The sequence below is a fragment of the Pseudomonas sp. AFG_SD02_1510_Pfu_092 genome (assembly GCF_003331055.1).
Taxonomy (GTDB): Bacteria; Pseudomonadota; Gammaproteobacteria; order Pseudomonadales; family Pseudomonadaceae; genus Aquipseudomonas.
Genome location: NZ_PUQD01000029.1, coordinates 1 through 57,671, shown reverse-complemented (window position 1 = coordinate 57,671; position 57,671 = coordinate 1). Strand labels below are relative to the sequence as shown.

Here is a 57,671-nt window from a genome sequence, read left to right as displayed (position 1 = left end):
ACCTGGAGAACTATCTGGCTGAAATGGGCACTTCCACTTCGACCAACATTCGCAACCTGTTCGAAGGCCGCATCAAACTGGTGGAAAACCTGGCCCAGAACATTGCCCAGGACCCGGCCAATACCAACACCTTGCTGGGCCAGAATGCCCTGACCTCCAGTTTTCTCACGGTCTACGCGGGCAAGGTCGACGGCGGCTTCAGCGTGCGCCCGGACACCAAGATGCCCGACGGCTACGACCCACGCACCCGCCCCTGGTACAAGGACGGCATGAACGCCGCCGGCGCGATCCTGACCGAGCCGTACATCGACATGGCCACCAACAAGATGGTCATCGGCATCATCGACAAGATTTCCGGCGGTGTCGGCGTGGTCGGTGGCGACCTTGCCCTGGACGGCCTGGTGCAGATCATCAACTCGCTGAACTTCGGCGGCATGGGCTACGCCTTCCTGGTCAACGACCAGGGCAAGATCCTGGTGCACCCGGACAAGGACCTGGTGATGAAGTCGCTGTCGGACCTGTTCCCGCAGCACACGCCGAAACTGACCGGTGATCTGACCGAAGTGCAGAGCGACGGCCAGACCCGCCTGCTGACTTTCACCCCGATCACCGGCCTGCCGTCGGCCAACTGGTACATCGGCCTGTCGGTGGACAAGGACAAGGCCTTCTCGATGCTCAGCACGTTCCGCACCTCGGCGGTGATCGCTACGCTGGTGGCGGTGGTGATCATCATCGCCCTGCTCGGCCTGCTGATCCGCGCGCTGATGCAGCCACTGCACACCATGACCCGCGCCATGGAAGACATCGCCCAGGGCGAAGGCGACCTGACCAAGCGCCTGCGCATCCACAACCACGACGAATTCGGCATCCTGGGCAGCGCCTTCAACCGTTTCGTCGAGCGTATCCACAGCTCGATCCGCGAAGTGTCTTCGGCAACCGAACAGGTCAACGAAGTGGCCCTGCGAGTGATCAGCGCCTCGAACTCGTCGATGACCAACTCCGACGAGCAGTCCAACCGCACCAATAGCGTCGCCGCCGCCATCAATGAGCTGGGCGCCGCCGCGCAGGAAATCGCCGGCAACGCCGCTCAGGCTTCGCAGCACGCCAGCTCGGCGCGCCTGCTGGCCGAAGAAGGGCAGCAGGTAGTAGAGCGCAACATCGCCGCGATGAACCGCCTGTCCGACCTGATCGTCACCTCCAGCGCGCACATCGAGACGTTGAACAGCAAGACCGTCAACATCGGCCAGATCCTCGAGGTGATCACCAGCATTTCCCAGCAGACCAACCTGCTGGCGCTGAACGCGGCCATCGAAGCGGCGCGTGCCGGTGAAGCCGGGCGCGGGTTTGCCGTGGTCGCCGATGAAGTACGCAACCTGGCGCACCGCACCCAGGAGTCGGCGCAGCAGGTGCAGACCATGATCGAAGAACTGCAGGTCGGTGCCCGCGAGTCGGTCGAGACCATGGACCAGAGCCAACGCCACAGCCAGGACAGCATGCAGATTGCCAACCAGGCCGGTGAGCGGCTGGACAGCGTGACCGTGCGCATCGGCGAGATCGACGGCATGAACCAGTCGGTGGCCACCGCCACCGAAGAGCAGACCGCCGTGGTCGAGGCGATCAACATGGACATCAACGAGATCAACATGCTCAACCAGGAAGGCGTGGAAAACCTGCAGGCCACCCTGCGTGCATGCTCCGACCTGGAACAGCAGGCCGGCCGCCTGAAGCAGCTGGTGGGCAGCTTCCGTATCTGATCCAAGCCCGCGAAGGCGCTCACACCGCTCCCCGCCCCGCCCAACCCCGATCGAACAAACTATCCTTCTGAAAGGTCAACTTTAAGGCGCGTCATCGCCGGCCCGTTACTGCCGGATGACAGACCCGAAGACGATCCCGGAGGGATGCTGATCGTGCACATCGCCGACATCACCATGTTCTATGCCCCCGCCAGCGGCGGCGTACGTACCTATCTTGATGCCAAACACCACCGTCTCGACGCCATCCAGGGCGTCCGCCACAGCCTGCTGATACCCGGCGCCAGCGCGCAGCACGCCGATGGCATCTATCAGGTGCCCGCACCGCCACTGCCGTTCGGCAATGGCTACCGCTTCCCGGTGCGCCTGGCCCCGTGGTGCAACGTGCTGCGCCGGCTGAAACCCGACCTGATCGAAGTCGGCGACCCCTACCTGACCGCCTGGGCAGCGCTGGAAGCGCGGCGCAAGCTGGATGTGCCGGTCATCGGCTTCTACCATTCCGACCTGCCGCTGCTGGTCAGCAACCGCATGGGCAACTGGTTCACGCCCAATGTCGAAGCCTATGTCAGCAAGCTGTACGGCAATTTCGACCGGGTCCTGGCGCCCAGCCAGGTCATGGCCGACAAACTGCGCCGGCTGGGCGTGCAGGATGTGCACGTGCAACGCCTGGGGGTGGACCTGGCCACCTTCCACCCCAGCCGCCGCGACCCGCACTTGCGTGCCGAGCTGGGCATTGCCGACACCAGCCGCCTGCTGATCTATGCCGGCCGTGGCTCGCGGGAAAAGAACCTGCCGGTACTGCTCGAATGCATGCAGCACCTGGGCCGCCCCTATCATCTGTTGCTGGTGGGTTCGAACATGCCGGCCAACGTGCCGGCCAACGTCACGGTGATCAATCACTTCTGCCCGGCGCCGGAAGTCGCCCGGCTGATGGCCAGTGCCGACCTGCTGCTGCATGCCGGCGATCAGGAAACCTTCGGCCTGGTCCTTCTCGAAGCGATGGCCAGCGCCACACCGGTAGTGGCCGTGCGCGCCGGTGCCTTCGGCGAAATCGTCAACGAACAGTGCGGGCGCCTGTGCCGGCCCAACGATAGCCGGGCCATGGCGACAGCAGTCCACGAAGCGTTCGAAGCCGGCGTGCGCAAACTCGGGGCACAGGCACGTCGGCATGCCGAACAGCACTATTCGTGGGACAACGTGGTTGCCGGCCTGCTGCAGCACTACCAGGCCGTGCTTGGCCACCAGCCGCAGGTGCGCGCCCATGGTTGAGCCGCTGCCGCCCTCGCGTAGCCTGATGCTGGTGCTGCACGACGTCGCGCCGGAGACCTGGCCCGACTACCAGCCCTTCGTGCAGGCCATCGATGCCATCGGCGGCGTGCCCATGACCTGGCTGGTGGTGCCGGACTTTCACCAGCGCAACCCGCTGCAACACTCACCGGCATTCTGCCGCCTGCTGGAACGGCGTCTGGCCCAGGGTGACGAATTGGCCTTGCATGGCTATTACCATGCCGACGACAGCCCACCACCGCGCACGCCCGGTGACTTCTTCATGCGCCGCATCTACACCCATGAAGGCGAGTTCTACGCCCTGGACCAGCAACAGGCCCTGCAACGCCTGGAAGACGGCCTGGCCCTGTTCGACCGCCAGGGCTGGCCGGTGGCCGGCTTCGTCGCGCCGGCCTGGCTGATGAGCGAAGGCACCCGCCAGGCCCTGCGCCGTCTGCCATTGCGCTATACCAGCACGCCGCAGCACTTGTATCGCTTGCCGGATTTCACCCCGTTCGACGCCCCAGGGCTGGTGTGGAGTGCCCGCAGCGCCTGGCGCCGCGGTCTGTCGCGGGTGCTCTGCGACTGGCAATGCCGGCGCTGGCGCAACGTTGAAACCCTGCGCCTTGGCCTGCACCCGGTCGACATGCGCCATCGCACATCCCGCGATTATTGGCTGAACACCCTGCGCACGCTGCTGGCGCAGGGCCGCGAACCGCTGACCAAGTCGACCTGGCTGGACCGCCAGGCCAGCCCATGAACCGCCTGGCCTGGCTGGGCCTGGCCCTGCTCGGCGCGCTGCTGGTACCCGCACTGCTCGGTGGCAGCGAACTGCTGCCGAGGCTGCAGCGCTTCGCCCCCGGGCTGTGGTTGACCCTGCTGGGGATGATCCTGCTGTGCTGGGTCATCAACGCCATTCGCCTGCGCCTGCTGCTCGGCCAGCAAGGTAGCCGACTGGGGCACTTGCGCAGCCTGGGCGTGGTCATGGCCACCGAATTCGCCATCTGCACCACCCCCGGCGGCAGCGGCGGCCCTCTGACCCTGATGGCGTTGCTGGCCCGCGATCGCATCGGCCCGGCACGCAGCGGCGCGGTGTTCGCCATGGATCAGCTGAACGATCTGCTGTTCTTTTTCTGCGCGATGCTGGCGATTGCCGGCTATGCGCTGTTCCATAGCCTGGGGCGCAGCCAGGAGAGCATGTTGCTGGGCAGTGCGTTGCTGCTGTGCACGGCACTGACCGCGGTGATCGGCCTGTTGCGCTACCGGCGCACGGTGATGCGGCTGAACGGCAGGTTGCTGCGCCGTTTGGGTATCGGCCGACAACGCCGACGCCGCTGGGCGCGCAAACTGCTGCACTTCATCGACGCCCTGGCGCAGACCTGGCGCCTGCCCAAGCGCACGCTGACGCTCGTGTTCACCCTGACCTGCGCGCACTGGGGCCTGCGTTACAGCGTGCTGTATCTGGTACTGCGCGGCCTGGGCGTGGACCTGGCGTGGATCCCCAGTTTTCTGGTGCAGATGCTCTCGCTCAGTGCCGGCCAGTTCAGCCTGCTGCCTGGCGGTGCCGGTGCCGCCGAACTGACCTCGGCCAGCCTGCTGACGCCGCTGGTGGGCAGTTCGACCGCGGCGGCGGCGATCCTGATATGGCGGGCGGTCACTTATTACTTTTATCTGCTGGCGGGTGGGCCGGTGTTCGTTTGCCTGCTGGGGCGGCCGTTGCTGGAGCGCTGGCGGCGTCAGGCGGGTTGAGCTGCTGCCAGAGTTCGGCGGCGCCGGGGAAGTCGGTGCCGTCGGTGTCGGCCAGGGCTTCGGGATCGTAGCGGGCCAGGCAGCCTTCGCCGAGGGTGGGTGGGGGTGAGGCGGTGGGGTTGTTGCGGGTCTTGGCCATTGCGTATCCCTCAAGATTGCCGGGGGCGCCTTGTGTCGCGAAAGGGCTGCGCAGCAGCCCCAAGATCTCACAGGCAACCCGACCCTGTCAGTCGAACACCACAGTCTTGTTGCCATGCACCAGCACCCGGTCTTCCAGGTGATAACGCAGGCCTCGGGCCAGCACCATCTTTTCCACATCACGGCCGAAGCGGACCATGTCGTCGATACTGTCAGCATGGCTGACACGCACCACATCCTGTTCGATGATCGGGCCGGCGTCGAGCTCTTCGGTCACGTAGTGGCAGGTCGCGCCAATCAGCTTCACGCCACGCAGGGCGGCCTGATGGTAAGGCTTGGCACCGACGAACGACGGCAGGAAGCTGTGGTGGATGTTGATCACCTTCTCGGCATAGTCCTGGCACAGTTGCGGCGGCAGAATCTGCATGTAGCGGGCCAGTACCACAACATCGGCGGCGTGCTCCTGGACCAGGCGCGACACTTCGGCAAAGGCCGGAGCCTTGTCTTTCGGGTCCACCGGGACATGGAAGAACGGGATACCGTGCCACTCGACCATGCTGCGCAGGTCGTTGTGGTTGGAGATCACGCACGGGATATCGCAGTCCAGCTCATCGGTGTGCCAGCGGTGCAGCAGGTCAGCCAGGCAGTGCGACTCGCGGCTGGCCATCAGCACCACGCGCTTTTTCTGCGCCGAGTCGGTAATGCGCCAGGTCATGGAGAACTCTTCGGCGATCGGCGCAAACGCCTCGCGGAAAGCTTCGATACCGAACGGCAGCGATTCGGCGCGGATTTCATGGCGCATGAAGAACCAACCGCTCTGCTCATCGGAGTGGTGGCTGGCCTCGTTGATCCAGCCATTGTACAAGGCCAGGAAATTACTGACTTTCGCCACGATGCCAACACGGTCGGGGCAGGCGATCACCAGACGATAGGTGCGCATGAATGAGACTCCAGAACTTCGCAAAGGCGCCCATTCTAGCGGCCCGCCAGGAAAAACGCAGTATTGATCGCAGGGTCGGGGGCTGTGCAGGCGAACAGATGCAGCGTCGGCATGCGCTGACAGACATGACAAAATTCAGGGGTAATTGTAAATTTTTGTTCACCTGAGAAATGTTGTCACAGCTTAATTAACAGTTAATTGGCCAATACTATGTTTACTTGCGAGTATCGCCTGTCTATTATTGCCCCACACATTTCTGAACACGCATTAAGGAACACTCCATGTCCCTGATCAACGAGTACCGCGCTACCGAAGAAGCCATCAAGGAACTTCAAGCCCGCCTGGCCAACCTGTCCCAGGATGACAAGCTGAAGAAAGAACTGGAGTTCGAAGGCAAACTGCGCACCCTGATGGGCGAGTACTCCAAGTCGCTGCGCGACGTGATTGCCCTGCTCGACCCAGAGTCGAAACTGAGCAAGGCACCGCGTGGCGCGCTGAAACCTGCCGCCACCAAGCGTGCGCGCAAGGTCAAGCAATACAAGAACCCGCACAACAATGAAGTGATCGAAACCAAAGGCGGCAACCACAAGACCCTGAAAGAGTGGAAAGCCAAGTGGGGTGGCGATGTGGTTGAAAGCTGGGCGACCCTGCTGGACTGATTTGTCCGCATACGCCTGTTTGCAAGCCCAACGAAAACGCCGGCCTATCGCCGGCGTTTTTGTTTTTCGGTTTTTCCGCAGCACTCAAGCGATGGCGAATTGCGCCTGCAATTGCCGGGCATGCGCCTGCCAGGCGTCCAGCACCCCGCGCCCCGCCTCGTCGGCGCCGTCCCAGGCCAGCTGCCGCGCCTGTTCGAAGTCACCCAGCGTGTTCGGTGCGCCCCAGCGGGGGTCGCTCAGGCGTTGCTGACAGAAGCCGAACCAGCGTTGCCGCTCTTCGCTATTCAAGGTCTCGGGAAAGTTGCGCGCGCGGTAGCGGAATAACAATTCCGGCAGACGCAGGTCATCGAACATCCAGTGGCCACGGCCCAATTGCGCCGGCTCCAGCGCACGAACTTGCTCGCACAAGCGGCGGTCACGCTCGCCAAGAAAACCGTCATACAACTGTTGTTCCGGGTCTTCACTCGGGGCAAAGTCTTCCTTGCCATAGATGTGTTCCAGCTTGTCTTGCCAATGCGCCTGTTGCCTGGCCAGTTCTTCGCCGCGCACTTGTAACAACGTCAAGTCCAGACCCAACCGTTGTTGATCGGCTGGGCGCAATACCGACAGTGGCGCCAGTACCGGGCAACGATTGATCTGCACCAGTTTCAGCGGCACCGGCAATTCACCCTCGGCCAGTTGATCATGGCGGGTATACAAGCGCTGGCGCAGAACTTCAGCAGTTTCCCTTACTAATGGCAGGGTTTCCTGATGCAGGTCGCAGACAATCAATGCATTGCGATTTACCGGGTGCCAGGCTAATGGCAATACGACACCCAGGTAATTGCGTGCCGCGGAAAAACGCCCGGATATATGCACCATTGGCTGTAACAGGCGGATCTGTTCCATCACTTTATGCTTGCTGCGCAACTGGAACAGCCAGTCATACAACCTGGGCTGCTTCTGCCGGATCAGGCGGGCCAGGGCAATGGTTGCCCGCACATCGGAAAGCGCTTCGTGGGCATGCCCATGGTCGATGCCATTGGCCTTGCTCAGCAGCTCCAGGCGCAGGCTGGTGCGCCCGTCCTGTTGCGGCCATTCGATACCGTCCGGGCGCAAGGCATAGGCCGTGCGCACGATGTCGATCAGGTCCCAGCGGCTGTTGCCGCCCTGCCACTCGCGCGCGTAAGGGTCGAAAAAGTTGCGGTACAGGCTGTAGCGGGTCACCTCGTCGTCGAAGCGCAGGGTGTTGTAGCCGGCCCCGCAGGTACCGGGTTGCGCCAGTTGCGCATGCACCCGGGTCATGAACTCGGCTTCGCACAGGCCCTGCTCGGCCAGCAGTTGCGGAGTGATGCCGGTCACCAGGCAGGCGGCCGGGTGCGGCAGGATATCGTCGGAGGGCCGGCAATAAAGGCTGATCGGCTCATCGATTTCGTTGAGGTCGAAGTCGGTGCGCACGCCGGCCACCTGCAGCGGGCGGTCGCAGCGCGGGTTGATGCCGGTGGTTTCGTAGTCGTGCCAGAAAATGCTGGAGGTCACGGGGTCGTCCTGTATCGAGGTCGACCCGATTCTAGCGCGATTCCGGCCTGAGCCAGGGCGCGCAAGCTCAGACGGAAGCGTTGGCTGGGTTGAAGCTGAAAAAGTCGCGCAACGAGCGGACGAATTCGTCGTACTCGCGAGGGGCCTGCAGCAGCATGAAGCCGGAATCGTAATGCCCCGGCGTCTGGTCTTCGCGGCACCACAGGCAACTGGCGGTGAGGTTGACGAACTGATGCCCGCCCCCAACCAGCGGCAGACGCAACTGCAGGTCGTAGTCGGGCCCGACCAGCACAGGCAACTGGCTGATCAGCATGAGCCCGTCTTCGGAGGCATTGCCCAGCTGGCCGATCAGCTGACCGGTACAGCGGTTGAACACCTGCAGGACACAAGGCAGTTGGTGGCGTTCGATGTGGCGCTTGTTGAACATGATCGCGATTGCAGTCCGTATCCGGAGCCAGGAATACGTGGAACTGGCGGTTGTTGTAACAGCTGAGTTACAGATTAGCCCAGTGCACGCGGCAAATCCTGTTAAATAAAATGCACCTTGGTGTTAACGCCAAGGTGCGGCGCTTGCCGGGGTGGCCACGGCCGCTTCGGTGCCACGCAGGTGGCCGAGTTTTTTCAGGGTCTGCAGGCGCGCCTGGGCGCGATAGGCGTACTCGTTGCCGGGGTACTGCTGGATCAGGTACTGGTAGGTCTGTGCGGCATCCACATACAACGCCTGGCGCTCGAGGCACTGGCCGCGCAGCAGCGACACCTCGGGGTGGATGAACGGTCGCGCGCGGCTGGTGCGGTCGACCTGCGACAGCTCGAGCATGACCCGTGCGCAATCGCCACGGTCGTAGGCGCGGTAGGCGTTGTTCAGGTGGTGGTCCATGGACCAGCGGGTGCAGCCGACGGTGCTGGCGGCCAGGGCTAAAACGATCAGGGCTCGCATGGGGATCTCCTTTGATGCCAGTGTATCGGCCTTTGCCGGCAAATCTTCACAGCCATTTGCAAGGATACCCTGCCCGTTCAAATGCCACCCTGGCCTGCTCGCAGGTAGTGCAACGGAACAATGACTACAGCGAGATTCAGGAGTAGCCTTTCGCTGCGCTTCACTATAGGAGTCTGTGCATGAGCATCCGCCGTACCAAAATCGTCGCCACCCTTGGCCCCGCCAGCAACTCGCCGGAAGTGATCGAACAGCTGATCCTCGCCGGCCTGGACGTGGCACGCCTGAACTTCTCCCACGGCACGCCGGACGAGCACAAGGCCCGCGCGCGCCTGATCCGTGACATCGCCGCCAAGAACGGCCGCCATGTTGCACTGCTCGGCGACCTGCAGGGTCCGAAGATCCGCATCGCCAAGTTCGCCAACAAGCGCATCGAATTGAAGATTGGTGACAAGTTCACCTTCTCCACCGCCCATCCGCTGACCGAAGGCAACCAGGACATCGTCGGTATCGACTACCCCGACCTGGTCAAGGACTGCGGCGTGGGTGACGAACTGCTGCTCGACGATGGCCGCGTGGTCATGCGCGTCGAAACCGCCACTGCAGACGCCCTGCACTGCGTGGTGATCATCGGTGGCCCGCTGTCGGACCACAAAGGCATCAACCGCAAAGGTGGCGGCCTGACCGCACCGGCCCTGACCGAGAAAGACAAGGCCGACATCAAGCTGGCCGCGGAAATGGACCTGGACTACCTGGCCGTGTCCTTCCCGCGTGACGCCAGCGACATGGAATACGCGCGCAAGCTGCGTGACGAAGCGGGCGGCAGCGCCTGGCTGGTGGCCAAGATCGAACGCGCCGAAGCGGTGGCCGACGACGAGACCCTGGACAAGCTGATCCTTGCCTCCGACGCGGTCATGGTCGCCCGTGGTGACCTGGGTGTGGAAATCGGTGACGCCGAGCTGATCGCGATCCAGAAGAAGATCATTCAGCACGCACGCCGCAACAACAAGGCGGTGATCGTGGCGACCCAGATGATGGAGTCGATGATCCAGAACCCGATGCCGACCCGTGCCGAAGTGTCCGACGTCGCCAACGCCGTGCTGGACAACACCGACGCGGTCATGCTGTCGGCAGAAAGCGCCGCCGGTGCCTACCCGATCGAAGCCGTCCAGGCCATGGCGCGCATCTGCCTGGGTGCGGAAAAGCACCCGACCAGCCAGAAGTCCAGCCACCGCCTGCACACCACCTTCGAGCGTTGCGACGAAAGCATCGCCCTGGCCGCCATGTACACCGCCAACCACTTCCCGGGCGTCAAAGCGATCATCGCCCTGACCGAGAGTGGCTACACCCCGTTGATCATGTCGCGTCTGCGTTCGCACGTGCCGGTCTTCGCCCTGTCGCCGCACCGCGCGACCCAGGCGCGTGCCAACATGTTCCGTGGCGTCTACCCGATCGCCTTCGACCCGGCTTCGCTGCCGGCCGACAAGGTCAGCCAGGCAGCAGTCGACGAACTGCTCAAGCGTGGCCTGGTGGAGCAAGGTGACTGGGTAATCCTGACCAAAGGTGACAGCTACCACACCATCGGTGGCACCAACGGCATGAAGATCCTGCACGTGGGCGATCCGCTGGTCGGTTGATCTGCTGCTGCCAAGGGGGCCGCTTTGCGGCCCATCGCGACGCAAGGCCGCTCCCACAAGGGTATGGCATACACCGCCCGATGTGGGAGCGGCCTTGTGTCGCGATTGGAGGGCAAAGCCCTCCCCTGCTCACTCAAACATGTTCAACGAACACATCGGCAAACACCTGCCCCCGCGGCACCCCGGCAATGAACAGCCGTCGGGCAAAGCGCTCGACACTGCCTGGCGCCCCGCACAGCAATGCCACCGTCTGCCGCGATGACGGCCGCAACCCGGCCAACGCTTCATCCAACTGCTCTGCCAATACCAACTCGACATTCACACCCGTCATCTCTCGCAACGGCTCGGCCAAATAATGCCCGACGCCCTCGCGCGCCACATGCAACACACGAATCTCCCCCCGGTGCCCCTGCCGCATTGCCTCGCGCACGATGCCCCACAACGGCGCCAGCCCGGTACCGGCTGCCAACAACCACAGCGGTCGTTCCTGCCAGTCCGGGTCGTAATGCAAGGCCCCGCCCCTGATCTCGCCCACGCGCAACACATCGCCCGGCTGCAAGGCGCGGGCCTTGTCACAAAAGGCGCCGGGGCGCTGACAGTCGATATGAAATTCGAGGAAATCATCCTCGCCCGGCAGGCTGGCCAAGGAGTAAGGCCGCGCCAGCGCGCCATGCCACAACACCACATGCTGCCCAGCCTGGTAACGCAGCGCCCGCTCGGGCCGCAGGCGCACACGCAGCACATCGCCGAACCAGTCCAGTGCGCAGACCTGCGCCGGCACGCCATCCTGCAACGGGTCGAACAGCGCCACGCGCAGGTCCTCGACCACCCGGCACTGGCAGGCCAGGCGCCAGCCCTGGGCATGCTTGTCCAGCGCCAGGGCCTCGGGCAGGGCGTCCAGCGGTTGCCCGGCCAGGCAGTGCACCAGGCAGGCATGGCAACTGCCGGCGCGACAACTGTAGGGCACATCGAGCCCGGCCTCGTTCAAGGCATCGAGCAGGTTGCTGCCGGTCGGCACCGCCCAGCGGCGCTCGCCCACGCAAAGTTCGGGCATGGTCAGCTATCTCTTCCAGCTGTTGATTTTCTGGGGGCGCTTTGCGCCCCATTCGCCGGCAAGCCAGCTCCCACAGGCAATGTGCAAACCTCAGGCATGGTGCAATCCTGTGGGAGCTGGCTTGCCGGCGATGGGCTGCACAGCAGCCCCAAATCGAGGAAACTGAATGAAAGCGCTTCTGGCCGTGACGGCCCTGGCGACACTGGCAGGATGCTCACTGCTGCAGCCGGCGCAACCCGCCCCGGCAGACAACTGGACCCGCTGGGTCTGCGACACCCAGGCTGAAGTGCTATGGCGCTTTGCCGATGCGCAACGCGACCAGGTCGATGTGCGGCTGGGTGGCGGCGACCAGGTCTATCGGCTGAAGGCCGAACCGGGCGCCTCGGGTGCGCTGTACAGCGATGGCATGCTGGCCTTCCACACCAAGGGCGAAGAAGGCCTGGTGTACTGGGTGGCAACCAACGATCTGATTGGGCGGGGCTGCAAGGCACCGTGACTGGCCGGGCCGCGACGGTGGCCCACACAACTTGAACAGCAACCGCCCCTGCGGCAGGCTTGCACGAAACAAACGACGCTTGTCGGGAGAGAGATACACAATGGCACTCATTAGCATGCGCCAGATGCTGGACCACGCCGCCGAGTTCGGTTACGGCGTACCAGCTTTCAACGTCAACAACCTCGAGCAGATGCGCGCCATCATGGAAGCGGCCGACAAGACCGACTCTCCGGTGATCGTCCAGGCTTCGGCCGGTGCCCGCAAATACGCCGGCGCCCCGTTCCTGCGCCACCTGATCCTGGCTGCCATCGAAGAATTCCCGCATATCCCGGTGTGCATGCACCAGGACCACGGCACCAGCCCTGACGTCTGCCAGCGTTCGATTCAGCTGGGCTTCAGCTCGGTGATGATGGACGGCTCGCTGGGTGAAGACGGCAAGACCCCGACCGACTACGAGTACAACGTCCGCGTTACCCAGCAGACCGTGGCCATGGCGCACGCCTGCGGTGTTTCGGTAGAGGGCGAGCTGGGCTGCCTGGGTTCGCTGGAAACCGGCATGGCCGGTGAAGAAGATGGCATCGGCGCCGAAGGCGTGCTGGACCACAGCCAGATGCTGACCGACCCGGAAGAGGCTGCCGACTTCGTCAAGAAGACCCAGGTCGACGCCCTGGCGATCGCCATCGGCACCAGCCACGGTGCCTACAAGTTCACCAAGCCACCAACCGGTGACGTGCTGGCCATCGACCGTATCAAGGAAATCCACAAGCGCATCCCCAACACCCACCTGGTGATGCACGGTTCGTCCTCGGTCCCGCAAGAGTGGCTGGCGATCATCAACCAGTACGGCGGTGACATCAAGGAAACCTACGGCGTACCGGTCGAGGAAATCGTCGAAGGCATCAAGCACGGCGTGCGCAAGGTCAACATCGACACCGACCTGCGTCTGGCTTCCACCGGTGCCATGCGCCGCCTGATGGCGCAGAACCCGAGCGAGTTCGACCCACGCAAGTTCTTCGGCGAAACCGTCAAGGCCATGCGTGACGTGTGCATCGCCCGTTACGAAGCCTTCGGCACTGCCGGCAATGCCTCGAAGATCAAGCCGATCTCCCTGGAAGGCATGTACCAGCGCTACCTGAAAGGCGAACTGGCGGCCAAGGTCAACTGATCTTCCGGCAGCATGAAAAACCCGCAGCGATGCGGGTTTTTTCATTTATGGAGGGGCGTTGGACCCCGGCAATAATCCCGGCAGAGCGACCGTTAGTCGGCTACCGTACAGTTGAGGCATTGATAGCGTTCTGATTGCATTGCGTGTTGCCCGCTCAGGTCTAGAGTACTACTGGATCCAAGCGTATCTTGAAGTCGTTCACATAACAGAGAAGCAGCATGGATGGCGCTCACCCTCACCCTCAGCCACTGGATGGCAACTCGGTTCTTCTGGTGGTAGACGATTACCCCGAAAATCTCACCAGCATGCGGGCCTTGCTCGCTCGTCAGGATTGGCACGTATTGACCGCAACCTCAGGGATGGAAGCCTTGAGCGCGTTGCTTGAACACGATGTCGACCTGGTGCTGCTGGATGTGCAGATGCCGGAAATGGACGGCTTCGAAGTTGCCCGGCTGATGCGCGGCAGCCAGCGCACCCGGCTGACCCCGATCATTTTCCTCACCGCCAACGAACAGTCCGAAGCGGCCGTGCTCAAAGGCTACGCCAGCGGTGCCGTGGACTACATGTTCAAGCCGTTCGACCCGCAAATCCTCAAGCCCAAGGTTCAGGCGCTGCTCGACCAGCAACGCAACCGACGCATGCTGCAACGCCTGACCCGCGAGCTGGAAACGGCCCGGGCGTTCAACGCGTCGATCCTCGACAACGCTGCCGAAGGCATTCTGGTGGTGGACGCGCAAGGCCTCATCAGCTTTGCCAACCCGGCCATCTCGCGCTTGTTGTCGGTGCCGGTGCAGCAGTTGCAGGGCACCGGCCTGCTCGACCTGATGCAGCTGGCCAATGCCAGCCTGTGGAATGAATCGGAGTTTTACCAGGCCTACCTGGAACGGCGCATCTTCCGCGTGCACGATGCCCAACTGCGGACCTCGGGCGGCGAACTGGTGCCGGTGGCGCTGTCATGTTCACCGCTGCCTGCCGACCAGCACGCCATGGTGGTCACCGTGCTGGACATGTCGGCGGTGCGCAACCTGCACCAGCAGCTGGAATACCAGGCGGTCACCGACCCGCTCACCGGCCTGCTCAACCGCCGCGGTTTCTATCAGGCCGCCGAAGGCGTGCTGCTGCGCAACGAGCGCTCGGACAAGGCGCAGGCACTGATGTACATGGACCTGGATGGTTTCAAGCGCATCAACGATTCGCTCGGCCATGATGCGGGTGACCGGGTGCTGCACTGGGTGGCCGAACAGCTCAAGGATTGCCTGGGCACTGAAGCGCTGCTGGCGCGCATGGGCGGTGACGAGTTCACCGCACTGTTCGACAGCCTGCCTTACCCGGAACAGGCCGGGCGCTATGCCGAGCGCTTGCTGGAACGCATTTCCATCAGCCACCAGGTCGAAGGGCTGGATGTGTGCCTTGGGGTGAGCATCGGCATTGCGACCTACCCGGATTGCGGCGCCAATGTGGAAGGCCTGCTGCGCGCCGCCGATGCCGCGATGTATGCGGCCAAGCAGGCCGGGCGCCAGCAGTATCGCTTCTACGATCAGGAACTGAACGGCCGGGCACGCTCGCGGCTGATGCTCGAGGACAGCGTGCGCACGGCGGTCGAGCAGCAGGATTTCACCCTGGTCTACCAGCCGCAGGTCGGCTTCCACGATGGCCGCCTGCGTGGCTTCGAGGCGTTGCTGCGCTGGCAGCACCCCAGCGTTGGCGACGTACCGCCAGGGCTGTTCATACCGCTGCTGGAGGAAGCGCGCCTGATCAACCGCCTGGCCAGCTGGATCTACCGCCAGGGGGCCGCGCAGCGCCAGGCCTGGTATCAACGTTTCCCGGCCGAGCTGGTTCTGGGGATCAGCCTGAGCCGCGCGCAGTTCGTCATGCCCAGCCTGGTCGACGAGCTGCAACGGGTCATCCAGCTGTACCAGCTGGACCCGGCGCAACTTGAGGTAGAAGTGGCGGAAACCTCGCTGATGTACAACATCGATGCCGCGGTGAAACAGATCCACCGCTTGCGCGATCTGGGCGTGCGGGTGGCGCTGGACGATTTTGGTGCGGGTGACTGTTCGTTGCGCATGTTGCGTGACCTGCCGATCGATACCCTCAAGCTCGACCGCCACCTGGTGGCGCGCCTGCCGGACTCGGCGGTGGATGCCGCGCTGGTACGCAGCGTTGTCGGGCTGTGCGCCGACTACCAGATCACGGTCATTGCCGAAGGCGTGGAGACCCAGGCCCAGGCCGCCTGGCTCAAGGCCAACGGCTGTGAGTACGTGCAGGGCTTTTTGGTGGCTCACCCGCTCACGGCGGCGGACGCCAGCGACTTCCCGGCAATTTTCTCCTGGCCCGGGCCATGATTGGCTAGAATCGGCATTCGTTTCACCGAATGCAGCGCCATGACCGTATTACGTTACTTGCAAGCCTACCCCCCGCACCTGCAACAGCAGGTGCGGCAGATGATCGACAGCGACCGCCTGGGCGAGTACCTGCAGCGCCGCTATCCGGACCGCCATGATGTGCAAAGCGACAAGGCGCTGTACGGCTATGCCCAGGATTTGCGCCAGCAATACCTGCGCAGCGCGCCGAACCTGGACAAGGTGCTGTTCGACAGCCGCCTCGACCTGACGCATCGGGCCCTGGGCCTGAACACGGCGGTATCGAGGGTGCAGGGCGGCAAGCTCAAGGCGAAGAAGGAAATCCGCATTGCCTCGCTGTTCAAGGAGGCCGCGCCGCAATTTTTGCGCATGATCGTGGTGCACGAACTGGCTCACCTGCGCGAGCGCGACCACAACAAGGCGTTCTACCAGCTCTGCCAGCACATGGAGCCGGACTACCACCAACTGGAATTCGACCTGCGCGTCTACCTGACCTATCGGGAGCTGCCGGGCAATCTCTAAGGAACACGCAGCATGGAAGTGAGCAAGACCAAGAGCAGCTTCTACCGCCGTCTCTACGTGGCCTGGCTGATCGACAGCCAGACCGCGACCAGCGTGCCCGCCCTGATGGAAGCCACCGGTATGCCCCGGCGTACCGCTCAGGACACCATCGCCGCCCTGGCCGACCTGGATATCGTCTGCGAATTCGAACAGCAGGAAGGTGCGCGCAACCATGCCGGGCACTACCGCATTCATGACTGGGGGGCGATCGACAAGCAGTGGATCATCCGGCATCTGCGGCAGATCCGCGACGTGTTGGGCTACCCCTGAAGCGAAAGGCTGGCGCATTCCCTGTGGGAGCGGTAACTCAACCCTTGCGCATCCCGATATGTGGAATATCGTCTTCAAGATATTCCTCACCCACCGCCACGAACCCATGGCCGGCATAGAACTTCTGCAAATGCGCCTGTGCCGACAGGTACACCGGCACCCCCGGCCAGCAGTGCTCCGCCGCTTCCAGCCCCTTCAGCAGCAACGTGTGCCCCAGCTTCAACCCGCGCGCCGCCGGCGCCGTGACGACCCGCCCGATCACCACATCGCCACCTTGGGATTGCGGGTCGAGCAGGCGCAGGTAGGCCACCAGCTGGTCTTCCTGCCAGGCCATCAGGTGCAGGGTATCGCCGGTCAGGTCCTGGCCATCGACTTCCTGATACGCACAGCGCTGCTCGACCACGAACACTTCCGTGCGCAACTGCAAGATGGCATAGAGCTGCTCCTTGCCAAGGTCGGAATGGTGCTTGCAAAGCCAGTCGATGGACATGGTACGAACTCCTTGAATGGGCTGCCGATCATCGCATGGTGCACGCACTCGGCCAAAATAGAGGCTAAATGACACTATTGGCCGCTGCCCCGGGCAGCGGCTTTGTGTAATCTCGTCGGCAATGTGTGCCCTCCATTGCGAAAGGACTTGAGCATGCGGCCACTGCTTTGTGTTCTGGGATTACTGGCAATGATGCTTGCGACCCCTGCCCAGGCTAACGACAAGCTGCGCCTGGTAGCGGACAAATGGCCGCCGTTCACCGATGCCGGGATGCCGGGCGGTGGCCTTGCGACCAGCATCGTCACCACGGCGCTGGCCCGCGCCGGCTACACCAGCGTGTTCGAAGAAGCGCCATGGGCGCGGGCGTTGCTGGGGGTGGGTGAGGGGCGTTACGACGTGCTCATCAATGCCTGGTACAACGATTCGCGTGCCCGCATCGGGCAGTTTTCCAGCGCCTATCTGAGCAACCGCATTCGCCTGCTGCAACGCAAGGGCGAGGCGTTCCGCTACAAGCAGCAGTCGGACTTGCACCCCTACAGCATTGCCGTGGTACGCGATTACGCCTACTCACCCGAGTTCGATGGCGACACTCGCTTGCACAAGGTGCCGGTGCGCAATTTTTCCTCGGCGGTGCGCATGCTGGCGGCAGGGCGGGTGAAGCTGGCGGTGGAGGATGAATACGTGGCTCGCTACAACCTGCAGCGCGAGCCTCAGGCCGTGCGCGACGGGGTGCTGCTGGTGGACCCGCCGCTGGCGGAGAACACCCTGCATATTCTGGTCAGCCTGAAGCATCCCGAGCATCAGCGGATCGTCGAACGGTTCGAGCGGGCGATTGCGGCGATGAAGGCTGACGGCAGCTATGCGCGGCTTTTGCGCCAGCATGGGTTTTGATGCTGCGGTCTGTGCCGGCCTCTTCGCGGGTGAACCCGCTCCCACAGGTATTACACAGATCCCGAAACTTGTAGGGCTCCTGTGGGAGCGGGTTTACCCGCGAAGAGGCCAGAGCAGGTAACAATGCATTCAGGCCGGTGCACCGTCCTTGATCAGGTGCGCCGCCAACGTCCGCAACGGCCCCAACTGCCGGCAGATCAATGCCAACTGCGTCTGCACCAGACGCTGATGCTCATCCAGCTCTTCGGGCATCTGCTCCAGGGCATTGGCCAGCGCCTCTTCGGCATCACTGTGAATCGCCACCGGTAACCGCGCGGCAAGGCCGTTGGCAATCTCGTCCAGGCTGTTGGCCAGGCTTTGCCCGGCACCGTCGATCAACTGCTCCTGTACTTCCGCCGGCAATGCCGTGTCGCGGTGCGCGCCCAGCCCCGAGAGGTAGCTGAGCAACGTGTGCGAGAGCACCAGGAAGCGGAAGCCGACGTCGGCCTCTTTGCGAAAATGCCCCGGCTCCATCAGCATGTTGGCCAAGGTGGTGGACAGCGCGGCGTCAGCATTGTGGGCGTTGCGCCGGGCCAGGCGGTAGGCCAGGTCGTCGCGCTTGCCGTGGGCATACTGTTGCATGATTTGCCGCAGGTACACGCTGGCGCAGGTGAGGGTATTGGCCAGTGCCTTGTTCAGGCGCCGCCCCTGCCAGTCGGGGAGGAACAGGAACACCGCAAGAATGGCGATCAGGCTGCCGACCAGGGTATCGAACAACCGTGGCAGGAACAGGCCATAGCCATCGCCGATCTGGTTGAAGCAGAACAGCACCATCAGCGTGATCGCGGCCGTGGCCAAGGTGTAGCGGGTGGTACGGTTGACGAAGAACACCACCCCGGCGACCACGGCGAACAGCGACTGGATGACCGGGTTGGGGAACAGGTCGAACAACGCCCAGCCCACCGTCAGGCCGACGGCGGTGCCGATGATACGCTGGACCAGCTTGCGCCGGGTTGCACCGTAGTTGGGCTGGCACACGAACAGCGTGGTCAGGATTATCCAGTAGCCTTGGGTCGGGTGGATCAGGTGCACCATGCCATAGCCGATCGATAACGCCAGCGGCAGGCGCAGGGCATGGCGGAACAGCAGCGAAGTCGGTGTCAGCTGGGTGCGCAGGCGGGTCCACACATCCTTCAGCGAGCGCGGCGAGCGGTCGAGCAGGCTGCTGTCGCTGGCATCGGCGAGGCTGTCCGGGTTGCTGGCAGCGCTGAGCAGGCGGTCCAGCGTCGCCAGGTTGACCGCCAGTGCCCGCAGCGAACGCAGCAGGCTGCGCCAGGCTGGGTTGTTCTGCGTGCGCAAGTGTTCCAGCGAGGCGTTGAGGTCCTCGAGGGCTTCGGGGTAACCGCTGGCCAGCACGAACGGCTGGCGCAGGCGGATCGAGCGGGCCAGTTCCTGGCAGGACGAACCCTGTTTGCGCAGCAGGCGCTGGCAGCGGAACATCACGTCGCTGTGGAAAAAAGCCTCGGTCAGCGCGTTGTAGGGGTAGTGCGAAGCACTGACCCGCTCATGGATGTCCTGGGCCAGGAAGTACAGCTTGAGGTAACGGCTGACCTTGGAGTTGGGCTGGCTGTTGCCCACCCGGTGCAGGATGATTTCCTTGGCCGCGTTGAGTGCCGCCACCACCTTGCCGTTCTGCTGGGCCAGTTCCAGGCGCCGGGCTTCGACGTCGAGGGTGCGCACGGGTTCGAACAGGCTGGCCTTGAGCTTGAGGTAGCTGCCCAGCTCGAAGAACAGCCTGGCCAGGCTCTGCTGCACGGGCTGGTTGGAAAACAGCGCTTGCCACAGCACCGACAGCAGCCCGTACCAGGCCGCCCCCGCCACCAGCAGCAGTGGCTCATGCCAGAAATCGGTGACCTGGCCGCCGCGCTGGTCCACACCGATCATGGTGTACACCGAGGTAATCAGCGTCGCCGAGGCGATGGCCCCATAGCGTTCGCCGAGGGCACCGAGCATGGTCAGGCCGAAGGCGGCCACGGCCAGGGCAACGACGAAGATCCACGGGTAGGGGAACAGCAGCTCGACCGCCAGCGCGGCGATGGCAAAACACACCAGGGTAACGGCCAGGGCGCTGAGACGGCCCTGCCAGCTGTCGTCGGTTTCGGCCAGGGCGCTGGCGATGATGCCGAGGAACAGCGGAATCAGCAGGGCCATCTCGTTCTGGTACCAGCACAGGGCCAGGCTGCCGGTGAGGGCGATGGTGACCCGGATGCTGTAGCTGAACTTGTCTTGGCCCCACAGGCGACGCAGTGACTGACGGAACGAGCTCGATGACATGATGGCCTGCTAGGCAGTGAGCGAGGAATGCATTGCAGCACGGGCCAGCAAGAAGCGTTCCGTGCTGCTGAATGGATTCTACTCTACACGAACTGCGCTGCGGCGTTGGCCGAGGCCCAGGCCCACTGGAAATTGAACCCGCCCAGGTGGCCGGTTACATCCAGCACTTCACCGATGAAGTACAAGCCGGGGCTCTTCAGCGACTCCATGGTCTTGGACGACACCTCACGGGTGTCCACGCCGCCCAGGGTCACCTCGGCGGTGCGGTAGCCTTCGGTGCCGGCCGGCACGACCTGCCAGTTCGCCAGCTTGTCGGCGATCTGTGCCAGTTCCGCCGGGGTGTACTGCTTCATCGGCCTGGACTCGAACCACTGCTCGGCCAGCAGGTTGGCCAGCTTGCGCGTGAACACCTCGCCCAGCACCGTCTTCAACTCGGCGTTGGCGCGTTCGGCCTGCATCTGTTGCAGCCAGGTGAGTGCATCGCGGTCGGGCAGCAGGTTGATCTCGACGGTATCCCCGGCTTCCCAGAACGAGGAAATCTGCAGGATCGCCGGGCCGCTCAGGCCACGGTGAGTGAACAGCAGGTTTTCCCGGAAGCTGGTGCCGTTGCAGCTGGCGGTACAGTCCAGCGAGGTGCCGGAAAGCTCGGTGCACAGTGCCTTGAGTTGGGGCTCGGTGATGGTGAACGGCACCAGCCCGGCGCGGGTCGGCAGCAAGGTGTGGCCGAACTGGCGGGCCACCTGGTAGCCGAAACCGGTCGCGCCCAGGGTCGGGATCGACAGGCCACCGGTGGCGATCACCAGCGACTGGCAGGCGAGCTGGCCGCCGCTGGTCTGCAGCAGGTAGCCGCTTTCGGTCTTCTCGATGTGCTCGATGCTGGTGTGCATGCGGATTTCGGCGCCAGCCTCGTCGCACTCTGCCAGCAGCATGTCGAGGATGTCGCTGGCCTTGTTGTCGCAGAACAGCTGGCCGAGCTTCTTCTCGTGGTAGGCCACGCCGTGCTTGCACACCAGTTCGATGAAGTCCCACTGGGTGTAGCGGGCCAGTGCGGACTTGCAGAAGTGCGCGTTGTGCGAAAGGAAATTGCCTGGCTCGGTGTACATGTTGGTGAAGTTGCAGCGCCCGCCGCCGGACATGAGGATCTTCTTGCCCGGTTTGTTGGCGTGGTCGAGCACCAGTACCCGGCGGCCACGGCGGGCGCTGAGCTGGGCGCACATCAGGCCGGCAGCGCCGGCGCCGAGGATGATCACATCTGTGGAGTGCACGGTGTTACCTCATGGATGGCAGGGGCCGCTGTGCGGCCCATCGCCGGCAAGCCAGCTCCCACAGGGATTGCACCCGGCCCGGAGCCTGTGATGATCCTGTGGGAGCTGGCTCACAGGTGCTGCACAAGGTCTGAGGCCTGTGGAGATCCTGTGGGAGCTGGCTTGCCGGCGATGGGCTGCAAAGCAGCCCCAAAATAGGTCAGACAATACGGACTTTCAGGGAGCGGCCCTTGATCTTGCCGCTGTTCAAGCGCTGCATGGCCTGCTTGGCCAGCGCCCGTTCCACGGCCACGAACGCCTGGAAGTCGAAGATCGCGATCTTGCCCACCTGTTTGCCCGGGATCCCGGCATCACCGGTCAGCGCCCCGAGGATGTCGCCCGGGCGCAGCTTGTCCTTGCGCCCGGCAGCGATGCACAGGGTGCTCATCACCGGCAGCAGCGGCTCGCCGCCCTTGTTTTTCAAACTGTCCAGCTGGTCCCAGCGCAGCGGGCTCTTCTGCAGTTGTTCGATGGCCTGGGCGCGGTGGCCTTCGGCTGGCGCCACCAGGCTGATCGCAATGCCTTTTTCGCCGGCACGGCCCGTGCGGCCGACACGGTGCACATGAATTTCCGCATCACGCGCCAGCTCGACGTTGATGACCATGTCCAGGCCATCGATGTCCAGGCCGCGCGCGGCCACGTCGGTGGCTACCAGCACCGAGCTGCTGCGGTTGGCGAACATGGTCAGCACCTGGTCGCGGTCGCGCTGTTCCAGGTCGCCGTGCAGGGCTTGGGCGACGATGCCCTTGGCGGTCAGGTGGGCGACCACATCCTCGCACTGCTGCTTGGTGAAGCAGAACGCCACGCAGGACTGCGGGCGGTAGTGGCCGAGGACGCGCGTGACGGCCTCCAGGCGCTGCTGCGGGTCGATCTCGATGAAGCGCTGCTCGATCTGGTTGTCGGTGTGCAGGCTCTCGACCTTGACCTGCTGCGGGTTGCGCATGAAGTCGGCGGCCAGTTGCTTGATGCCGGCCGGGTAGGTGGCCGAGAACAGCAGGGTCTGGCGGCGCGACGGGGTCTTGCCGATGATGCTGGCGATGGCGTCGAAGAACCCCATGTCGAGCATGCGGTCGGCTTCGTCCAGCACCAGGGTGTTCAGGCCATCGAGCACCAGGGTGCCCTTGTCCAGGTGCTGCTGGATGCGCCCCGGGGTGCCGACGATGATGTGCGCGCCATGCTCCAGCGAAGCGATCTGCGGGCCCAGCGAAACGCCGCCGCACAGGGTCAGGATCTTGATGTTGTCCTCGGCGCGGGCCAGCCGGCGCAGCTCCTTGGCCACCTGGTCGGCGAGCTCACGGGTGGGGCACAGTACCAGTGCCTGGCAGCCGAAGTAGCGCGGGTTGATCGGGTTGAGCAGGCCGATGCCGAAGGCGGCGGTCTTGCCGCTGCCGGTCTTGGCCTGGGCGATCAGGTCCTGGCCCTTGAGAATGACCGGCAGGCTCTGGGCCTGGATCGGCGTCATCGAGGCATAGCCGAGGGCGTCCAGGTTGGCCAGCATGGCAGTGGACAGCGGCAAGGTGGCAAAGGCGGTGGATTCGGTGGTCACGAGGCGGGCCTGCGGTGCGAAGCGAAAAATGCCGCACAGTCTACCAGCCTCGTGGCCATTCGCCCTACGACTCCATGTGTTGTTCCGGACGACGGGCACGCCTTCCGTCCGTCGGCGCCAGTTGCAGGAAGATCGCCGCGGCCAGCATGGCCATCACACCGATGGTGACGAAGGTCAGCTGGAACGCCCCCAGGGTGGTTTCCACGCCTTCGGCGCTGCCTGCTGCGGTAAAGCCGCCGAGCAATGCGCCGGCACAGGCCACACCGAGGCTGAGCGCCAGCTGCGCGACTACCGACAGCAGGCTGTTGCCGCTGCTGGCGCTGGCGTCGTCGAGGTCGATCAGGGTTACCGTGTTCATCGCCGTGAACTGCATGGAATTCACCGCGCCGAGCAGGCCGAGTTGCACCAGCAGCAGCCAATAGGGCGTCTGCTCGTCCACCAGCCCCAGGCTGGCCAGCAGCGCCCCCAGCAGCAGGGTGTTGCCGGTGAGGATGATGCGGTAGCCGAGACGTTCGATCAGTGGCCGGGCGATGGACTTGGCCAGCATCGCCGCTGCCGCCAGCGGGATCATGCTCATGCCGGCCTGGGCTGGCGAGTAGCCCAGCGCCACCTGCAGTAACAGCGGCACCAGGAACGGCAGGGCGCCACTGCCCAGGCGGGCAAACAGGTTGCCGAGAATGCCGATGGCGAAGGTGCGCACGCGGAACAGGCTGGGCGAGAACAGCGGCTCCGGGTCGCGCCCGGCGCGCAGCCAGTAGGCCGCCAGGCAGGCCATGCCGGCGAACAGCAGCAACATCACCCGCAAGTGCGGCAGGTGCAGTTCGCCCAGGCCTTCCATGGCAATGGTGATCAGCACCATCGCTGCACCGAACAGCAGAAACCCAGGGCCGTCGAACGTGGTGCGCTCGGCGCCGCGCAGGTCGGGGATGAACTTCCACACCGCGTAGCAGCCGATCAGGCCGACCGGCAGGTTGAGCAGGAAGATCCAGTGCCAGCTGAGAATTTCCACCAGCCAGCCGCCGACGGTCGGGCCCAGCAGCGGGCCGAGCAGGCCGGGAATGGTGATGAAACTCATGATCCGCACCAGTTCGGTACGCGGATAGGCACGCAGCACCACCAGCCGCCCGACCGGCAGCATCAGCGCCCCGCCCAGGCCCTGCACGACGCGGGCGAAGATCAGGAAGCCAAGGCTGTTGGCCGCGGCGCACAGCAGCGAGCCGAAGCTGAACAGCAAGATGGCGCTGAAGAAGATGCGCTTGGTGCCGAAACGGTCGGCGATCCAGCCCGAGGCGGGGATCAGCAGGGCCACGGTGAGCATGTAGGCGATGATCACGCCCTGCATGCGCAGCGGGTCTTCGGCCAGCGAGCGGGCCATGGCCGGCAGCGCGGTGTTGAGAATGGTGCCGTCCAGGGACTGCATGAAGAAGGCGATGGCCACCACCCAGGGGATCCAGCGGGCGGTGACGGGGTCCAGCGGGGTGCGTTCGGGCATGACTTCCTCGTTTGTCTGTACCGGCCTCTTCGCGGGCGCGCCCGCTCCCACAAGCGTTACGCGTTCCCTGTGGGAGCGGGCATGCCCGCGAAGAGCCCGGCAATGCCAATTACAATGTCAGGGTCAGGCCTTTGACCAGTGCCCCCGGCAAATGACTCGACCCGGTACTGCGCTGTCCATAGGTGCTGGTCGACAGGATCATCTCGCGCTCGCGGGTCAGGTCCTCCAGTTGGCTGCCGAGCAGGCTGTACAGGCTGTCATCGAAACGCATGGTGCGCACCGGCCCCTGAATTTGCCCATCCTCCACCCAGAAGGTGGCGAAGCGGGTCAGCCCGGTCATGCGCGCTGCGGGCAGGTCGGAGTAGTTCAGGTACCACAGGTTGCTGATGTACAGCCCGGTGTCGAGCCGCTCGAGGATCTGCCCGCTGGCCAGGCCGCCGGGCGCCAGGCTGAGCGCACATGGCGTTTCGTGGCTGTCGGCACCGTTGGCCAGCAACGCGAACTCGGCCGCACTGCGCGCGCTGATCAGCCGTTGCCGGGCCTCGCCTTGCTGGATCAACGGCACATCCAGGCGCGGTGAACCTTCATCGGAGAACGCCGGGCTCAACGAGCCGCTGACCTGCTCGGTAAAGCTGACCAACGGGCTCAGCCGTGCATCGCCGTTGTACAAGCGCTGCAAGGCGCTGTTGCCGGTGGCCAGGGCCTGCGCGGAAAACCCGCCCCAGCACAGCATGCCGGCGATCTCGTCCATGGCCGCCGGGGCCAGGTAGGCGCGGTAGCTGCCGGGCTTCAGCGTGACTGCCGGGCGGCCGAGAAAGCCCAGCTGTTGCCGCGCCTGGCGCAGGCGCGCGGTGAAGTCGTCGGCGCACCAGCGCTGCCCGGCGTAGTTGGCCTTCACCGCCTCGCCGTTTTCATGGAACAGGCTCCAGTCGAAGTTGAAGCTGTTGGCCTGGTGCCAACCGAAGGCCCCGAACGAGCTGGCGAAGCCCCGGCAGATGGGGCCGGCGGCGTAGATGCCGACCAGGTCGAGGTCGCCCGCTTCGTGGTCGAGCAGGGCCAGTACTTCGGCCAGTTCGGGCAGCGGCTGGTCCTGCTGGCTGTGGCTGTGCCAGGCGCTGTCGTCCAGGCGCAGGTAAGGGTCGACGGCCAGCAGTGGCAAGGTCTGGCGCAGTTGCTCCAGGGCGGCGATCAGGCGCTGGCGATCCGTCTGCGGGTCACCGCTCAAGGTCACCTGTTGTTCTGCCTGACGGCCATCGTGGATCAGCCGCAGTTGCGCGCTGGCCTGGCTCACCTCGCCAGCCTGGCGCACCTTGGCGTGGTTGAACCGCACGAAGCGGGACTGTTCGGCGCTGTAACCGAGGGTGAACTGTTCGCCCGCCTGCAGCGCTTTGTGCACATCGCCGACTAAGGTTTCGAAAGCGTTTTTCATCAGGCGTCTCCCCCGAATACGTCGATCTGGCGGAATACGCAGGCCGGCGAGGCGTGGCCGACCCGCACCACCTGGTTGGGTTCGCCCTTGCCGCAGTTGGGCGTACCCAGCACCTGGAAGGTACTTCGGTCGCCGACCGCTGCCAGGTTGCGCCAGAATTGCGCGGAGATGCCGCGGTAGTTGGGGTTCTTGACGATGCCCGTGAGCTGGCCGTTTTCGATCAGCTGGCCCCATTCGCAGCCGAACTGGAACTTGTTGCGCGCATCGTCGATGGACCAGGAGCGGTTGGTGCGCATCAGGATGCCGTGTTCGATACCCCCGACCAGTTGCTCGAGGGGTTGGTGGCCCGGTTCGATATTGAGGTTGGCCATGCGGTCGATCGGTGCGCGGTTCCAGCCGCAGGCGCGGCTGTTGGCGACGCCGTCGAGGCCGGAGCGGAACTGCGACAGGGCACCACCCAGCGGGCGCAGCAGCAGGCCGTCGCGGATCAGGAACTGCTTGCTGGCCGCGGTGCCGTCATCATCGAAGCTGTAGCTGGCCAGCTCTTCGCCAATGGTCGGGTCGAAGGTCACGTTGAGCAGCGCGGAGCCGTACTGCAGGTGGCCGAAGTCGCTGGCTTTGACGAAGCTGGTGCCGGCATAGTTGCGCTCGTCGCCGAGAATGCGGTCCATCTCCAGCGGGTGGCCTATGGATTCGTGGATCTGCAGCATCATCTGGTCCGGCATCAACAGCAGGTCGCGCGGGCCGCTGGGGGTGTTCGGTGCCAGCAGCAGCTGCAGCGCCTCATCGGCGATGCGGCTGGCGGCGCCGACCAGGCCGCAGCGCTCGATGATCTCGAAACCGCCCTGCTGGCCGAAATTGTCGCGGCCCAGGCTGCGGCTCTGGCTGTCCTGGCCGTCGCTGGCCGTCACCCCCACGCCGGGGAACAGGAAACGCTGGGCGTGGCGCAGCTCGGCGCCGGCCGAGTTCAGGTAGGTCTGCTCGACCAGGCTCAGGCCCAGGCTGGCCTGCCAGTCCACCAGGCGGCTGTCCCTGGGCACGCTGGCCGATTCGGCAGCGAGCAGGCCGAGACAGTCGGCGAGGCTGGGCAGCGGCTGGTCGAAGTTGGGTGAAATGTGGTCGTGGCGTGCGCTGGTCACGGCCTGCGCGCGCAGGTCCAGCAGGCTGTGCCGGGCGATCTGCCGGGCCAAGGCTTCGGCGTGCTCCAGGGCGCGCTGCAGGCCGGCCTGGGACAGGTCGGCGGTGGCTGCATAGGCTTCCACGCCATTGACCCGCACGGTGAGCATGGCGCCTTCGTCCTGGCTGAACAGCGGTGGTTCGGCAACGTTGCGGCGCACCGACAGCGCCTGCTGCGACTGCTTCACATGGCGCAGGGAAAACAACTCGGCCGTACTGCGCAGCGCAGCGAAGCGCTGGCGCAGCAGGGCGCTGGAATCAAACATTCGCAAGCCTCCGTGTACACGGTGGCTCCCCCTAGAACCACCCGTCTTGCATGGCGAGGCAGGTGTCGTCGCGGGCCTCGAGCAATGCCAGCTCATTATGGCAGCCCGGTACTTCCCAGGTCAGGAAATAACGCGCGGCCTGCAGCTTGCCGAGGTAGAAGTCGCGGTCGGCGGGGTTGTCTTTCAACAGCCCAAGTTCTGCATGGATGGCTTGTTCCAGCCAACGCCAACCGATCACGCAATGGCCGAAGGCCTTGAGGTACAGGGCCGAGTTGGCCAGGGCGCCGGCGACTTTGCCCTGGGCCATGTCACCGAGCAGGGCCAGGGTTACCGCTTGCAGGCGATTGACCAGCTGTTCCAGTGGCTGGCGCAGGGGGTCGAGGTTCGGGTGATGGCTGGCACGCTCGCCGGTGGCGGCGATCAGGCGGATCAGCTGCTTGAGGCCGGCACCGTTGTTCTGTGCCAGCTTGCGCCCCAGCAGGTCGAGCGACTGGATGCCCTCGGTGCCCTCGTGGATCGGGTTCAGGCGGTTGTCGCGGTAGTACTGTTCCACCGGGTATTCGCGGGTGTAGCCATGGCCACCGAGAATCTGGATCGCCAGTTCGTTGGCCTCGAGGCAGAACGCCGAGGGCCAGGACTTGACGATCGGGGTCAGCAGGTCGAGCAGCGCCTGCGCCTGGTTGCAGGCGTTTTCATCGGCGGCAGTCTGGGTATCGTCGAACAGGCGCGCGGCATACAGGCCGAGGTCGAAGGCGCCTTCGACATAGGCTTTCTGTGTCAGCAGCATGCGTTTCACATCGCTGTGTTCGATGATCGGCACTGCGGGGCTGTGCGGGTCCTTGTTGTCCGCCAGCCGGCCCTGCGGGCGCTGGCGGGCGTATTCCAGCGAATACAGGTAGCCGGCGTAGCCGAGCATCACCGCGCCCATGCCGACGCCGATGCGCGCCTCGTTCATCATCTGGAACATGCACGCCAGGCCCTGGTGTGGCTGGCCGACCAGGTAGCCGACGCACTGGCCGTTGTCGCCGAAGTTCAGCGCCGTGGAGGTGGTGCCGCGCCAGCCCATCTTGTGAAACAGCCCGGCCAGCAGCACATCGTTGCGCGGGCCCCGGCTGCCGTCCGGGTTGACGTGGTACTTGGGCACGATGAACAGCGAGATGCCTTTCACCCCGGGCGGGGCATCCGGCAGTTTGGCCAGGACCATGTGCACGATGTTCTCCGACAGCTCGTGATCGCCGCCGGAAATGAAGATCTTGTTGCCCTTGAGCCGGTAGCTGCCGTCACCGGCAGGTTCGGCACGGGTGCGGATATCGGCCAGTGACGAGCCGGCATGCGGTTCGGTCAGGGCCATGGTGCCGAAATAGCGGCCCTCGATCATCGGCTGCAGGAACAGGCGCTTCTGTTCTTCGCTGCCGAAGCTTTCGATCAGGTTGGCCGCGCCCATGGTCAGGAACGGGTAGGCCGTGGTGCCGGCGTTGGCGGCCTGAAAGTGTGCGAAGCAGGCTTGCGAAACCAGGCTGGGCAGCTGCATGCCGCCAGCTTCGAAGTCGCGGTTGGCATTGAGGAAGCCGGCTTCGAGGAAGGCATCGACGGCGGGTTTCACCTCGGGGATCAGCTCGGCGCGGCCGTCCACGTAGCGCGGCTCATTTTCGTCGGCCTTACGGTTGTGCGGGGCGAAGAACCGTTCGGCGATGGTGCGCGCGGTGGTCAGGGCGGCGTCGAAGGTTTCGCGGCTGTGCTCGGCGAAGCGCGGGCGCTGGGTCAGGGCTTCGGCGTCGAGCACTTCGTAGAGTTCGAAGGCGAGGTTGCGGGGGCTGAGCAGGGTCTCGGGCATGGTCGCGGTCCTGAGGCGGGGTGCTGCGAGTGTAGGGGGACGGGCTGGGTGGGGGGAGGTTAATAGGTTTGGGTGATGTGGGTTTAGAAGCCGGGATGCCTGTGCGGCCCCTTTCGCGGGTGAACCCGCAGGTAGTGTGTTGATGCCGGAAGCTGCACAGTACCGGTAGGAGGGGCACCGGCGAGAAGGGCCGAACAGGCGCAGAAAAACCATAGACGTTTCCCACAAGCCAGAGCGGCTTTGGACTATCGCGGACCAAGTCGCATTTGGCTTTGAATGTGCTCTTTGGTTTCACAAGGAGACGTTTCAGATGAGTGATGTCCACGGTAACGACTTGACAGATGCCCAGGGCGATCAGGTGCCCTTCTTCGTAGTTTCGCCTATGAAGTTTGCCGTAATGAGCTTTTTCACCATGGGCTTCTACTGGCTGTATTGCTTCTATCAAAGCTGGAAGCTATATGGAGCGAGAACAGGCGAGAAGGTCAGCCCGTTCTGGCGAAGCGTTTTCGCTATGTTCTTCATCTATCCATTATTGAGAAGGGTGGATGACCATATTCGCGACTCTGGTAGAAGCTATCCATGGTCGATCCTGGTACTCACGCTCGGCTATTACGGTATGGGCGTTGTGTGGGTGGTTGCCAGCATTGTTCTGGAGAACCACCCGTGGGAGGCTTATTTTGTGGGGCTGGTGTCTCATGCTGCTTGGCTGATCGTTCTGGTACCCATGCAGAAAGGCACCAACTTTAGCGCGGGTGACAAAGAAGGGGCGGCCAACAGCCGTTTCACGCTGGGCAATTGGCTATGGATGTTACTGGGCGTCTCGCTTACAACAGCACAGTTGTTTGCTTTGATCGCACTTTCCTCCATGGCTTGAGCGGACTCCGCTGCTGCGTGTAGAAGCGGCCCTAGGTTTCAGCTGCACAGCTAAAATGTCGGGGCCGCGTTGCGGCCGTTGGCTTGGGCTGATACTGCTTTCGGAGGGTGGCAAAACTGGTGTCTCTCGTGGCTTTGGCGAAGGCGCCGATAAAACTGGGACTCTCCTAGCCTTTAATGGCGGCTGTGTATGGGATGCATCTGGCGATGTTGCTGCAGCCCAAGTCGCCGGCTTCGATCTTGATGATGACCTCTATGCATGAACTTGAGACGCTGCGGGCCTTGTTGGAGGCGGCCCTGGTCCAGGTGCAGATGCCTGGAGAACCAAGGACTTTGCTTTAGGCATTAATCATGTGTTGTCTGGGCTGGCCTCTTCGCGGGCATGCCCGCTCCCACGGGATCGTCACAGGCTTCAAGACTTGCACGGTATTTGTGGGAGTGGGCGAGCCCGAGAAAGGATCGGCCCAGCCAGTCGAGAACTATCAGGGGATTGAGCAATGGCCACAGAAGACACCCAATTCACCAGTGCGATGGCCAAGGCGCTGGTGGATGATGCTGAGTTGGGGATGAAGGAGTGAGGGCCAGGCTTCAGATGGGGTGAAGGCCGCCATGTGTTCGACACAACCCTTGCAGCGCCTATGAGATCGAGCGCCGCCCGCGCGGCGCATCGCGACGCAAGGCCGCTCCCACATTTGTTTCGGGCCAGTTACTCCTGCCTCCTCCGCACTCACCCCCTGGGTGCATGTCTCGAGATAGCAGAAAAGCAGCGGCGCAACCTTCGATGTTGAGGGGAACTGACAGAGGGGCGCGCGCCGATGGCACAGGCGGGACTGGCCCAAAACAGATGTGGGAGCGGCCTTGCGTCGCGATGCGCCGCGCGGGCGGCGCTCGATCTCATAGGCGCTGCAAGGGTTGTGGCGAGCACCTGTCAGCCCAACCCCAGTCCCAAGACAGGCACCCATAAAAAAGGAGAGCCGAGGCTCTCCTTGTCAGTCAACAACCCTCAGCCTCAGCCAATGGTCATCAGGCTGGCGTTACCACCCGCCGCCGCAGTATTCACACTCACCGCCCGCTCGATCACCAGGCGCTCCAGCGCAATCTGGTGGTCGCCGCTGGACAGCCCGTGCACACCGACGATCGCCCCGGCACGCTTGGCCACCTGCTGGCAAACGCCGCGCAGCTGGTCCGAGTCGCCATGGTGGATCACGGCGTCGAACGCCACTTCATCCTTGTTCCAGTCCGCTACCAGCTTGACCTTGGCCTGCAACTCACGCGGCAGGCGCGCACGCAGGGCCTTGCCCGGTTCGCCGTCAGCCCAGACCGCCGAGCTGCCAACAGCCAGCACTGCAGCGAACTGCGCCAGCAGGTCGGCTTCGTTGTCGGCCAGGCACAGCACGTGCTCACGCGGCAGGATGGTGTAGCTGTTGCGTTCGCCGGTCGGGCCTGGCAGCAGGCGGGCGATGCCGCTCTGCGACTGGCTGGCGAACTGGCTGCACAGCGCGGCCAGATCAGCCAGCTGGTTGCTCTCGGCCCAGGCTTTCAGGCCGTGCAGCGGCTTGACCAGCTGCTCGTGCAGGGTGCGGTCAGGCTTGCCTTCGCCGTCCTGCTGCTGGAAGTGGCGGCCGATCGCATCGGCCGGGCGGGTCGACAGCAGGCGGTACAGGTACAGCGGGCCACCGGCTTTCGGGCCGGTGCCGGACAGGCCTTCACCACCGAACGGCTGCACACCGACCACCGCACCGACGATGTTGCGGTTGACGTACATGTTGCCGGCGTTGGCAGTTTCCACCACCTTGGCGATGGTCTCGTCGATGCGGGTGTGCACGCCGAGGGTCAGGCCGTAGCCGGAATTGTTGATCTGCTCGATCAACTGGTCCAGGTTGCGGCGGTTGTAGCGCACCACGTGCAGCACCGGGCCGAAGATTTCACGCTTCAGCTCGTCGAAGCTTTCCAGCTCGATCAGGGTCGGCATGACGAAGGTACCGCGCTTGATCTCGGCAGCATCGGCAATCGCCACCTGATAGACCGAGCGGCCTTTCTCGCGCATGCCCTGGATGTGCTTCTCGATGCCGGCCTTGGCTTCGGCGTCGATCACCGGGCCGATGTCCACCGCCAGGCGGTCCGGGCAGCCCAGACGGCTTTCGGCCATGGCGCCCTTGAGCATTTCGATCACGCGGTCGGCGGAGTCTTCCTGCAGGCACAGCACGCGCAGGGCCGAGCAACGCTGGCCGGCGCTGTCGAAGGCCGAGGACACCACGTCGATCACCACCTGCTCGGTCAATGCCGAAGAGTCGACGATCATCGCGTTCTGGCCGCCGGTCTCAGCGATCAGCGGAATCGGACGGCCCTGGTTGTCCAGGCGGCCGGCGACGTTGCGCTGCAGCAGGCGCGCCACTTCGGTGGAACCGGTGAACATCACGCCTTTGACACGCTCGTCGCCGACCAGGCCGGCACCGACGGTTTCACCGCGCCCTGGCAGCAGTTGCAGCACGCCTTCCGGGATGCCGGCTTCCAGCAGCAGGCGCACGGCCTGGGCCGCGATCAGCGGGGTCTGCTCGGCTGGCTTGGCCAGTACCGGGTTGCCGGCGGCGAGCGCTGCGGCCACCTGGCCGGTGAAGATCGCCAGCGGGAAGTTCCACGGGCTGATGCACACCACCGGGCCCAGCGGGCGGTGGGCGTCGTTGCTGAAGTCGTTGCGTGCCTGCACCGCGTAATAGCGCAGGAAGTCCACGGCTTCACGCACTTCGGCGATGGCGTTGGCGAAGGTCTTGCCGGCTTCGCGGATCAGCAGGCCCATCAGTGGCTGGATTTCGGCCTCCATCAGGTCGGCGGTGCGTTCCAGAATGGCGGCACGTTCGGCTGGCGGGGTGGCCTGCCAGATCGGTGCGGCGTTCAGCGCGCACTGGATGGCATTGTCGACGTCGGCGACGGTGGCCTCCTGCACATGGCCGACCACATCGCGGTGGTCCGCCGGGTTCAATACCGGCGCGGTAGCACCTTCACTGGCAGCGCAGGCCAGCAGTGGCGCGGCTTTCCAGTCATTGTGCGCGGTGGCCAGCATGGCGCAGGACAGCGACGCCAGGCGGTGTTCGTTGGCCATGTCGATGCCGGCCGAGTTGGCTCGCTCGCTGCCATACAGGTCACGCGGCAGCGGGATACGTGGGTGCGGCAGGCCGATGCTGCCTTCCTGGGTACCCATGCGCTCGATGCTGGCGACCGGGTCGGCGACCAGTTCCTGAATGGAGATCGAGTGGTCGGCGATGCGGTTGACGAACGAGGTGTTGGCGCCGTTTTCCAGCAGGCGACGCACCAGGTAGGCCAGCAGCGTTTCGTGGGTGCCGACCGGGGCATAGACGCGGCACGGGCGGTTCAGCTTGCCTTCGGAAATCTTGCCGACCACCTGCTCGTACAGCGGTTCGCCCATGCCGTGCAGGCACTGGAACTCGTACTGGCCCGGGTAGTAGTTCTGCCCGGCAATATGGTAGATGGCCGACAGGGTGTGGGCGTTGTGGGTGGCGAACTGCGGGTAGATGGCTTCCGGCACGGCCAGCAGCTTGCGGGCGCAGGCAACGTAGGACACATCGGTGTACACCTTGCGGGTGTAGACCGGGTAGCCTTCCAGGCCTTCGACCTGGGCGCGCTTGATTTCGCTGTCCCAGTAGGCGCCCTTCACCAGGCGGATCATCAGGCGGTGGCGGCTGCGCTTGGCCAGGTCGATGACGTAGTCGATGACGTAAGGGCAGCGCTTCTGGTAGGCCTGGATGACGAAGCCGATACCGTTCCAGCCGGCCAGCGACGGCTCGAAGCACAGGCGCTCGAGCAGGTCCAGCGACAGTTCGAGGCGGTCGGCTTCTTCGGCGTCGATGTTCAGGCCGATGTCGTACTGCTTGGCCAGCAGGGTCAGCGACAGCAGGCGCGGGTACAGCTCTTCCATCACGCGCTCGTACTGGGCGCGGCTGTAGCGCGGGTGCAGCGCCGACAGTTTGATCGAGATGCCCGGGCCTTCATAGATGCCACGGCCATGGGAAGCCTTGCCGATCGAGTGGATGGCCTGCTCGTAGGACGCCAGGTATTTCTGTGCGTCGTGCTCGGTCAGCGCGGCTTCGCCGAGCATGTCGTAGGAATAGCGGAAGCCCTTGGACTCGAAGCGGCTGGCGTTGGCCAGGGCTTCGGCGATGGTCTCGCCGGTGACGAACTGCTCGCCCATCAGGCGCATAGCCATGTCGACGCCCTTGCGGATCATCGGCTCGCCGCTCTTGCCGATGATGCGGGTGAGCGAGGAGGTGAGGCCGGATTCGTTGTGGGTGCTGACCAGCTTGCCGGTCAGCAGCAGGCCCCAGGTGGCGGCGTTGACGAACAGCGACGGGCTGTTGCCCAGGTGCGGCTGCCAGTTGCCGGTGCTGATCTTGTCGCGGATCAGCGCGTCACGGGTACCCTTGTCGGGAATGCGCAGCAGGGCTTCGGCCAGGCACATCAGCGCCACGCCTTCCTGCGACGACAGCGAAAATTCCTGCAGCAGGCCCTGGACGATGCCGGCGCGGCCACCAGCGCTCTTCTGGTTACGCAGTTTTTCGGCGAGGCCGGCGGCCATCTTGTTGGTCGCCTCGGCCAGCGGTGCGCTCAGGCGCGCCTGCTCCAGCAGCATCGGCACCACTTCCTGCTCGGGGCGGCGGTAGGCAGCGGTGATCGCCGAGCGCAGGACCGATTGCGGCAGAATGCTCTCGGCGAATTCGAGGAAGCACTGGTGGCTGTGGTCGGGTTGGACCTCACCGGCGTCGTCGGCCAGGCTGCTGGCATGGCCGTTGAGTTCGGTCAGGGTGGCACCACCCTCGAGCTTCTCCAGGTAATTGAAGATCGCTTGCTTGATCAACCAGTGCGGCGTGCGGTCAATCGACTGCGCAGCTGCCTTGAGTCGCTCACGGGTCGGGTCATCGAGTTTGACCCCAAGGGTGGTCGTCGCCATTTCTTATCCTCGTTATTGCCACGGTTGTGGCCTAAGCTGGCGCCAAGAGTAGCTGTAGGGCAATTCGGGTGCAACCAGGTGCAACCCTAATTTTTCGATGAAAAGGTGCAACTCGTCCGACAGCCATTTCCACATTTCGGAAAGGGTCGTTTTCGGTGCTTTTTCTTCTGAAAAACGACATGCATGCTCCAAAAAGGAGCAAGAAATCGGCTTTTGCCGAAAATGCACGGCAAGGTGCAACTGGCAAGTGAAAAGTGGTTGCACCCGCTTTGCGTTGTTGCATAGGATTCGCGGCCTGGGTGCAACCGTCAGGTTGTGCATGAGATAAAAACAAACGCCAGGGCACACATATGGGCAATCCTCTAACGATCACCTTCGTGATCTACATCGCGGCAATGGTGCTGATCGGCTTCGCTGCCTATCGCTCCACCAACAACCTTTCCGATTACATCCTCGGCGGTCGCAGCCTGGGTAGCGTGGTTACCGCGCTTTCCGCCGGCGCTTCCGACATGAGCGGCTGGCTGCTGATGGGCCTGCCGGGCGCCATCTACTTCTCCGGCCTGTCCGAAGCCTGGATTGCCATCGGCCTGACCGTCGGCGCCTACCTGAACTGGCTGTTCGTCGCCGGGCGCCTGCGCGTGCAGACCGAGCACAACGGCGATGCGCTGACCCTGCCGGACTACTTCTCCAGCCGTTTCGAAGACAATAGCGGCCTGCTGCGGATCATCTCGGCCATCGTCATCCTGGTGTTCTTCACCATCTATTGCGCTTCCGGCATCGTTGCCGGTGCCCGTCTGTTCGAAAGCACCTTCGGCATGCCGTACGAAACCGCGCTGTGGGCCGGTGCCGCCGCGACCATCGCCTACACCTTCGTCGGTGGTTTCCTGGCGGTGAGCTGGACCGATACCGTGCAGGCCTCGCTGATGATCTTCGCGCTGATCCTCACTCCGGTGATCGTGCTGATCTCCACCGGCGGCTTCGATCAAACCTTCGCCGCCATCGAGGTGGTGAACCCGGCGCACTTCGACATGTTCAAGGGCGCGACCTTCATCGGCATCATTTCGTTGATGGGCTGGGGCCTGGGTTACTTCGGCCAGCCGCATATCCTGGCGCGCTTCATGGCCGCCGACTCGGTGAAATCGATCGCCAACGCCCGTCGCATCTCCATGACCTGGATGATCCTGTGCCTGGCCGGCACCTGCGCCGTGGGCTTCTTCGGCATCGCCTACTTCTCGGCGCACCCTGAGCTGGCGGGCCCGGTCACCGAGAACCACGAGCGCGTGTTCATCGAGCTGGCGAAGATCCTGTTCAACCCGTGGATCGCTGGTGTGCTGCTGTCGGCCATCCTGGCGGCGGTGATGAGCACCTTGAGCTGCCAACTGCTGGTGTGCTCCAGCGCCCTGACCGAAGACTTCTACAAGTCCTTCCTGCGCAAGAACGCTTCGCAGGTCGAGCTGGTGTGGGTCGGCCGCCTGATGGTACTGGCCGTCGCGCTGATCGCCATCGCCATGGCTGCCAACCCGGAAAACCGCGTGCTGGGCCTGGTGGCCTACGCCTGGGCCGGCTTCGGTGCCGCCTTCGGTCCGGTGGTGCTGATTTCGGTACTGTGGAAAGGCATGACCCGCAACGGTGCGCTGGCCGGTATCGTGGTCGGTGCGCTGACCGTGATCCTGTGGAAGAACTTCGACACCCTCGGGCTGTACGAAATCATCCCGGGCTTCCTGTTCGCCAGCATCGCCATCGTCGTGGTGAGCAAGCTGGGCAGCCCTTCGAAGGCGATGGTACAGCGCTTCGAAACGGCTGATGCGGCGTATCACGCTGACAAGTAATACCGGTTGAATCGGCGGCGCCTGCTTCGCGGGTGAACCCGCTCCCACAGAGATTGCACAGAACTCGAAGTCTGTGAAGTGCCTGTGGGAGCGGGTTCACCCGCGAAGGAGCCCCCGCCGACCGACAGCCAGGCCTGACTCCGCCTGCAAGGCAAGGTAAACTTGCCACCCCCGCAGGAGTTGCCATGAACTATCGTCACGCCTTCCACGCCGGCAACCACGCCGACGTCCTCAAACACATCGTGCTGACCCGCCTCATCGCCCTGATGTCGCGCAAGGAGCAGCCGTTCGCCTACATCGATACCCATGCCGGGCTCGGCCTGTACGATCTGCAGGGTGATCAGGCGACCCGTACCGGCGAGTACCTGGAGGGTGTCGCCCGCCTGTGGAATCGCGATGACCTGCCGGCCATGGCCGACGATTACCTGCGCATCATCAAGCGCCTGAATGCCGATGGCGAGCTGCGCTACTACCCCGGTTCGCCCGAGCTGGCCCGCCGCCTGATGCGCCAGCAGGACCGTGCCCTGCTCAACGAGAAGCACCCCGAAGACGGGCCGCTGCTTAAAGAGAACATGAAGAAAGACCCGCGCGTGACGGTGCACCTGGGCGAAGGCTGGCATGTGCCGCGCGCCTTGCTGCCGGTGCAGGAAAAACGCGCGATCATGCTGATCGACCCGCCCTTCGAGCAGGCTGACGAGCTCAAGCGCTGCACCACGGCCATGAAAGAAGCGATTGGCCGCATGCGCCAGACGGTGGCGGCAATCTGGTACCCGATCAAGGACCAGCGTTCGCTGACCCGCTTTTACCAGGACCTGACCAGCACTGGCGCACCGAAGCTGCTGCGGGTCGAGTTGTACGTGCACCACCAGGACAGCCCGCAGGGCTTGAACGGCTCCGGCCTGGCCATCGCCAACCCGCCGTGGGGGCTGGAAGAAGAGCTCAAGGAGTTGCTGCCGTGGCTGGCCAAGGAGCTGGCGCAGACTGCCGGCAGCTACCGCATGGACTGGCTGATCGCCGAATAAGCCAACAGCGCGAGTCCTTGGAACTCATGCGGTGTGGCTGAAATCCCGGGGTCGCTGTGCGGCCCATTCGCGACGCAAGGCCGCTCCCACAGGGGTTGCGCTATCCCTGTGGGAGCGGCCTTGTGTCGCGATCGAGGGCGCAGCCCTCGCAGAGGCATGCGCATACTGCGCTTTGCGTTATAATCCCGCCCTTTAGCCGCCACCCGCCCAACGGGCCGCTGGCGCATTTCTACCGAATGAAGAGGCTGATCCCTTGGCATTGACGATTCTTGGCCTGTCCGGCGCCCTTAGCCATGACCCTTCCGCGGCCTTGTACATTGACGGCAAGCTGATTGCCGCCGCCGAAGAAGAGCGCTTCGTGCGTGACAAGCATGCGAAGAACCGCATGCCCTACGAGTCGGCGAAGTTCTGCCTGGAACAGGCAGGCATCAAGCCATCCGATGTCGACGTGGTCGCCATCCCGTTCGCCCCGATCAGCTTGTTCGGCAAGGCGCGCTGGCACTATGCCAAGCGCTACTGGTACGCCCCGGACCGCGCACTCGATGCCATCCTGATGGGCAACCGCCGTTACAAGCGCTACCGCAAGAAGATCGTCTGGTGCCTGGAGCAGCTGGGCTTCGACCCGAAAAAGGTCAAGATCGAGCCGGTCGAACACCACCTGGCCCACGCCTCCAGTGCCTACCACTGCTCGGGCTTCAAGGAAAAGACCGCGATCCTCGGTATCGACGGTAAAGGCGAATACGCCACCACCTTCTTTGGCTACGGCGAAAACGGCAAGATCCACAAGATCAAGGAATTCTTCGACCCGGACTCGCTGGGTGGCCTGTACGGCGCGATCACCGAGTTCCTCGGCTTCGAGATGCTCGACGGCGAGTTCAAGGTCATGGGCATGGCGCCGTATGGCGACGCCAGCAAGTATGATTTCTCGCGCCTGGCCAGCTTCGAAAATGGCGAGCTGGTGATCAACACCGAGTACGCCAACGTCATCGGCCTGCGCCGCTATAAAGAGAAGGGCAAGGGCTTCTACTTCTCGCCGAAGCTGATCGAATGGCTGGGCCCCAAGCGCGAAGGCGACATCGCCGACGAGCCGTACATCCATTACGCGGCCAGCATGCAGGCGCTGTTCGAGAAGATCGCCCTGCAGATGATCGACCACTACCTGGGCGACACCCTGCGTGAAACCGGCAAGCTGGCTTTCGCCGGCGGCTGCGCGCTGAACGTCAAGCTCAACCAGAAGATCATTGCCCGTTCCGATGTGAAGGAGCTGTTCGTCCAGCCGGCGTCCGGCGACGCCGGTACCGCGGTGGGCGCGGCTGCCTACGTTTCCCACGCCCGTGGCGTGCCGGTCGAGAAGATGGAACATGTCTACCTCGGCCCGTCGTACTCCAACGAAGATGTGATCGCCGCCTGCGCCCGTCACCCGCACGCGCCGAAGTGGCGCAAGCTCGACGACATGCCGCAGCGTATCGCCAAAATCATGGTCGAAGGCAACCCGGTGGCCTGGTTCCAGGGGCGCATGGAATTCGGCCCGCGTGCCCTGGGTGGCCGTTCGATCATCGGTTGCCCGAGCGTGCCGGGCGTGGCCAACCGCATCAACGAGCAGATCAAGTTCCGCGAACGCTGGAGACCTTTCTGCCCGTCGATGCTCGACACCGTTGCCCCGCAGATGATCAAGGTCGACCACCCGGCGCCGTTCATGACCTTCACCTTCGAAGTGGCTGAAGAGTGGAAGACCCGTGTGCCGGAAGTGGTCCACGAGGACGGCACTTCGCGTGCCCAGGTGCTCAAGCGCGAGTACAACCCGCGCTACTACGACATGATGAAGGCGCTGGAAGACCTGACCGGTAACGGCGTGTCGCTGAACACTTCGCTGAACCGTCGGGGTGAACCGATGATCTGCTCGCCGACCGACGCCCTGAACATGTTCTTCGGCTCGGACCTGCAGTACCTGATCATGGAAGACATCCTGGTTGTGAAGGACGGCGCGGCCCCGTATGACCAGCCGCTCTGAACCGCGCATCCTGCAGTTCTGCCATGGCTATGACGGGCCGTTCCTCGACTGCGCCCGTCAGTACGCCAGCCTGTTCCAGGGGCGTGGCTACCAAGTCACCACGGTATTCCTCACCGGTGCAGCCGACCCGCAGGTAGCGGCCGGCTGTGCCTCGGACGAGGTGCTGTTCCTGGAGTTCAGCTCCAAGGCCGTGCGCGGCCTCAAGCTTGGGGCGATCCGCGCATTGCGGCGGATCGCGGCCGAGCGCAATTTCGCGTTCTGCATCGCCCATCGCTTCAAGCCGATCTACGTGGCCTTGCTGGCGACCGGCCTGCCGGTGATCGGCGTGCACCACGCCTTCGGCGACTACCAGCGCAAGGGCCGACGCCTCTTCGCCAACCTGTTCGGCAAGCGCCTGAGCCTGCTGGGCGTGTCGGACGCGGTGCGCGACGACATGCGCCGCTGTCTGCCGCAGTGGCCGGCAGCGCGTATCCAGACCCTTTACAACCGCATCGACATCGAAGCCCTGCAAGCGGCTCTGGTGCCTCGCGCCGAGGCCCGTCAGGCCCTGGGCCTGGATGCGCAGGCCTGGATCGTCGGTAACGTCGGGCGCCTGCACCCGGACAAGGACCAGGCCACCCTGCTGCGTGGTTTTGCCGAAGCGCTGCCGCAGCTGCCGGCCGGCGCCCGTCTGACGATCCTCGGCAAGGGCCGCCTCGAGGCCAGGCTGAAGGCGCTGGCCGCCGAACTGGGTATCGCCGGGCAGGTGGATTTCCTTGGCCAGGTGCCGGATGCGCGCCGTTACTTCCAGGCGTTCGATGTGTTCGCCCTGAGTTCCGACCATGAGCCGTTCGGCATGGTCCTGCTCGAAGCCATGGTCGCCGGTGTGCCAGTGCTGGCTACCGCCTGTGGCGGTGCTCGCGAAGTGGTCGAAGGGGTAGGGGTACTGTTCCCGCTGGGCGATGCCGGGCAACTGGCCCATGGCTTGCAGCACATGGCCGGGCTCGATGCGCAGCAGCGCCAGGCCTGCGCCGGGCACATGCTGCAGCGCCTGCGTGAACGTTTTTCCGACCAGGCGGTGCGCGAGGCCTTCTGGCAGCTGCCGCAGGTCCGTGCGCTGGTGGAGAAGGCCTGATGCTCAACCGTATCCAGGCCTTCCGCGAGCGCGGTTGGCAAACCATCGACGCCAAGGCCTACGCCGAGGCGTGGGCGCGTTTTGGCGGCAGTGTCGCCACCCATCCGCTGGTGGTCGAGCAACTGGCGGCGCTGGCACAGATACCGGTGCGCTACCTGGGCTGGCACCAGGCCGGCGAGCTGAAAGCCGCGATTCCCAGCTGGGGTCGGCACCTGGCGCTGTCCAAGGATGTGCTTAAAAAGGCGGGCAAGAAGGCCCTGTTCGACCTGGGCAACGCCGAAATCATTCTGCCGGCGGCGGCCGATGCTGCTGCGCCGTTGCGCCACACCGCGCGTTACCTGTCCGAACTGAACCAGGGCCGCTTCAGCGGCCTCAAGGTGCAGAAGGAGCAGCTGGCCATGGCGCGCGCGCCTGAAGACCTGTCGAAGAAGTTCCGCTACAACCAGCGTCGCGAGCTGCGTTTGCTGGAAGAGGCGGGCGGCGTGGTGCGCCCGATCAGCGACTTCAGCGCGGCGGAAATCGCCAGTATGTATTGCGATCTGTTTCAGCGTCGCTGGGGGTTCCCAGCCACCGGTGCCGAACGCATGGCCGAGGTGCTGCAGCGCCTGCGCGAACTGCTGATCGGCTCGGTGCTGCTGCTGGACGGCAAGCCGATCGCCATCCAGCTGGTGTACCGCGTCGAAGCGCCGGAGTGGGTCAGCGTCGAATACATCAATGGCGGTGTCGACCCGCAGACCAAGGCGTTTAGCCCTGGCAGCGTGCTGAGCTTCCTCAATACCCAGGCCGCCTGGGAAGACGCCCGCACGCGTAACAAGCCGCTGCGCTTCTCGTTCGGCCGGGCCGACCGCGAGTACAAGGACCGTTGGTGCAACCCCGTGCCGGTGTATCAGGCGTGAGTCGCAAGCAGCAATTGCTCAAGCGCCATCGGCGCAACAAGCGCCTGGGCCTGCTGGCGGCGCTGGTCGCGCTGGTGGCGGTGGGCGTGTTCAGCTGGTGGTGGTTGCCACTGCTGCTGTTGCCGCTGCTGTGGGCGGCCCATGAAGCCTGGTTCGCCGACCACCTGTTCTATGCGCCGGGCGAGGACTACGTCTACGACTTCGGTGAGCAGGCACGACAGGTTGCTGCCAGCCTGCAGGGCGGTGTGCTCAAGGCCGAGAGCAACTTGCAGGGTGACGAAACCCTGGTCCTCGAGGTGCGCCTGAAAAGCAGCTGGTTGGGGCGTTTCCTCGATCCGCGCGTCGAGCTGCTGGGGGGCGAGCAGGCCGATCGGCAAACCTTCGAGCGTGGCGTCGATGGCGTGCGTTTCCTCAACCTGACTGGCCTGGCCGCGCCACTGCAAGCCGGCACGCTGCGCCTGCGTGGCCGACATTGCCGGCTGCAAGGCCAGCCGAGCTTGTGGATAACGTCAGCGGTCGAGCTGCAGCGGCGCCGGGTGATGGTGATCGCGCCACACGCCGACGACGCCGAGCTGGCCGCCTATGGCCTGTACAGCCAGGCCGACGAAACCTGGGTGGTGACCCTGACCGCAGGTGAAATCGAGGCCGAGCATTATCAGCAGATGGGCCTGGCCAAGGCCGAGGCCGCACGCCTGAAGGGCCGGTTGCGCGCCTGGGACAGCATCGCCGTGCCGCGCTGGGCCGGTGTGCCGGAGTCGCGTTGCGTGCAGCTGGGGTACTTCTGCCTGCAGCTGCCTGCCATGCAGGCCGCGCCCGAGCAGCCGGCCGCTTCCCGCGAAGCTGACCTGGCCGATATCCGCGTGTTCCGCCAGTTCAACCCGTTCCTGCTGCCGGGCGACCGCGATGGCGCGCCTACCTGGCATAACCTGCTGGCCGACCTGCGCGCCTTGCTGGAGCTGGCCCAGCCAGAGGTGCTGGTCATGCCGCACCCGCAGCTCGACCCGCACCCCGACCACATCTGCGCTCAGGCAGCGGTGCTGGAAGCCCTGCAGGGCCTGGCCTGGCAGCCGCATACCCTGTTGTGCTACGCCAACCACCTGCACGATAACGACCGCTGGCCGATGGGCGACAGTGGCGATGGTGTGGCCTTGCCGCCACAGCTGGATGCTGCCCAGGCCTGGGCGCCCTGCAGCCTGGTGCTGGACCTGGCGACCCAGCGCGACAAGGCCATGGCGCTGGGCATGATGCACGACCTGCAGCCCCCGGCAGCGTTCAAGCGCCGCTTGCGCCGCCTGTTGCAGCGCTGGCTGGCCGGGCGGCGGCCGTCGCCGTATGGCGAAAACGAATTCTTCCGTAAGGCCGTGCGCCGGCACGAACTGTTCTGGCGCCGCGAGCTGTAAGCCCGCCCCATGGTTGACCGCGATGGCGCCGAGCGCCCAAGGAAAATAATGAAAGTCCTATTTCTGGTGCAGAAGGAACAGCGGGCGATTCTCGACCGCTTGTACGATGGCGTCGCGGCCAACTGCGAGTGCGACCTGCGCTGGCTGAGCAGCGAAGACCAGCGTAACCTGCGCCGCTATTTCAAGCGTGAAGTGCAGGTCGAGCGCTATGACCGTATCGTGTTCTTCCTGCGTTTCAAGCAGGAGATCCGCCAGGCGGCGTTCATCCGCACCGTGCCGAACCTGGTCATCCTCGAGCACGATGCCTACCAGAACTACATCCCGTGCAAGTACACCGGTAAGTTCAGCGCCCATTACCGCAAGCTGCCCTGGGCGCGGGTGATCAGCTCGGGCTACATGGTCAGCGAGCGCCTGCGCCAGGAAGGGTTCGACGCGGTGTTCGTGCCCAAGGGCTACGACGAGCAGTTGCTCAGCGACCAACAGCGTGAGCGTGACATCGACCTGGCTTTCGTCGGCAGCACCAACAGCGTGGCGTACAGCGGCCGCAAGGCACTGCTGGACGAGCTGGGCCGGGTCGAGAACCTGGTGGTGACCCGGACCAAGTCGGGTGAGGACTACTGCAACACGCTCAACCGCATCCGCTTCTTCGTCAGTGCCGATGTCGGCATGGGCGAATACATGATCAAGAACTTCGAAGCCATGGCCTGTGGCTGCGTGTTGCTGGCATACGACCAGGGCGAGGAAGAAAACCGCGCGCTGGGCCTGCAGGACATGCACAACGTGGTGTTCTATGACAGCATCCCGACCCTTCAGGAAAAACTCCGCCGTTTGCGTGCGGAGCCCGAACTGGCTCGGCAGATTGCAGAAAATGGCCGCCATCTGGCGGTTTCCCGTTTCAGTTTCGCGGCAGTTGGACGTAGCATCGTCGACCACATGCGCCCGGCGCTCAGGCCCCACCCGCCGTTGTCTGCATGGCAGCGGCTGCGCCTGAAGCTGGGCATCTAACACAAGAACTTTCGCGCCTACGGAGCGGGTGCTGAAAGTCGATAGTCGCAATGCGGAGGGAGTCCGGTGCGCTTTTCAAATGAGAGTGACGTCACGCTTGTCGTGACCAGTTGTGGGCGGTTCGATCTGCTCAAAGATACCCTTGAGAGTTTCGATCGCTACAACACCGCGCCCATTCGCGAGGTATTCATCACCGAAGATTCCGGTGACGATGCCGTGCATGGCGCTGTGCCGGCGCACTGGAAACCGCACTGCAAGGTGTTCGTCAACCGGCCCAAGCTTGGTCAGCTGCCGTCTATCGACCTGGCCTACAGCCATGTCAAGACGCCGTACATCTTCCACTGCGAGGATGACTGGCACTTCTATCGCCAGGGCTTCGTCGAAGACTCGCGGGCCATTCTGGAGGTCAGCCCTGACCTGTTGCAGGTCTGGCTGCGCAGCCATGCCCATGACCTGGCCATCCACAGCCCGTACATCCACCTCGGTGATCGCCAGGTGATCGCCGGTGTGCCGTGCTACCCGCTGCTGTCCGACAAGGCCGAGTGGCAGGCGTTTTCGCTCAACCCCGGCCTGCGTCGCCTGAGCGATTACCAGCGCTGTGCGCCATTTGCTGCCTATGCTGGAGAAAAAGCGCTTTCCCGGCGCTACGCTGAGTTAAATCTGACAGCGGTCACCCTCGAGGGCGATGCAGTATTGCACACTGGATTTGGTAATCACGTGACCTTGCCCATCGAAGTGGAGCGCAAGGCCAAACGTCGTCAACGTGATCGGATAAAGTTGGCATTGACGCTGGTGGCGGGTGCCGTGATCGGCATGGGAATCACCATTTTTGTTCAATGAAGTCGCTGTCCCATCTGACATGAGCGGGAGAGGGCCGATGAACATCGTCAATATGATGTGGGCGGGTGGAACGCCGTACATGTCCATCCACAAGGTGCATCGGCAGGTGCTGTCGCACGCCGGCGCCGATGCGCGGATCAGTAACTGGCTGCTGCTGGGCAGCGGCCTCTGCTGCGGGCTTGGTTCGACCCGCGAGTGGCACATGCCGTCACGGGCGCTGAAAGGGCGCCACCTGTGGCGGCTGTTGCGCCCATGGTTGCGCATGCGCTTGCGCAAGGCCCTGCACGAAGCCCAGGCTGAAGTCGTGCTGCTCGACGGTGTCGGCGTGGCGCGGCTGGTGCTGCCGCTGTTGCAGCAGGTTCCGCAACTGCGGGCCAAGGTGCTGTTTCACGGCAAGACGCGCCTGAATGCCGGCGATGTGCGCCTGCTGCGCATGTTCCCGGCGGAGCGGCTGAGCATTGCCGCCGTTTCGCAGACGCTTGCCGCGTCGCTCGAGCAGGTGCTGGGCCGGCCGGTGCAGACCTTGCGCATGGCCCTCGACCCGCTGGCTTTCGTCGAGCCGCTGTTGAGCCGGGAAAGGGCCAGGCAGGCCTTGCAGTTACCGCCGCAAGCCGGGGTGATGCTGGGCGCAGTCGGGCGGTTGGTCGAGAGCAAAGGCTTCGAGATGCTGATCGAGGCGTTCGCCAAGGCCGGCGCACGCCAGCCGGACCTGCAGCTGGCGATCATCGGCGAAGGCCCCCTGCATGCGCTGCTACAGGCCCGTATCGACGCGCTGGGCCTGGTCGAGCGTGTTCACCTCTGCGGTCACCGCGACGACCTGCAGCAGCTGTACCGGGCATTCGACTGGCTGTTGGTGCCTTCGCGCTCCGAAGGCCTGGGGCTGGTGGTGCAGGAGGCGGTCATGGCCGATGTGCCGGTGGTGTGCAGCGACCTGCAGGTGTTCCGCGAGCAGTTGCAGGACACCGGTGGCTACCTGCCGATTGCCGATGAAAATGCCTGGGCCGATGCGATCGGGCGCTGTACGGCAATCAGCGCCCCGCTGGTTGCCGCCCGGCAGCGAAAGGCGCTGGCCCCCGAACAGGCCTGGCAAGCGTTCTGCAGCGGCTCGCGCAGCCTGTTGCGCAGCTGACGCTCAGCGGGCCAGCAGGGCTGCCTCGAAGGCGGCGAGGGGGAACCGGTCGCCGAGGTTCTCCCGCTCGATATAGCGCACCATGTGCTGCACGTTGCGACGGATCATGCGTGCCGACAGCGGCGGGCGCAGGAAGCGCATGTCGGCCACATCGATCAGCCCCAGCTGTTGCTCGGGGGTTACCACCACATTGCCCAGGTGCAGCGAGCGGAAGTACACGCCGCTGCGGTGCAGCTGGCGAATCAGTTCGATCAGCCGTGGCAGATAGGTGTCCCAGCTGAAACCGTCATCGCGTGACATCTGCAACAAGGTGCGCCCAGGCAGCGGCCGATACAGCACGGCGGTACGGCCAGGCAGGTCGAGCTTGTGCTGGCTGATCACCTCGAGGGTGGGGATGCCCAGTTGTGCCAGGCGTGCGGCGTTATCGACGAAGCGCTGCGAGTAGGGGCGCAGCAGTGCAGATGAAATCAGCCGCTTCCTGCGAAAAACCTTGAGGAAATTACCATCCGCGAGCAGGTAGACTTTGGCGCCATGGCTATCTGCCTCTAGCACCTGTGCGCCAAGTGTCAGCTGATCGAAGTCGACCTGGGTGAGCCGGGAGCATTGCATGAATAGAGCCTTGTCGTCTGGCGAGCGAAATGACCGGCAATAATGCCGAAATTAATGCTGTTGCACCATGGATGGTGTTCTTGATTCATCGGGGGAAAGGATGTTGTATGAAAAAAACTGGGCACGCGCCTGGTTGGGGTTCGGACTGGTCTGGTTCCTGGCAGCGATTGCCCTGGCACCGAGCAACAAGATCTACCAGCAGGGCCTGGTGTTGTTCCTGTGGCTGCCGACGTTGATTCTGGCCTGGTCTGCCAGGCACGCGCTGGTGCAGACCTGGCGGCGTCAGCCGGCCTTGTGGGGGAGTGTGCTGTTGCTGCTGGCGTGGAGCGGGCTGAGCCTGGTCTGGTCGGTGGCGGAAGAACCGGGGCGCGAGCTCAAGCGCCTGGTCTACATCCTGGTGTTCCTGCTGGCATTCCCGCTGTTGGCGCAGCTCGGCCTGGCGCGCATTCGCCAGTTGCTGGCGGTCGGCAGTGCGCTGCTGGCGATTGCGGCGCTGGTCTCGATCATCCATTTCTACGGCGTGCTGGGTATGCCGCTGCTGGCCCGCCTGGAGGGCATCGGCGAAATCTCGCACCCGATCCTGGGCGCCTATGTGATTGGCTCGGCCGTGCTCTTCCTGCTATACCAGCCACCGCGTCAGCGCGGCCTGCAGTTGCTGTGGCTGGCCGCACTGGCTTGCCTTGGGGCGTTCGTCATGTTCAGCCAGAGCCGTGGCGCCGCGCTCGCCCTGGTCATTACCGTGGTGATGGCGCCGTTGTGGTTCCGTGACCGCCACAGCCGGGTGTTTTCCATGCTGGCGGTGATCGCCACCGGTCTGGCCTTCTACGCCGTGTACGACCTGATCGCCCAGCGCGGCTCGTCCTACCGGCCGGAAATTTTCCGTGCGGTGATCGAGATGATCGCCGTACACCCCTGGACCGGCCTCGGGCTGGGCGCTGCCTACGACGTCAGCGCAGTGGGCAAGCACTTCGACCACACCCACAACATGTTCACCCATGTCGCCATCGAGCTGGGCCTGCCCGGCATGCTGCTGTGGGTCATGGTGTGGCTGTTCACCCTGGGCGAGATCGTGCGCGCCCGCGGCACGCTGTTCGGCAGGATTCTGCTCGGCTTCTGGGTGTACTCGACCCTGGCCATGCAGTTCGATGCTGCCAGCCTCACCGGTACGCCGCGTGCCGAATGGTTCATCAGCTGGCTGCCGGTGGGCCTGGCCATGTTGCTGCCAGGGGGGCGTGCCGAAAATGACGCCTGTGGTAAAATTTCCGGTTCTACCTGAACAGCGAGCTCGATAATGGCCGAAACACCGCGTCCGGCGGAGCACACCTCCAGCCTGAAGATCTACTTCCGGCTGCTGAGCTATGTGAAACCCTATGTCGGCATTTTCCTGCTGAGCATCATCGGTTTCGTGATCTTTGCCTCGACCCAGCCAATGCTGGCCGGGATTCTCAAGTATTTCGTCGATGGGCTGAGCAACCCCGAAGCGGTGTTGTTCCCCAACGTGCCCTACCTGCGCGACCTGCAGCTGCTGCAGGCGGTGCCGCTGCTGATCATTCTGATCGCCGCGTGGCAGGGGCTGGGCTCGTTCCTCGGCAACTACTTCCTGGCCAAGGTTTCCCTGTGCCTGGTGCATGACCTGCGGGTGGAGTTGTTCAACAAGCTGCTGGTACTGCCCAACCGCTACTTCGACAACCACAACTCCGGGCACCTGATTTCGCGCATCACCTTCAACGTGACCATGGTCACCGGTGCCGCCACCGATGCGATCAAGGTGGTGATCCGCGAAGGCCTGACCGTGGTGTTCCTGTTTGGCTACCTGCTGTGGATGAACTGGCACCTGACCCTGGTGATGGTCGCCATCATGCCGGTGATCGCGGTGATGGTCAGCGTCGCCAGCAAGAAATTCCGCAAGCAGAGCAAGAAGATCCAGGTGGCCATGGGCGATGTCACCCATGTCGCCTCGGAAACCATCCAGGGTTACCGCGTGGTGCGCAGCTTCGGCGGCGAGGGCTACGAGCAGCAGCGTTTCGGCAAGGCCAGCCAGAGCAACACCGACAAGCAGCTGCAGATGACCAAGACCGGCTCGCTGTACACGCCGATGCTGCAGCTGGTGATCTACACCGCCATGGCCGCGCTGATGTTCCTGGTGCTGTTCCTGCGCGGTGAGTCTACCGCCGGTGACCTGGTGGCCTATATCACCGCCGCCGGCCTGTTGCCCAAGCCGATTCGTCAGCTTTCGGAAGTCAGCTCAACCATCCAGAAAGGCCTGGCCGGTGCCGAGAGTATCTTCGAGCAGCTGGACGAAGCGCCTGAAGTGGACACCGGCACCGTCGAGAAGGAGCGGGTGGAAGGGCGCCTGGAAGTGCGCAACCTGAGCTTCACCTACCCGGGCACCGATCGTGAAGTGCTGAGCGACATCAGCTTCGTCGCCGAGCCGGGGCAGATGATTGCCCTGGTCGGCCGTTCCGGCAGTGGCAAATCGACCCTGGCGGCGCTGATCCCGCGCTTCTATCACCACGACCAGGGGCAGATTCTGCTCGACGGCGTGGACATCGAGAACTACCGCCTGCGCAACCTGCGTCGCCACGTTTCCCAGGTGACCCAGCACGTCACCCTGTTCAACGACACCGTGGCCAACAACATCGCCTATGGTGACCTGGCCGGCGCCCCGCGCGCCGACATCGAAGCCGCTGCGGCCGATGCCTACGCCAAGGAGTTCGTCGATCGGCTGCCGAAAGGCTTCGATACCGAAGTGGGTGAAAACGGCGTGCTGCTCTCCGGCGGCCAGCGCCAGCGCCTGGCCATCGCCCGGGCATTGCTGAAGAACGCACCGCTGCTGATCCTCGACGAGGCCACCTCGGCGCTGGATACCGAGTCCGAACGGCATATCCAGGCAGCCCTGGACCATGTGATGCAAGGCCGTACCACGCTGGTGATCGCCCACCGCCTGTCGACCATCGAGAAGGCCGACCAGATTCTGGTCATGGACCAGGGTCGCCTGGTCGAGCGCGGCACCCATGTCGAGCTGCTTGCGGCTAATGGCCATTATGCCCGCCTGCATGCCATGGGCCTGGATGAACCGGCCAAGGCCGATATCACCTGACCCACGTTGATCGGGGCCATCACGGCCCCGATTGTCACCGGATTATTCCTGGGCTGATCTGGCCGTAAAGCCGTCGTCTACCCTGTGCTAATATCCTGCCCCTGTTCATTATTTCCATATGGGTTGCCCATGAAGTTGTCCATGCCGCGTTTCGATCAAGCCCCGGTATTGGTGGTCGGCGATGTCATGCTCGACCGCTACTGGCATGGCGGTACTTCGCGTATCTCGCCTGAAGCGCCAGTGCCAGTGGTCAAGGTCGATCAGATCGAGGATCGCCCCGGCGGCGCGGCCAACGTTGCCTTGAACATCGCCGCCCTCGGCGCACCGGCTGCGCTGATTGGCGTCACCGGTCAGGACGAGGCTGCCGACAGCCTGGCCAACAGCCTGCAGGCGGCCGGCGTGCGTTCGGTGTTCCAGCGCATCGCGCACCAGCCGACCATCGTCAAGCTGCGGGTCATGAGCCGTCACCAGCAGCTGTTGCGCATCGATTTCGAAGAACCGTTCGCCACCGACCCGCTGTCGCTGGGTGCCGAGGTCGACAGCCTGCTCGAGGGCGTCAAGGTGCTGGTCCTGTCCGACTACGGCAAGGGCGCACTGAAGAATCACCAGAGCCTGATCCAGGCGGCGCGGGCCAGGGGTATTCCGGTGCTGGCCGACCCCAAGGGCAAGGATTTTTCCATTTACCGCGGCGCCAGCCTGATCACCCCGAACCTCAGCGAGTTCGAAACCATCGTCGGCCGTTGCGCCGATGAGGCCGAGCTGGTCGCCAAGGGCCTGCAACTGCTGCAGGACCTGGACCTGGGCGCCTTGCTGGTGACCCGTGGCGAGCACGGCATGACCCTGTTGCGTATCGGCCAGCCGGCGCTGCACCTGCCGGCGCGGGCGCGTGAGGTGTTCGATGTGACCGGTGCCGGTGATACCGTCATCTCCACCCTCGCGGCGGCCATTGCTGCCGGCGAGGACCTGCCCCACGCGGTGGCCCTGGCCAACCTGGCGGCGGGCATCGTGGTCGGCAAGCTGGGTACGGCGGCGATCAGCGCCCCCGAGCTGCGCCGGGCGATCCAGCGTGAAGAAGGCTCCGAGCGCGGTGTGCTGGGCCTGGAGCAGCTGTTGCTGGCCATCGATGACGCGCGGGCGCACAAAGAGAAGATCGTCTTCACCAACGGCTGCTTCGACATCCTGCATGCCGGGCATGTCACCTACCTGGAGCAGGCGCGGGCGCAGGGCGATCGCCTGATCGTCGCGGTCAACGACGACGCCTCGGTCAGCCGCCTGAAGGGGCCGGGCCGGCCGATCAACAGCGTTGACCGGCGCATGGCCGTACTGGCCGGGCTGGGCGCGGTGGACTGGGTGATCAGCTTCCCCGAAGGCACGCCGGAAAACCTGCTGAGCCAGGTCAGGCCGGATGTGCTGGTCAAGGGCGGCGACTACGGCATCGACCAGGTGGTGGGCGCCGATATCGTCAAGGCCTATGGCGGTGCCGTGAAGGTGCTGGGGCTGGTCGAGAACAGCTCGACCACGGCGATTGTCGAGAAAATCCGCAAGAACTGATCGACCCTCTGGGGCCGCTTTGCGGCCCTTGTAGGTAGCTGTCTTGCTCAAGATTTGAAAGCGGGTGCAATCCTTTGTGGGAGCGGCTTTAGCCGCGAACACCGGCAACGCCGGTGCCATCCACCGCGTCGCCTGCTTCGCGGGTGAACCCGCTCCCACAGGTTCGGCGCAAGCTTCAGCGTCTTACTTGTGCAGTGAAGTCCGCGCCCGCTCCAGCAGCGCTCGCGCCTTGTCGCCAAAGCGCTGCAGGTGCGAGCCTCGCACCGGCTTGTTCTCCACCAACCCCTGCTGCCTCAGCCAATCCTTCCAGCGCACCCGCTCGTCCTTCACCACCCAGCCTTCCTGCCGGGCAAAGCTCTCGGCCAGGTACAGCCCGCGGGTACTCGCCGGCACCAGTTCATCCTGTTTCAAGGTATATAACTCGGCCAGCGGCTGGCCGTCTTTCAACGGCATCAGGTACAGGTCCGGCCGCTTGCGGTTGAGCCGCGCCACCAGCTGGTCGCCCTCCAGCCGCTCATCGACGTGAAACAGGCTGAGCTTCTTGGCATCCCGTGGTACCTGCAGACGCATGTCATAGATCAGCTGCAGCGAAGCGGTAGGCAGGTGCACATAGGCGCGTGGCCGTTCCAGCAGCATCAGCTTGCCGCAGTGCACCGGGCGGGCCGCCCCGGATTCGGGGGTCAGTACGAAGTGCGGCGTTTCCCGGTAATGCAACGCGGCAGCGTAGGGCACCGGCAGCCAGGTGTCGTTGAAGCGCCCGCCAAGCCAACCTTCCGGGGTTTCCAGCAGGCATTCCTCGGCCACTTCCTGCACGGCCGTGTGCAGCGGCAGGTTCAGCTCCTGCGCCGGCACATATCCGGAAATCAGTTTCAGCACCACATCGCCACGGTCTTGCCGACGCTGGCGTACCAGCACCCAGTAGTCGCGGTTCTGCCAATGCAGGGTCAGGCGTACCGACACGCCCAGGTTGGCCAGTTCGATCACGAAACGCTGCGCGTCGGGCAACTGAATGGCCTTGCGGCGCTGCTGGGTTTGGGCAAAGTTCAGCGGCATGCCGATGCTCTGGTAGATCAGCCCTTCGGCAGTGGCCTCGACATGCAGCGGCAGTGTCTTGAAGTTGCTCGGGTTCTTGCGGATCAGCGTTCGCGCCACGAGGGTCCTCCTTGCGTCGGGTCTTGCCCAGGCCCTTGGGCCTGGGGGCAACTCAATGCCGGCCCAGAATGCGGGCGACGGTGGCCACGTTGTGGGCCAGGTGAAGCGGATTGATGGTGCCGACGATAGCACTGCTGACGCCCGGGTGGGCAAACAGCAGCTCGAAGCTGGCGTGCACCGGGTCGACGCCCGGGGCCAGGCAGATGTGCCCGCTGGCCAGGGCCTTTTTCACCAGGATGGCCTTGCCGTGTTCGGCAGCGTAGTCCAGCACCGGGCGTTCTGCCTGCTCGTTGAGGTTGTAGGTGACCATCGCGCAATCGCCTTGCTCCAGCGCCTTCAGGCCGCCGGCGACGGTCTTGCCGGACAGGCCGAAGCCAAGGATCTTGCCCTCCTGCTTGAGCTCGGCAAGGGTCTGGTAGACCCCCTGCTGTTCGAGAATCGCCAGGTCGTTGCCGTCGGAATGCACCAGCACCAGTTCGATGCGATCGGTTTCCAGGCGCTGCAGGCTGCGTTCCACCGAGCGGCGGGTGTGGGCGGCGCTGAAGTCGAAGTGCGATTGGCCGTTGTCGAATTCTTCGCCAACCTTGCTGACGATCACCCATTCATCGCGCTGGCCGCGCAGCAGCGGGCCCAGGCGCTCTTCGCTGCGGCCGTAGGCCGGGGCGGTGTCGATCAGGTTGATGCCCAGCTCGCGGGCCTGGGCCAGCAGCAGGCGGGCTTCGTCATCGCCGGGGATGGTGAAGCCCGTGGGGTACTTGACGCCCTGGTCGCGGCCCAGCTTGACCGTGCCCAGGCCCAGCGGAGAAACCTTGAGCCCGGTGCTACCCAGCGGGCGGTGGAAGTCGTGCAGGGTGGGCAGGCTCATGGCAGCAGCCGCTCCCAGGCTGCTACAGCCAACGGTGGGCGCGGCAGGCCGGCCAGGTCAGCCTGCGCCTGGGGGCGAATGCCGTCGCGCTGCAGGTGGCTGATGACCCGGTCGCTGAAGTCCGGTGCCAGGGCCAGCTTGGTCGGCCAGCCCACCAGCAGGCGCTGCTGATCGGCGAGGAAGGCGTTGTCCGGGCGTACCAGGCCCGATTGCGCAGGCTCGGCACGGTTGACCCGCAGCGTGGCCCAGCGCACCTGGCCCTGGTCGACCCAAGGCAGCAGGCTGGCGATTTCTTTCTGCGCGGCGGCGATTTGCGCTGCCGGCTCGCGGGCCACGCCCTCGGCTTCGGCCAGGTCGCCGCCCAGGTACCAGACCCATTGGCCATCGGCGGCCGGGTGGGTGGTCACCGTCACCCGCGGCTTCGGCCCGCCGCCCAGGCAATGGGCGTACAGCGGTTTCAGGTTGGCGCCCTTGGCCATGACCATGTGCAGTGGGCGGGTCTGCATCGCCGGTTGCTCCAGGCCCAGGGCGTGCAGCAGGTCTTCGGTGCCGGCACCGGCGCTGAGCACGATGCGCTGGGCGCGAATGTCGCGTTCGTCCACGCGCAGGCCTACCAGCTCGTCACCCTCGCGCAGCGGCTGGATGCGCTCGCCGGCCAGCAGGCTGTCGCCGGCCAGCTCGGCAAGGTTGGCCAGCAGGCTGGGCACATCGACGACCAGTTCGGCCAGGCGATAGACCTTGCCCTTGAAGGCGCGGTCCTGCAGCGCGGGCGGCAGTTGCTCGCCCTTCACCTGATCGACCCGGCCGCGCACGGCCTTGCTGGCGAAGAAGCTGGTGAGGTTGCCGGCCAGGGTGCCTGGCGACCACAGGTAATGGGCGTCGGACAGCAGGCGGGTGCCACTCAGGTCCAGCTCGCCGCTGCCGCTCAGCGCTTCACGCCAGCGGCGCGGCATATCGGCGATGGCTTCCGAGGCACCGGTGAGGGCGCCATGCAGGGCGTACTTGGTACCGCCATGGATGATGCCCTGGGACTTGATGGTCTGCTCGCCGCCAAGGCTGGCGCGTTCCACCAGCACTGTCGAAAAGCCCAGGCGGCGCAGGCGGGCATTGAGCCAGAGGCCTGCGACCCCGGCGCCAACGATCAGCACGTCAGTGGAAATGGCAGATGGCATGGCGGTACCTCGAAGACTGGGACAGCTGGCAAGTATACAGGGTATACCTGTGAGGGCCCTATCGCCGGCAAGCCAGCTCCCACAGGGTCGGCGCAGGCCGCTGGGTCAGCGCTATCCCTGTGGGAGCTGGCTTGCCGGCGATGAGGCCCTCATAAGCAACATCAATGCCCAGCCGTCTTCGAGAACAGCTGGATCACCACCACCCCACCCACGATCATCGCCATCCCCAGCATTGCCGGCACATCCAGCTTCTGCCCATAGATCACCAGCGCCGCCACACTGATCAGCACGATCCCCAGGCCCGACCAGATGGCATAGGCGATCCCCACCGGAATGCTGCGCACGACCAGCGTCAGCATCCAGAACGCAATGCCATAGCCGACCACCATCAGCAGCAGCGGTAATGGCGTGCTCAGGCCTTTCACCGCTTTCATGGAGGCGGTGGCGACAACTTCGGCGCAGATGGCGATGGCGAGATAGGTGTAGGCATTCATGGCGGGATCCTCCGTAACTGGCTGCAGATTCTAGCGCCGGCCTGAATGGGGTAAAGTCATTACCTATCGATAACGGAGATAGGCCATGGCCGAGCAGTGGAACCTTGAACAGCTGCGTACGTTCCTGCGGGTCGCCGAACTGCGCTCGTTCTCGGCCGTGGCCCGCGAGCAGCGCAAGGCGCAATCGGCCATCAGCAGCGCGATCGCCATGCTGGAAACAGACCTCGGGGTCACCCTGTTCGAGCGCAGCAGTGGCCGCCAACCGAAACTGACCGAGAACGGCAGCGCCCTGCTGGAGGATGCCCGTGAACTGCTGCGCCAGTGCGAGCGCCTGGATGGCCGCGCGCTGGCGCTGATGCGCGGGCAGGAGGCGCTGCTGCGGGTGGCCCAGGACGAAGCCATGCCCTACCAGCCGGTCATCGACAGCCTTGACGAACTGGCCAGCCGCTACCCGTTTCTGGAAGTGCAGCTGGCCAGTGGTGCCCAGGGCGACGTGGCGCGCAAGCTGGTGGAACGGCGCGCCGATCTGGGTTTGTTCTTCCATCACGAGAGCATCCCGGCATCACTGGAGCGGCGCGCCCTGGGCAGTGTGGAAATGGTCACCGTGTGCGCCGTCGGCCACCCGCTTGCCGGCGAAGGCCGGGTTACCCGCCAGCAACTGGCCCGGCACCGGCAATTGCTGATCACCCCGCAGCAAAGCGGTTACCCCGGCGGCGAGGCGATCAGCCCGCAGGTGTGGCGCGCCGACAGCTTCTACGCCATGGCCGAGCTGCTGATGCGTGGCCTGGGCTGGGCCTGGCTACCGCGGCATGTGGTGCAATACCCGACTTACCAGGCGCATATGGTCGAGCTGGACAGCGAATGGCGGCCACCGGCCTTGGTGGCGGAGCTGGCCTGGCGCCGCGACGCGCCACTGGGGCTGGCGGCGCAATGGCTGGCCGAGCGCTTTGCGGTGCACCTGCGCGCTATCGGGTAAACTCCGCCGCCATGAACAGAACTCTCTATACCTTGCTGTTTCACCTGGGCCTGCCGCTGGTTGCGCTGCGCCTGTACCTGCGCGCGCGCAAGGCGCCGGCCTATGGCCAGCGCATCGGCGAGCGCTTTGCCTTCAGGCTGCCGGCCGTGCGCCAGGGCGGCATCTGGGTGCACGCGGTTTCGGTCGGCGAGAGCATCGCGGCGGCGCCGATGGTGCGGGCCTTGCTGAAGGCCTACCCGCAACTGCCGATCACCCTTACCTGCATGACCCCGACCGGTTCCGAGCGCATTCGCGCCATGTTCGCCGACGAACCCCGCGTGCAGCATTGCTACCTGCCCTACGATCTACCCTGGGCGGCTGGGCGCTTTCTCGACCATGTACGGCCGAAGCTGGGCATCATCATGGAAACCGAGCTGTGGCCCAACCACATTCACCAGTGCGCCAGGCGCGGCATTCCGGTGGCCTTGGCCAACGCGCGCCTGTCTGCGCGTTCGGCCCGTGGCTATGGGCGCTTTGCCCGGCTGACCCGGCCGATGCTGGCCGCGATGAACCTGATTGCCGTGCAGACCGAAACCGAGGCTCAGCGCTTCCGTGACCTGGGCGCGCGCCCTGAGTGCGTGCAGGTCACCGGTTCGATCAAGTTCGACCTGAAGATCGACGAGCACTTGTTGCCGCGTGCCAAGGCATTGCGTCAGCAGTGGGGCGCCGAACAGCGCCCGGTGTGGATCGCCGCCAGCACCCACGAGGGTGAAGATGCGTTGATTTTGCAGGCGCACCGGCAGTTGCTGCAGGTGCATGGTGATGCGCTGCTGATCCTGGTGCCGCGCCACCCCGAGCGGTTCGCTGCGGTACATGCGCTGTGCAGCGAACAGTTCACCAGCGTGCGCCGCTCGGCCGGCGCCCCGGTCGATGCGCAGACACAGGTGTTGGTCGGCGACACCATGGGCGAGTTGCTGTTCCTTTACGCGCTGGCTGACATTGCCTTCGTGGGCGGCAGCCTGGTGGCAACCGGTGGGCACAATCCGCTGGAGCCGGCAGCGTTGGCCTTGCCGGTGCTGATGGGGCCGCACGTGTTCAACTTCCTCGAAATCAGCGCGATGTTGCGCGATGCGGGGGCGTTGCAGCAGGTGGACGATGCCGATGGGCTGGCCGAGGCGGTGCGGCGGTTGGTCGAGCTGCCGCAGGATGCCCAGCGCATGGGCGAGGCGGGCAGGGCGGTGATGCGGGCCAATCAGGGCGCGTTGCAGCGCTTGCTCGATGGGCTGGGGGCGCTTGTTCGCTGATATCTACATTGGCTTCTTCGCGGGGCCCCCCCCCCCCCCCCGGGGGGGGGGCCCGGGGGGGGGGGGGGGGGGGGGGGGGCCCCGGGGGGGGCCCCCAGCCCAAAAAAGCGCGCGACAGCCATACACCCCCCCCCCCCCCGACGGC

47 protein-coding genes (1 of these 47 running past the window's edge) are annotated in these 57,671 nt (G+C 64.5%); 27 read left to right on the top strand and 20 right to left on the bottom strand.

Features of this window, described 5'->3' with window-relative positions; all coding sequences use genetic code 11:
• The 4 genes from C6A77_RS14260 to C6A77_RS14245 form a co-directional block, all read left to right on the top strand.
• On the top strand, positions 1-1,754 hold the 3' portion of the coding sequence (locus C6A77_RS14260; protein ID WP_114170043.1) for a methyl-accepting chemotaxis protein. Its footprint begins 121 nt before the window's first position; only the last 1,754 of its 1,875 coding nucleotides appear in the window; its start codon lies off the left edge, out of view; its stop codon occupies positions 1,752-1,754.
• Between the two features lie 144 nt (positions 1,755-1,898).
• Positions 1,899-3,020, top strand: coding sequence for a glycosyltransferase family 1 protein (locus tag C6A77_RS14255; protein ID WP_114170042.1), 1,122 nt, complete (start codon positions 1,899-1,901; stop codon positions 3,018-3,020).
• Positions 3,013-3,777, top strand: coding sequence for a DUF2334 domain-containing protein (locus tag C6A77_RS14250; RefSeq protein WP_114170041.1), 765 nt, complete (start codon positions 3,013-3,015; stop codon positions 3,775-3,777). Before C6A77_RS14255 ends, C6A77_RS14250 begins: the two co-directional genes overlap by 8 nt.
• Positions 3,774-4,766, top strand: a complete 993-nt coding sequence (locus C6A77_RS14245) for a lysylphosphatidylglycerol synthase transmembrane domain-containing protein (protein WP_114170040.1) — start codon at positions 3,774-3,776, stop codon at positions 4,764-4,766. The genes C6A77_RS14250 and C6A77_RS14245 overlap by 4 nt, the downstream gene beginning before the upstream one ends.
• Here the strand turns inward: C6A77_RS14245 and C6A77_RS25995 are convergent.
• Together C6A77_RS25995 and purU are read right to left on the bottom strand one after the other, a co-directional pair.
• On the bottom strand, positions 4,672-4,905 hold the full coding sequence (locus C6A77_RS25995) for a hypothetical protein (protein WP_114170039.1): 234 nt from the start codon (positions 4,903-4,905) through the stop codon (positions 4,672-4,674). The genes C6A77_RS14245 and C6A77_RS25995 overlap by 95 nt on opposite strands.
• An 87-nt stretch (positions 4,906-4,992) precedes the next feature.
• The gene (gene purU / locus C6A77_RS14235; protein WP_114170038.1) at positions 4,993-5,844 is read right to left on the bottom strand and encodes a formyltetrahydrofolate deformylase; all 852 of its coding nucleotides are present in this window, start codon (positions 5,842-5,844) and stop codon (positions 4,993-4,995) included.
• Between the two features lie 281 nt (positions 5,845-6,125).
• Between purU and mvaT the strand changes: the two genes are divergently transcribed.
• Positions 6,126-6,503 (top strand): histone-like nucleoid-structuring protein MvaT, encoded by a 378-nt coding sequence (mvaT, locus tag C6A77_RS14230; protein ID WP_114170037.1) that lies wholly within the window; start codon positions 6,126-6,128, stop codon positions 6,501-6,503.
• Positions 6,504-6,587: 84 nt separating this feature from the next.
• On the opposite strand, the gene sbcB is transcribed toward mvaT, so the two are convergent.
• The 3 genes from sbcB to C6A77_RS14215 form a co-directional block, all read right to left on the bottom strand.
• Positions 6,588-8,021 carry an exodeoxyribonuclease I gene (gene sbcB / locus C6A77_RS14225; RefSeq protein ID WP_114170036.1) on the bottom strand — a complete coding sequence of 478 codons (1,434 nt, stop codon included), beginning with the start codon at positions 8,019-8,021 and terminating at the stop codon, positions 6,588-6,590.
• A 67-nt stretch (positions 8,022-8,088) separates the two neighbouring features.
• Entirely contained in the window at positions 8,089-8,448 is a 360-nt protein-coding gene (locus C6A77_RS14220; protein ID WP_114170035.1) for a PilZ domain-containing protein, read from the bottom strand.
• Between the two features lie 123 nt (positions 8,449-8,571).
• On the bottom strand, positions 8,572-8,958 hold the full coding sequence (locus C6A77_RS14215) for a tetratricopeptide repeat protein (protein ID WP_114170034.1): 387 nt from the start codon (positions 8,956-8,958) through the stop codon (positions 8,572-8,574).
• Between the two features lie 179 nt (positions 8,959-9,137).
• On the opposite strand from C6A77_RS14215, the gene pyk reads away from it, so the two are divergent.
• Positions 9,138-10,592, top strand: coding sequence for a pyruvate kinase (gene pyk, locus C6A77_RS14210; protein ID WP_114170033.1), 1,455 nt, complete (start codon positions 9,138-9,140; stop codon positions 10,590-10,592).
• Positions 10,593-10,725: 133 nt separating this feature from the next.
• On the opposite strand, the gene C6A77_RS14205 is transcribed toward pyk, so the two are convergent.
• Positions 10,726-11,646 carry an iron-sulfur-binding ferredoxin reductase gene (locus C6A77_RS14205; protein WP_114170032.1) on the bottom strand — a complete coding sequence of 307 codons (921 nt, stop codon included), beginning with the start codon at positions 11,644-11,646 and terminating at the stop codon, positions 10,726-10,728.
• Positions 11,647-11,812: 166 nt separating this feature from the next.
• Here C6A77_RS14205 and C6A77_RS14200 point away from each other — a divergent pair, with 166 nt between their 5' ends.
• The 5 genes from C6A77_RS14200 to C6A77_RS14180 all read left to right on the top strand — a co-directional run bounded on the left by C6A77_RS14200 (position 11,813) and on the right by C6A77_RS14180 (position 16,501).
• Positions 11,813-12,142: an MliC family protein gene (locus C6A77_RS14200; protein WP_004576614.1), complete on the top strand. Its 330-nt coding sequence runs from the start codon at positions 11,813-11,815 to the stop codon at positions 12,140-12,142.
• Between the two features lie 100 nt (positions 12,143-12,242).
• Positions 12,243-13,307: a class II fructose-bisphosphate aldolase gene (gene fba, locus C6A77_RS14195; RefSeq protein ID WP_016501943.1), complete on the top strand. Its 1,065-nt coding sequence runs from the start codon at positions 12,243-12,245 to the stop codon at positions 13,305-13,307.
• A gap of 218 nt (positions 13,308-13,525) precedes the next feature.
• A complete protein-coding gene (locus tag C6A77_RS14190) occupies positions 13,526-15,652 on the top strand; it encodes an EAL domain-containing protein (protein WP_114170031.1) in 2,127 nt (708 codons plus the stop codon).
• A gap of 39 nt (positions 15,653-15,691) precedes the next feature.
• Positions 15,692-16,192 carry a M48 family metallopeptidase gene (locus C6A77_RS14185; RefSeq protein WP_114170030.1) on the top strand — a complete coding sequence of 167 codons (501 nt, stop codon included), beginning with the start codon at positions 15,692-15,694 and terminating at the stop codon, positions 16,190-16,192.
• A gap of 12 nt (positions 16,193-16,204) precedes the next feature.
• The gene (locus tag C6A77_RS14180; protein ID WP_114170029.1) at positions 16,205-16,501 is read left to right on the top strand and encodes a winged helix-turn-helix domain-containing protein; all 297 of its coding nucleotides are present in this window, start codon (positions 16,205-16,207) and stop codon (positions 16,499-16,501) included.
• Between the two features lie 37 nt (positions 16,502-16,538).
• Here C6A77_RS14180 and C6A77_RS14175 read toward each other — a convergent pair whose 3' ends face one another.
• Positions 16,539-16,991, bottom strand: coding sequence for a GNAT family N-acetyltransferase (locus tag C6A77_RS14175; RefSeq protein ID WP_114170028.1), 453 nt, complete (start codon positions 16,989-16,991; stop codon positions 16,539-16,541).
• A gap of 153 nt (positions 16,992-17,144) precedes the next feature.
• On the opposite strand from C6A77_RS14175, the gene C6A77_RS14170 reads away from it, so the two are divergent.
• Entirely contained in the window at positions 17,145-17,882 is a 738-nt protein-coding gene (locus tag C6A77_RS14170; RefSeq protein ID WP_114170027.1) for a transporter substrate-binding domain-containing protein, read from the top strand.
• A gap of 129 nt (positions 17,883-18,011) precedes the next feature.
• Here C6A77_RS14170 and yccS read toward each other — a convergent pair whose 3' ends face one another.
• The 7 genes from yccS to C6A77_RS14130 all read right to left on the bottom strand — a co-directional run bounded on the left by yccS (position 18,012) and on the right by C6A77_RS14130 (position 29,242).
• A complete protein-coding gene (yccS, locus tag C6A77_RS14160) occupies positions 18,012-20,195 on the bottom strand; it encodes a YccS family putative transporter (RefSeq protein ID WP_114170026.1) in 2,184 nt (727 codons plus the stop codon).
• An 83-nt stretch (positions 20,196-20,278) separates the two neighbouring features.
• The gene (locus tag C6A77_RS14155) at positions 20,279-21,460 is read right to left on the bottom strand and encodes an NAD(P)/FAD-dependent oxidoreductase (protein ID WP_114170025.1); all 1,182 of its coding nucleotides are present in this window, start codon (positions 21,458-21,460) and stop codon (positions 20,279-20,281) included.
• 199 nt (positions 21,461-21,659) lie between these two features.
• The gene (gene dbpA / locus C6A77_RS14150) at positions 21,660-22,997 is read right to left on the bottom strand and encodes an ATP-dependent RNA helicase DbpA (RefSeq protein ID WP_241507424.1); all 1,338 of its coding nucleotides are present in this window, start codon (positions 22,995-22,997) and stop codon (positions 21,660-21,662) included.
• A gap of 112 nt (positions 22,998-23,109) precedes the next feature.
• Positions 23,110-24,537, bottom strand: coding sequence for a multidrug transporter subunit MdtD (mdtD, locus tag C6A77_RS14145; RefSeq protein ID WP_114170023.1), 1,428 nt, complete (start codon positions 24,535-24,537; stop codon positions 23,110-23,112).
• 109 nt (positions 24,538-24,646) lie between these two features.
• On the bottom strand, positions 24,647-25,966 hold the full coding sequence (locus C6A77_RS14140) for a TldD/PmbA family protein (protein WP_114170022.1): 1,320 nt from the start codon (positions 25,964-25,966) through the stop codon (positions 24,647-24,649).
• Positions 25,966-27,408: a TldD/PmbA family protein gene (locus C6A77_RS14135; protein WP_114170021.1), complete on the bottom strand. Its 1,443-nt coding sequence runs from the start codon at positions 27,406-27,408 to the stop codon at positions 25,966-25,968. Before C6A77_RS14135 ends, C6A77_RS14140 begins: the two co-directional genes overlap by 1 nt.
• Positions 27,409-27,439: 31 nt before the next feature.
• Entirely contained in the window at positions 27,440-29,242 is a 1,803-nt protein-coding gene (locus C6A77_RS14130) for an acyl-CoA dehydrogenase (protein WP_114170020.1), read from the bottom strand.
• A 310-nt stretch (positions 29,243-29,552) separates the two neighbouring features.
• On the opposite strand from C6A77_RS14130, the gene C6A77_RS14125 reads away from it, so the two are divergent.
• The gene (locus C6A77_RS14125) at positions 29,553-30,116 is read left to right on the top strand and encodes a hypothetical protein (protein ID WP_114170019.1); all 564 of its coding nucleotides are present in this window, start codon (positions 29,553-29,555) and stop codon (positions 30,114-30,116) included.
• Between the two features lie 1,008 nt (positions 30,117-31,124).
• On the opposite strand, the gene putA is transcribed toward C6A77_RS14125, so the two are convergent.
• Positions 31,125-35,078, bottom strand: coding sequence for a trifunctional transcriptional regulator/proline dehydrogenase/L-glutamate gamma-semialdehyde dehydrogenase (gene putA / locus C6A77_RS14115; RefSeq protein ID WP_114170017.1), 3,954 nt, complete (start codon positions 35,076-35,078; stop codon positions 31,125-31,127).
• A 350-nt stretch (positions 35,079-35,428) separates the two neighbouring features.
• Here putA and putP point away from each other — a divergent pair, with 350 nt between their 5' ends.
• The 9 genes from putP to C6A77_RS14065 all read left to right on the top strand — a co-directional run bounded on the left by putP (position 35,429) and on the right by C6A77_RS14065 (position 46,324).
• A complete protein-coding gene (gene putP, locus C6A77_RS14110) occupies positions 35,429-36,907 on the top strand; it encodes a sodium/proline symporter PutP (protein WP_114170016.1) in 1,479 nt (492 codons plus the stop codon).
• Between the two features lie 185 nt (positions 36,908-37,092).
• On the top strand, positions 37,093-37,929 hold the full coding sequence (gene rlmJ, locus C6A77_RS14105; protein WP_114170015.1) for a 23S rRNA (adenine(2030)-N(6))-methyltransferase RlmJ: 837 nt from the start codon (positions 37,093-37,095) through the stop codon (positions 37,927-37,929).
• Positions 37,930-38,182: 253 nt separating this feature from the next.
• The gene (locus tag C6A77_RS14095) at positions 38,183-39,940 is read left to right on the top strand and encodes a carbamoyltransferase (protein WP_114170013.1); all 1,758 of its coding nucleotides are present in this window, start codon (positions 38,183-38,185) and stop codon (positions 39,938-39,940) included.
• Entirely contained in the window at positions 39,924-41,054 is a 1,131-nt protein-coding gene (locus tag C6A77_RS14090) for a glycosyltransferase (RefSeq protein WP_114170012.1), read from the top strand. The genes C6A77_RS14095 and C6A77_RS14090 overlap by 17 nt, the downstream gene beginning before the upstream one ends.
• Positions 41,054-41,950, top strand: a complete 897-nt coding sequence (locus C6A77_RS14085; protein ID WP_114170011.1) for an antimicrobial resistance protein Mig-14 — start codon at positions 41,054-41,056, stop codon at positions 41,948-41,950. Before C6A77_RS14090 ends, C6A77_RS14085 begins: the two co-directional genes overlap by 1 nt.
• On the top strand, positions 41,947-43,350 hold the full coding sequence (locus C6A77_RS14080; protein ID WP_114170010.1) for a PIG-L family deacetylase: 1,404 nt from the start codon (positions 41,947-41,949) through the stop codon (positions 43,348-43,350). Before C6A77_RS14085 ends, C6A77_RS14080 begins: the two co-directional genes overlap by 4 nt.
• Before the next feature lie 48 nt (positions 43,351-43,398).
• Entirely contained in the window at positions 43,399-44,355 is a 957-nt protein-coding gene (locus tag C6A77_RS14075) for a glycosyltransferase (RefSeq protein WP_114170009.1), read from the top strand.
• 66 nt (positions 44,356-44,421) lie between these two features.
• The gene (locus C6A77_RS14070) at positions 44,422-45,195 is read left to right on the top strand and encodes a glycosyltransferase family 2 protein (protein WP_114170008.1); all 774 of its coding nucleotides are present in this window, start codon (positions 44,422-44,424) and stop codon (positions 45,193-45,195) included.
• Between the two features lie 37 nt (positions 45,196-45,232).
• Positions 45,233-46,324 carry a glycosyltransferase gene (locus C6A77_RS14065; RefSeq protein ID WP_114170007.1) on the top strand — a complete coding sequence of 364 codons (1,092 nt, stop codon included), beginning with the start codon at positions 45,233-45,235 and terminating at the stop codon, positions 46,322-46,324.
• Positions 46,325-46,327: 3 nt separating this feature from the next.
• On the opposite strand, the gene C6A77_RS14060 is transcribed toward C6A77_RS14065, so the two are convergent.
• Positions 46,328-46,933 (bottom strand): toluene tolerance protein, encoded by a 606-nt coding sequence (locus tag C6A77_RS14060; protein WP_114170006.1) that lies wholly within the window; start codon positions 46,931-46,933, stop codon positions 46,328-46,330.
• Positions 46,934-47,033: 100 nt separating this feature from the next.
• On the opposite strand from C6A77_RS14060, the gene C6A77_RS14055 reads away from it, so the two are divergent.
• From C6A77_RS14055 to hldE, 3 genes are all read left to right on the top strand, one after another.
• Complete coding sequence (locus C6A77_RS14055; RefSeq protein ID WP_114170005.1) at positions 47,034-48,209, top strand: O-antigen ligase family protein; 1,176 nt, start codon at positions 47,034-47,036, stop codon at positions 48,207-48,209.
• A gap of 15 nt (positions 48,210-48,224) precedes the next feature.
• Positions 48,225-50,033, top strand: a complete 1,809-nt coding sequence (gene msbA / locus C6A77_RS14050; RefSeq protein ID WP_114170004.1) for a lipid A export permease/ATP-binding protein MsbA — start codon at positions 48,225-48,227, stop codon at positions 50,031-50,033.
• Between the two features lie 129 nt (positions 50,034-50,162).
• A complete protein-coding gene (gene hldE / locus C6A77_RS14045) occupies positions 50,163-51,584 on the top strand; it encodes a bifunctional D-glycero-beta-D-manno-heptose-7-phosphate kinase/D-glycero-beta-D-manno-heptose 1-phosphate adenylyltransferase HldE (protein ID WP_114170003.1) in 1,422 nt (473 codons plus the stop codon).
• A gap of 183 nt (positions 51,585-51,767) precedes the next feature.
• Here hldE and C6A77_RS14040 read toward each other — a convergent pair whose 3' ends face one another.
• From C6A77_RS14040 to C6A77_RS14025, 4 genes are all read right to left on the bottom strand, one after another.
• A complete protein-coding gene (locus C6A77_RS14040) occupies positions 51,768-52,736 on the bottom strand; it encodes a metal ABC transporter ATPase (protein ID WP_114170002.1) in 969 nt (322 codons plus the stop codon).
• Between the two features lie 52 nt (positions 52,737-52,788).
• Entirely contained in the window at positions 52,789-53,601 is an 813-nt protein-coding gene (locus C6A77_RS14035; protein ID WP_114170001.1) for an aldo/keto reductase, read from the bottom strand.
• Positions 53,598-54,773: an FAD-dependent oxidoreductase gene (locus C6A77_RS14030; protein ID WP_114170000.1), complete on the bottom strand. Its 1,176-nt coding sequence runs from the start codon at positions 54,771-54,773 to the stop codon at positions 53,598-53,600. The genes C6A77_RS14035 and C6A77_RS14030 overlap by 4 nt, the downstream gene beginning before the upstream one ends.
• Positions 54,774-54,934: 161 nt before the next feature.
• On the bottom strand, positions 54,935-55,267 hold the full coding sequence (locus C6A77_RS14025) for a multidrug efflux SMR transporter (protein ID WP_114169999.1): 333 nt from the start codon (positions 55,265-55,267) through the stop codon (positions 54,935-54,937).
• Positions 55,268-55,352: 85 nt separating this feature from the next.
• Here C6A77_RS14025 and C6A77_RS14020 point away from each other — a divergent pair, with 85 nt between their 5' ends.
• Both C6A77_RS14020 and waaA read left to right on the top strand, forming a co-directional pair.
• Complete coding sequence (locus C6A77_RS14020) at positions 55,353-56,243, top strand: LysR family transcriptional regulator (RefSeq protein WP_114169998.1); 891 nt, start codon at positions 55,353-55,355, stop codon at positions 56,241-56,243.
• 11 nt (positions 56,244-56,254) lie between these two features.
• Positions 56,255-57,526: a lipid IV(A) 3-deoxy-D-manno-octulosonic acid transferase gene (gene waaA, locus C6A77_RS14015; RefSeq protein ID WP_114169997.1), complete on the top strand. Its 1,272-nt coding sequence runs from the start codon at positions 56,255-56,257 to the stop codon at positions 57,524-57,526.
• The last annotated feature ends 145 nt before the right edge of the window (positions 57,527-57,671 follow it).

Coding starts and splice junctions, on each gene's coding strand:
- C6A77_RS14190 (WP_114170031.1), top strand. CDS start 13,526: ATGGATGGCGCTCACCCTCACCCTCAGCCACTGGATGGCAACTCGGTT.
- C6A77_RS14135 (WP_114170021.1), bottom strand. CDS start 27,408: ATGTTTGATTCCAGCGCCCTGCTGCGCCAGCGCTTCGCTGCGCTGCGC.
- C6A77_RS14250 (WP_114170041.1), top strand. CDS start 3,013: ATGGTTGAGCCGCTGCCGCCCTCGCGTAGCCTGATGCTGGTGCTGCAC.
- dbpA (WP_241507424.1), bottom strand. CDS start 22,997: ATGCTGGCCAACCTGGACGCCCTCGGCTATGCCTCGATGACGCCGATC.
- waaA (WP_114169997.1), top strand. CDS start 56,255: ATGAACAGAACTCTCTATACCTTGCTGTTTCACCTGGGCCTGCCGCTG.
- C6A77_RS14140 (WP_114170022.1), bottom strand. CDS start 25,966: ATGAAAAACGCTTTCGAAACCTTAGTCGGCGATGTGCACAAAGCGCTG.
- C6A77_RS14085 (WP_114170011.1), top strand. CDS start 41,054: ATGCTCAACCGTATCCAGGCCTTCCGCGAGCGCGGTTGGCAAACCATC.
- C6A77_RS14125 (WP_114170019.1), top strand. CDS start 29,553: ATGAGTGATGTCCACGGTAACGACTTGACAGATGCCCAGGGCGATCAG.
- msbA (WP_114170004.1), top strand. CDS start 48,225: ATGGCCGAAACACCGCGTCCGGCGGAGCACACCTCCAGCCTGAAGATC.
- C6A77_RS14180 (WP_114170029.1), top strand. CDS start 16,205: ATGGAAGTGAGCAAGACCAAGAGCAGCTTCTACCGCCGTCTCTACGTG.
- mdtD (WP_114170023.1), bottom strand. CDS start 24,537: ATGCCCGAACGCACCCCGCTGGACCCCGTCACCGCCCGCTGGATCCCC.
- C6A77_RS14215 (WP_114170034.1), bottom strand. CDS start 8,958: ATGCGAGCCCTGATCGTTTTAGCCCTGGCCGCCAGCACCGTCGGCTGC.
- fba (WP_016501943.1), top strand. CDS start 12,243: ATGGCACTCATTAGCATGCGCCAGATGCTGGACCACGCCGCCGAGTTC.
- C6A77_RS14200 (WP_004576614.1), top strand. CDS start 11,813: ATGAAAGCGCTTCTGGCCGTGACGGCCCTGGCGACACTGGCAGGATGC.
- C6A77_RS14175 (WP_114170028.1), bottom strand. CDS start 16,991: ATGTCCATCGACTGGCTTTGCAAGCACCATTCCGACCTTGGCAAGGAG.
- putP (WP_114170016.1), top strand. CDS start 35,429: ATGGGCAATCCTCTAACGATCACCTTCGTGATCTACATCGCGGCAATG.
- C6A77_RS14170 (WP_114170027.1), top strand. CDS start 17,145: ATGCGGCCACTGCTTTGTGTTCTGGGATTACTGGCAATGATGCTTGCG.
- C6A77_RS14245 (WP_114170040.1), top strand. CDS start 3,774: ATGAACCGCCTGGCCTGGCTGGGCCTGGCCCTGCTCGGCGCGCTGCTG.
- C6A77_RS14065 (WP_114170007.1), top strand. CDS start 45,233: ATGAACATCGTCAATATGATGTGGGCGGGTGGAACGCCGTACATGTCC.
- C6A77_RS14090 (WP_114170012.1), top strand. CDS start 39,924: ATGACCAGCCGCTCTGAACCGCGCATCCTGCAGTTCTGCCATGGCTAT.
- C6A77_RS14255 (WP_114170042.1), top strand. CDS start 1,899: ATGCTGATCGTGCACATCGCCGACATCACCATGTTCTATGCCCCCGCC.
- pyk (WP_114170033.1), top strand. CDS start 9,138: ATGAGCATCCGCCGTACCAAAATCGTCGCCACCCTTGGCCCCGCCAGC.
- C6A77_RS14060 (WP_114170006.1), bottom strand. CDS start 46,933: ATGCAATGCTCCCGGCTCACCCAGGTCGACTTCGATCAGCTGACACTT.
- rlmJ (WP_114170015.1), top strand. CDS start 37,093: ATGAACTATCGTCACGCCTTCCACGCCGGCAACCACGCCGACGTCCTC.
- C6A77_RS14020 (WP_114169998.1), top strand. CDS start 55,353: ATGGCCGAGCAGTGGAACCTTGAACAGCTGCGTACGTTCCTGCGGGTC.
- putA (WP_114170017.1), bottom strand. CDS start 35,078: ATGGCGACGACCACCCTTGGGGTCAAACTCGATGACCCGACCCGTGAG.
- yccS (WP_114170026.1), bottom strand. CDS start 20,195: ATGTCATCGAGCTCGTTCCGTCAGTCACTGCGTCGCCTGTGGGGCCAA.
- hldE (WP_114170003.1), top strand. CDS start 50,163: ATGAAGTTGTCCATGCCGCGTTTCGATCAAGCCCCGGTATTGGTGGTC.
- C6A77_RS14130 (WP_114170020.1), bottom strand. CDS start 29,242: ATGCCCGAGACCCTGCTCAGCCCCCGCAACCTCGCCTTCGAACTCTAC.
- C6A77_RS14055 (WP_114170005.1), top strand. CDS start 47,034: ATGTTGTATGAAAAAAACTGGGCACGCGCCTGGTTGGGGTTCGGACTG.
- C6A77_RS14220 (WP_114170035.1), bottom strand. CDS start 8,448: ATGTTCAACAAGCGCCACATCGAACGCCACCAACTGCCTTGTGTCCTG.
- C6A77_RS14185 (WP_114170030.1), top strand. CDS start 15,692: ATGACCGTATTACGTTACTTGCAAGCCTACCCCCCGCACCTGCAACAG.
- mvaT (WP_114170037.1), top strand. CDS start 6,126: ATGTCCCTGATCAACGAGTACCGCGCTACCGAAGAAGCCATCAAGGAA.
- C6A77_RS25995 (WP_114170039.1), bottom strand. CDS start 4,905: ATGGCCAAGACCCGCAACAACCCCACCGCCTCACCCCCACCCACCCTC.
- C6A77_RS14205 (WP_114170032.1), bottom strand. CDS start 11,646: ATGCCCGAACTTTGCGTGGGCGAGCGCCGCTGGGCGGTGCCGACCGGC.
- purU (WP_114170038.1), bottom strand. CDS start 5,844: ATGCGCACCTATCGTCTGGTGATCGCCTGCCCCGACCGTGTTGGCATC.
- C6A77_RS14025 (WP_114169999.1), bottom strand. CDS start 55,267: ATGAATGCCTACACCTATCTCGCCATCGCCATCTGCGCCGAAGTTGTC.
- C6A77_RS14075 (WP_114170009.1), top strand. CDS start 43,399: ATGAAAGTCCTATTTCTGGTGCAGAAGGAACAGCGGGCGATTCTCGAC.
- C6A77_RS14035 (WP_114170001.1), bottom strand. CDS start 53,601: ATGAGCCTGCCCACCCTGCACGACTTCCACCGCCCGCTGGGTAGCACC.
- C6A77_RS14030 (WP_114170000.1), bottom strand. CDS start 54,773: ATGCCATCTGCCATTTCCACTGACGTGCTGATCGTTGGCGCCGGGGTC.